General features: G+C 71.4%; 55 protein-coding genes and 1 other RNA gene (1 of these 56 running past the window's edge). 24 read left to right on the top strand and 32 right to left on the bottom strand.

Translation table 11 applies throughout. The features are described from left to right. Positions 1–10: 10 nt before the first annotated feature. Positions 11–880 carry an NAD(P)-dependent oxidoreductase gene (locus GGQ91_RS04525; RefSeq protein ID WP_043354879.1) on the top strand — a complete coding sequence of 290 codons (870 nt, stop codon included), beginning with the start codon at positions 11–13 and terminating at the stop codon, positions 878–880. A gap of 194 nt (positions 881–1,074) precedes the next feature. On the opposite strand, the gene miaA is transcribed toward GGQ91_RS04525, so the two are convergent. Next, positions 1,075–1,995, bottom strand: a complete 921-nt coding sequence (gene miaA, locus GGQ91_RS04530; RefSeq protein ID WP_053609363.1) for a tRNA (adenosine(37)-N6)-dimethylallyltransferase MiaA — start codon at positions 1,993–1,995, stop codon at positions 1,075–1,077. A 14-nt stretch (positions 1,996–2,009) separates the two neighbouring features. Here miaA and serB point away from each other — a divergent pair, with 14 nt between their 5' ends. Further along, a complete protein-coding gene (serB, locus tag GGQ91_RS04535) occupies positions 2,010–2,903 on the top strand; it encodes a phosphoserine phosphatase SerB (RefSeq protein WP_182591452.1) in 894 nt (297 codons plus the stop codon). Between the two features lie 298 nt (positions 2,904–3,201). Here the strand turns inward: serB and GGQ91_RS04540 are convergent, their stop codons facing one another. The 6 genes from GGQ91_RS04540 to GGQ91_RS04565 all read right to left on the bottom strand — a co-directional run bounded on the left by GGQ91_RS04540 (position 3,202) and on the right by GGQ91_RS04565 (position 9,517). Then, entirely contained in the window at positions 3,202–4,743 is a 1,542-nt protein-coding gene (locus tag GGQ91_RS04540) for a DegQ family serine endoprotease (RefSeq protein WP_043354872.1), read from the bottom strand. A 116-nt stretch (positions 4,744–4,859) separates the two neighbouring features. Next, positions 4,860–5,837: a protease modulator HflC gene (hflC, locus tag GGQ91_RS04545; protein ID WP_075381092.1), complete on the bottom strand. Its 978-nt coding sequence runs from the start codon at positions 5,835–5,837 to the stop codon at positions 4,860–4,862. Further along, positions 5,834–7,018: an FtsH protease activity modulator HflK gene (gene hflK, locus GGQ91_RS04550; protein ID WP_043348254.1), complete on the bottom strand. Its 1,185-nt coding sequence runs from the start codon at positions 7,016–7,018 to the stop codon at positions 5,834–5,836. The genes hflC and hflK overlap by 4 nt, the downstream gene beginning before the upstream one ends. A gap of 284 nt (positions 7,019–7,302) precedes the next feature. Then, a complete protein-coding gene (locus GGQ91_RS04555) occupies positions 7,303–7,794 on the bottom strand; it encodes a dihydrofolate reductase (protein ID WP_043348252.1) in 492 nt (163 codons plus the stop codon). Next, positions 7,791–8,585 carry a thymidylate synthase gene (locus tag GGQ91_RS04560; protein WP_043348249.1) on the bottom strand — a complete coding sequence of 265 codons (795 nt, stop codon included), beginning with the start codon at positions 8,583–8,585 and terminating at the stop codon, positions 7,791–7,793. Before GGQ91_RS04560 ends, GGQ91_RS04555 begins: the two co-directional genes overlap by 4 nt. Positions 8,586–8,662: 77 nt before the next feature. Next, positions 8,663–9,517, bottom strand: coding sequence for a CPBP family intramembrane glutamic endopeptidase (locus GGQ91_RS04565; RefSeq protein WP_182591453.1), 855 nt, complete (start codon positions 9,515–9,517; stop codon positions 8,663–8,665). On the opposite strand from GGQ91_RS04565, the gene ssrA reads away from it, so the two are divergent. Next, positions 9,509–9,890, top strand: a transfer-messenger RNA (tmRNA) gene (ssrA, locus tag GGQ91_RS04570). The two genes, GGQ91_RS04565 and ssrA, sit on opposite strands and share 9 nt — an antisense overlap. Before the next feature lie 65 nt (positions 9,891–9,955). Continuing rightward, on the top strand, positions 9,956–10,582 hold the full coding sequence (locus tag GGQ91_RS04575; RefSeq protein WP_043379326.1) for an SspB family protein: 627 nt from the start codon (positions 9,956–9,958) through the stop codon (positions 10,580–10,582). A gap of 210 nt (positions 10,583–10,792) precedes the next feature. Here the strand turns inward: GGQ91_RS04575 and GGQ91_RS04580 are convergent, their stop codons facing one another. Next, entirely contained in the window at positions 10,793–12,181 is a 1,389-nt protein-coding gene (locus GGQ91_RS04580) for a cytochrome P450 (RefSeq protein WP_043759754.1), read from the bottom strand. A gap of 121 nt (positions 12,182–12,302) precedes the next feature. Between GGQ91_RS04580 and fumC the strand changes: the two genes are divergently transcribed. The 6 genes from fumC (at position 12,303) to GGQ91_RS04610 (ending at position 16,306) form a co-directional block, all read left to right on the top strand. Continuing rightward, positions 12,303–13,712, top strand: a complete 1,410-nt coding sequence (fumC, locus tag GGQ91_RS04585) for a class II fumarate hydratase (RefSeq protein WP_043351115.1) — start codon at positions 12,303–12,305, stop codon at positions 13,710–13,712. Positions 13,713–13,767: 55 nt separating this feature from the next. Further along, on the top strand, positions 13,768–13,971 hold the full coding sequence (locus GGQ91_RS04590) for a DUF4169 family protein (RefSeq protein ID WP_182591454.1): 204 nt from the start codon (positions 13,768–13,770) through the stop codon (positions 13,969–13,971). 10 nt (positions 13,972–13,981) lie between these two features. Further along, positions 13,982–14,206, top strand: coding sequence for a ribbon-helix-helix domain-containing protein (locus tag GGQ91_RS04595; protein WP_043351112.1), 225 nt, complete (start codon positions 13,982–13,984; stop codon positions 14,204–14,206). Between the two features lie 81 nt (positions 14,207–14,287). After that, complete coding sequence (locus GGQ91_RS04600) at positions 14,288–14,914, top strand: ParB-like protein (RefSeq protein WP_043351110.1); 627 nt, start codon at positions 14,288–14,290, stop codon at positions 14,912–14,914. A gap of 144 nt (positions 14,915–15,058) precedes the next feature. Further along, positions 15,059–15,979: a penicillin-insensitive murein endopeptidase gene (gene mepA / locus GGQ91_RS04605; RefSeq protein WP_043351108.1), complete on the top strand. Its 921-nt coding sequence runs from the start codon at positions 15,059–15,061 to the stop codon at positions 15,977–15,979. Positions 15,980–16,144: 165 nt separating this feature from the next. Then, positions 16,145–16,306 (top strand): hypothetical protein, encoded by a 162-nt coding sequence (locus tag GGQ91_RS04610; protein WP_164706358.1) that lies wholly within the window; start codon positions 16,145–16,147, stop codon positions 16,304–16,306. Positions 16,307–16,309: 3 nt separating this feature from the next. Here the strand turns inward: GGQ91_RS04610 and msrA are convergent, their stop codons facing one another. Next, positions 16,310–16,966, bottom strand: a complete 657-nt coding sequence (gene msrA / locus GGQ91_RS04615) for a peptide-methionine (S)-S-oxide reductase MsrA (protein ID WP_043379331.1) — start codon at positions 16,964–16,966, stop codon at positions 16,310–16,312. Positions 16,967–17,183: 217 nt separating this feature from the next. Between msrA and GGQ91_RS04620 the strand changes: the two genes are divergently transcribed. Continuing rightward, the gene (locus tag GGQ91_RS04620) at positions 17,184–17,648 is read left to right on the top strand and encodes a PAS domain-containing protein (RefSeq protein ID WP_269467570.1); all 465 of its coding nucleotides are present in this window, start codon (positions 17,184–17,186) and stop codon (positions 17,646–17,648) included. A gap of 36 nt (positions 17,649–17,684) precedes the next feature. Here the strand turns inward: GGQ91_RS04620 and GGQ91_RS04625 are convergent, their stop codons facing one another. Next, positions 17,685–18,005: a hypothetical protein gene (locus tag GGQ91_RS04625; RefSeq protein WP_043351099.1), complete on the bottom strand. Its 321-nt coding sequence runs from the start codon at positions 18,003–18,005 to the stop codon at positions 17,685–17,687. Positions 18,006–18,225: 220 nt separating this feature from the next. On the opposite strand from GGQ91_RS04625, the gene GGQ91_RS04630 reads away from it, so the two are divergent. After that, positions 18,226–18,903: an HAD family hydrolase gene (locus tag GGQ91_RS04630; protein ID WP_043351098.1), complete on the top strand. Its 678-nt coding sequence runs from the start codon at positions 18,226–18,228 to the stop codon at positions 18,901–18,903. A gap of 405 nt (positions 18,904–19,308) precedes the next feature. Then, positions 19,309–19,596: a hypothetical protein gene (locus GGQ91_RS04635; RefSeq protein ID WP_043759749.1), complete on the top strand. Its 288-nt coding sequence runs from the start codon at positions 19,309–19,311 to the stop codon at positions 19,594–19,596. Between the two features lie 20 nt (positions 19,597–19,616). On the opposite strand, the gene GGQ91_RS04640 is transcribed toward GGQ91_RS04635, so the two are convergent. The 3 genes from GGQ91_RS04640 to argH form a co-directional block, all read right to left on the bottom strand. Beyond that, the gene (locus GGQ91_RS04640; protein WP_053609368.1) at positions 19,617–20,330 is read right to left on the bottom strand and encodes a hypothetical protein; all 714 of its coding nucleotides are present in this window, start codon (positions 20,328–20,330) and stop codon (positions 19,617–19,619) included. A 108-nt stretch (positions 20,331–20,438) separates the two neighbouring features. Then, positions 20,439–20,720, bottom strand: a complete 282-nt coding sequence (locus GGQ91_RS04645) for a hypothetical protein (RefSeq protein WP_043379336.1) — start codon at positions 20,718–20,720, stop codon at positions 20,439–20,441. 348 nt (positions 20,721–21,068) lie between these two features. Next, positions 21,069–22,448 (bottom strand): argininosuccinate lyase, encoded by a 1,380-nt coding sequence (gene argH, locus GGQ91_RS04650; protein WP_075381087.1) that lies wholly within the window; start codon positions 22,446–22,448, stop codon positions 21,069–21,071. Positions 22,449–22,490: 42 nt separating this feature from the next. Here argH and tlpA point away from each other — a divergent pair, with 42 nt between their 5' ends. From tlpA to GGQ91_RS04665, 3 genes are all read left to right on the top strand, one after another. Continuing rightward, positions 22,491–23,132 (top strand): thiol:disulfide interchange protein TlpA, encoded by a 642-nt coding sequence (gene tlpA / locus GGQ91_RS04655; RefSeq protein ID WP_043351090.1) that lies wholly within the window; start codon positions 22,491–22,493, stop codon positions 23,130–23,132. Between the two features lie 69 nt (positions 23,133–23,201). Beyond that, the gene (gene nhaA / locus GGQ91_RS04660; protein WP_043379344.1) at positions 23,202–24,398 is read left to right on the top strand and encodes a Na+/H+ antiporter NhaA; all 1,197 of its coding nucleotides are present in this window, start codon (positions 23,202–23,204) and stop codon (positions 24,396–24,398) included. 60 nt (positions 24,399–24,458) lie between these two features. Further along, positions 24,459–26,216, top strand: a complete 1,758-nt coding sequence (locus GGQ91_RS04665) for a carbamoyltransferase family protein (protein WP_182591455.1) — start codon at positions 24,459–24,461, stop codon at positions 26,214–26,216. A 54-nt stretch (positions 26,217–26,270) separates the two neighbouring features. Here GGQ91_RS04665 and GGQ91_RS04670 read toward each other — a convergent pair whose 3' ends face one another. The 5 genes from GGQ91_RS04670 to GGQ91_RS04690 form a co-directional block, all read right to left on the bottom strand. Further along, the gene (locus tag GGQ91_RS04670) at positions 26,271–26,621 is read right to left on the bottom strand and encodes a hypothetical protein (protein WP_182591456.1); all 351 of its coding nucleotides are present in this window, start codon (positions 26,619–26,621) and stop codon (positions 26,271–26,273) included. A 151-nt stretch (positions 26,622–26,772) separates the two neighbouring features. Then, positions 26,773–27,246 carry an SRPBCC family protein gene (locus GGQ91_RS04675; RefSeq protein ID WP_043379349.1) on the bottom strand — a complete coding sequence of 158 codons (474 nt, stop codon included), beginning with the start codon at positions 27,244–27,246 and terminating at the stop codon, positions 26,773–26,775. A 172-nt stretch (positions 27,247–27,418) separates the two neighbouring features. After that, positions 27,419–28,096, bottom strand: a complete 678-nt coding sequence (locus tag GGQ91_RS04680; protein ID WP_053609372.1) for a haloacid dehalogenase type II — start codon at positions 28,094–28,096, stop codon at positions 27,419–27,421. A gap of 71 nt (positions 28,097–28,167) precedes the next feature. After that, the gene (gene murJ / locus GGQ91_RS04685; RefSeq protein ID WP_043759736.1) at positions 28,168–29,694 is read right to left on the bottom strand and encodes a murein biosynthesis integral membrane protein MurJ; all 1,527 of its coding nucleotides are present in this window, start codon (positions 29,692–29,694) and stop codon (positions 28,168–28,170) included. Positions 29,695–29,893: 199 nt separating this feature from the next. Further along, complete coding sequence (locus GGQ91_RS04690) at positions 29,894–30,493, bottom strand: superoxide dismutase (protein WP_043351079.1); 600 nt, start codon at positions 30,491–30,493, stop codon at positions 29,894–29,896. Positions 30,494–30,793: 300 nt separating this feature from the next. On the opposite strand from GGQ91_RS04690, the gene GGQ91_RS04695 reads away from it, so the two are divergent. After that, positions 30,794–31,666 (top strand): hypothetical protein, encoded by an 873-nt coding sequence (locus tag GGQ91_RS04695; protein ID WP_043379354.1) that lies wholly within the window; start codon positions 30,794–30,796, stop codon positions 31,664–31,666. Between the two features lie 130 nt (positions 31,667–31,796). Here the strand turns inward: GGQ91_RS04695 and GGQ91_RS04700 are convergent, their stop codons facing one another. The 4 genes from GGQ91_RS04700 to GGQ91_RS04715 form a co-directional block, all read right to left on the bottom strand. Then, the gene (locus GGQ91_RS04700) at positions 31,797–33,512 is read right to left on the bottom strand and encodes an HWE histidine kinase domain-containing protein (RefSeq protein WP_053609373.1); all 1,716 of its coding nucleotides are present in this window, start codon (positions 33,510–33,512) and stop codon (positions 31,797–31,799) included. A gap of 169 nt (positions 33,513–33,681) precedes the next feature. Next, positions 33,682–34,416, bottom strand: a complete 735-nt coding sequence (trmB, locus tag GGQ91_RS04705; RefSeq protein WP_043759730.1) for a tRNA (guanine(46)-N(7))-methyltransferase TrmB — start codon at positions 34,414–34,416, stop codon at positions 33,682–33,684. Positions 34,417–34,762: 346 nt separating this feature from the next. After that, positions 34,763–35,941: a methionine adenosyltransferase gene (metK, locus tag GGQ91_RS04710; protein WP_043379362.1), complete on the bottom strand. Its 1,179-nt coding sequence runs from the start codon at positions 35,939–35,941 to the stop codon at positions 34,763–34,765. A gap of 171 nt (positions 35,942–36,112) precedes the next feature. Continuing rightward, positions 36,113–36,520 carry a helix-turn-helix domain-containing protein gene (locus GGQ91_RS04715; RefSeq protein ID WP_043346443.1) on the bottom strand — a complete coding sequence of 136 codons (408 nt, stop codon included), beginning with the start codon at positions 36,518–36,520 and terminating at the stop codon, positions 36,113–36,115. Positions 36,521–37,154: 634 nt separating this feature from the next. On the opposite strand from GGQ91_RS04715, the gene GGQ91_RS04720 reads away from it, so the two are divergent. The 3 genes from GGQ91_RS04720 to GGQ91_RS04730 all read left to right on the top strand — a co-directional run bounded on the left by GGQ91_RS04720 (position 37,155) and on the right by GGQ91_RS04730 (position 40,226). After that, complete coding sequence (locus GGQ91_RS04720; protein WP_182591491.1) at positions 37,155–37,982, top strand: thermonuclease family protein; 828 nt, start codon at positions 37,155–37,157, stop codon at positions 37,980–37,982. A gap of 5 nt (positions 37,983–37,987) precedes the next feature. Then, complete coding sequence (locus GGQ91_RS04725; RefSeq protein WP_043379364.1) at positions 37,988–39,472, top strand: M48 family metalloprotease; 1,485 nt, start codon at positions 37,988–37,990, stop codon at positions 39,470–39,472. Positions 39,473–39,545: 73 nt separating this feature from the next. Then, entirely contained in the window at positions 39,546–40,226 is a 681-nt protein-coding gene (locus GGQ91_RS04730) for a glutathione S-transferase family protein (protein ID WP_043346447.1), read from the top strand. A 31-nt stretch (positions 40,227–40,257) separates the two neighbouring features. Here GGQ91_RS04730 and GGQ91_RS04735 read toward each other — a convergent pair whose 3' ends face one another. From GGQ91_RS04735 to GGQ91_RS04755, 5 genes are all read right to left on the bottom strand, one after another. Beyond that, entirely contained in the window at positions 40,258–40,413 is a 156-nt protein-coding gene (locus GGQ91_RS04735) for a hypothetical protein (protein ID WP_167380420.1), read from the bottom strand. Positions 40,414–40,498: 85 nt separating this feature from the next. Then, positions 40,499–40,936: an EamA family transporter gene (locus GGQ91_RS04740; RefSeq protein WP_043346438.1), complete on the bottom strand. Its 438-nt coding sequence runs from the start codon at positions 40,934–40,936 to the stop codon at positions 40,499–40,501. A gap of 182 nt (positions 40,937–41,118) precedes the next feature. Next, positions 41,119–43,386, bottom strand: a complete 2,268-nt coding sequence (locus GGQ91_RS04745) for a xanthine dehydrogenase family protein molybdopterin-binding subunit (protein ID WP_053609377.1) — start codon at positions 43,384–43,386, stop codon at positions 41,119–41,121. Positions 43,387–43,394: 8 nt separating this feature from the next. After that, a complete protein-coding gene (locus GGQ91_RS04750; protein ID WP_043354027.1) occupies positions 43,395–44,402 on the bottom strand; it encodes an FAD binding domain-containing protein in 1,008 nt (335 codons plus the stop codon). Further along, positions 44,399–44,923 (bottom strand): (2Fe-2S)-binding protein, encoded by a 525-nt coding sequence (locus GGQ91_RS04755; RefSeq protein ID WP_043379471.1) that lies wholly within the window; start codon positions 44,921–44,923, stop codon positions 44,399–44,401. The genes GGQ91_RS04750 and GGQ91_RS04755 overlap by 4 nt, the downstream gene beginning before the upstream one ends. 273 nt (positions 44,924–45,196) lie before the next feature. Here GGQ91_RS04755 and GGQ91_RS04760 point away from each other — a divergent pair, with 273 nt between their 5' ends. Beyond that, complete coding sequence (locus GGQ91_RS04760; protein ID WP_043379370.1) at positions 45,197–46,582, top strand: M20/M25/M40 family metallo-hydrolase; 1,386 nt, start codon at positions 45,197–45,199, stop codon at positions 46,580–46,582. 4 nt (positions 46,583–46,586) lie between these two features. On the opposite strand, the gene GGQ91_RS04765 is transcribed toward GGQ91_RS04760, so the two are convergent. After that, positions 46,587–47,315, bottom strand: coding sequence for a ParA family protein (locus GGQ91_RS04765; protein WP_043354018.1), 729 nt, complete (start codon positions 47,313–47,315; stop codon positions 46,587–46,589). A gap of 270 nt (positions 47,316–47,585) precedes the next feature. Here GGQ91_RS04765 and GGQ91_RS04770 point away from each other — a divergent pair, with 270 nt between their 5' ends. The 3 genes from GGQ91_RS04770 (at position 47,586) to GGQ91_RS04780 (ending at position 51,152) form a co-directional block, all read left to right on the top strand. Next, entirely contained in the window at positions 47,586–48,746 is a 1,161-nt protein-coding gene (locus GGQ91_RS04770; protein WP_078947117.1) for an SMP-30/gluconolactonase/LRE family protein, read from the top strand. Positions 48,747–48,752: 6 nt separating this feature from the next. Further along, on the top strand, positions 48,753–49,196 hold the full coding sequence (locus tag GGQ91_RS04775; RefSeq protein ID WP_182591457.1) for an MEKHLA domain-containing protein: 444 nt from the start codon (positions 48,753–48,755) through the stop codon (positions 49,194–49,196). A 294-nt stretch (positions 49,197–49,490) separates the two neighbouring features. Next, positions 49,491–51,152: a methyl-accepting chemotaxis protein gene (locus tag GGQ91_RS04780; RefSeq protein WP_182591458.1), complete on the top strand. Its 1,662-nt coding sequence runs from the start codon at positions 49,491–49,493 to the stop codon at positions 51,150–51,152. 30 nt (positions 51,153–51,182) lie between these two features. Here the strand turns inward: GGQ91_RS04780 and GGQ91_RS04785 are convergent, their stop codons facing one another. The 4 genes from GGQ91_RS04785 to GGQ91_RS04800 form a co-directional block, all read right to left on the bottom strand. Next, the gene (locus GGQ91_RS04785; RefSeq protein ID WP_043759716.1) at positions 51,183–52,163 is read right to left on the bottom strand and encodes an ABC transporter ATP-binding protein; all 981 of its coding nucleotides are present in this window, start codon (positions 52,161–52,163) and stop codon (positions 51,183–51,185) included. Further along, on the bottom strand, positions 52,160–53,140 hold the full coding sequence (locus tag GGQ91_RS04790; protein WP_043379383.1) for an ABC transporter ATP-binding protein: 981 nt from the start codon (positions 53,138–53,140) through the stop codon (positions 52,160–52,162). The genes GGQ91_RS04785 and GGQ91_RS04790 overlap by 4 nt, the downstream gene beginning before the upstream one ends. Before the next feature lie 142 nt (positions 53,141–53,282). Continuing rightward, a complete protein-coding gene (locus tag GGQ91_RS04795; protein ID WP_043354011.1) occupies positions 53,283–54,254 on the bottom strand; it encodes an ABC transporter permease in 972 nt (323 codons plus the stop codon). Positions 54,255–54,615: 361 nt separating this feature from the next. Continuing rightward, positions 54,616–55,106, bottom strand: partial view of an ABC transporter permease gene (locus GGQ91_RS04800; protein ID WP_043379385.1) — the 3' portion only. 490 nt of this gene lie beyond the right edge of the window; only the last 491 of its 981 coding nucleotides appear in the window; its start codon lies beyond the right edge, outside the window; the stop codon is at positions 54,616–54,618.

A 55,106-nucleotide genomic window follows, 5' to 3' on the forward strand; every position in this document is an offset into this window, starting at 1 on the left:
GCGGACAACCATGGCGAAGGTCGCATTCCTGGGTCTCGGCGTGATGGGCGGGCCGATGGCCGGCCACCTCGCCAAGAAGGGTGGCCACGACGTCACCGTCTACAACCGCACCACGCCGAAGGCGGAAGCCTGGGTGAAGACCTATGGCGGTGCCTTCGCCCCCACGCCCCGGCAGGCCGCCGAGGGCGCCGAGATCGTCTTCGCCTGCGTGGGCAACGACGACGACCTGCGCAGCGTCGTGCTGGGCGACGACGGGGCGCTCGCCGGCATGACGCCGGGCGCGGTCTTCGTGGACCACACCACCGCCTCCGCCGAGGTGGCCCGGGAACTGGCCGCGGCCGCGGAGGCCAAGGGGCTCGGCTTCATCGACGCGCCGGTCTCCGGCGGCCAGGCCGGCGCCGAGAACGGCGTGCTGACCGTGATGTGCGGCGGCGACGCGGCGACCTACGCCAAGGTCGAGGGCGCGATCGGGTCCTTCGCCCGGGCCTGCCGGCTGATGGGCCCGGCGGGCGCCGGCCAGCTCACCAAGATGGTCAACCAGATTTGCATCGCCGGCCTCGTCCAGGGCCTCTCCGAGGGCGTCCACTTCGCCAAGCGCGCCGGCCTCGACGTGGAAGCGGTGCTCGACGTGATCTCCAAGGGCGCCGCCGGCTCCTGGCAGATGGAGAACCGCGGCAAGACCATGAACGCGGGCAAGTTCGACTTCGGCTTCGCGGTCGACTGGATGCGCAAGGATCTCGGCATCCTGCTGGACGAGGCCCGCCGCAACGGCGCCAAGCTGCCGGTCTCGGCGCTGGTGGACCAGTTCTACGCCGAGGTTCAGGCCATGGGCGGCAACCGCTGGGACACGTCGAGCCTCGTGGCCCGGCTGGAGCGCTGAGGGGCGGCAGCTCCCCTCGCGGTCCGGAGGGGTCGGAAACGGCCCCGTGTGCCCCCTCCCTCGCCCCGTCGCGGGAGGGGGTGTCGGGCGAGGACAGCATCCGTACAGAACAGGATTCTGCCCCGTGTGCAGGCCCTGCCTTCTCCGGAAGCCGGGCTCCCTCCCCCGCACGGGGAGGGAGCCCGCGGGAAGCCTCACAGCGCCGCCGCGGCTTCCTCCGGATCCATCCAGCGCCAGTCCTCCCCCATCTGGTGGCGGAACCACGTGAACTGGCGCTTGGCGTAGGCCCGGGTATCCGCCTGTCCCCGGACGATCGCCTCCTCGAGTCCGATCGCCCCCTCGAGATACGCGATCAGGCCCGGCACGCCGTGGGCGCGCATCACCGGCAGCAGCGGGTCGAGGTTTCGCCTGTGCAGGCGGGCGACCTCGTCCAGCGCCCCTTCGGCGATCATGGTCCGGAAGCGGGCGTCGATGCGGGCGCGCAACACGGCGCGGTCGGGGGCCAGGAAGATTTTTTCGAGGGCCCACCCGGCGAGCGGCCCGGGTATCGGATCGCCGTAGAAGCTCGCGATCGGCCGGCCGGTGGCGAGAAAAATCTCCAGGGCCCGCATCACCCGCATCCGGTCGCTCGGGCGCAGGCGGGCGGCGCCCTCGGGATCGTGGCGAGCGAGGTCGGCGTGCAGCGCCTCGGTGGGGCGGCCCTCGGCCTCCGCCCGCACCTGCGCGCGTACGGCCTCGGGCACCGGCGGCAGCTCCGAAAACCCCTGCTCCAGCGCCCGGAAGTACAGGCCCGTGCCGCCGACGAAGACCGGCCTTTGCCCGCCGAGCGTCGTCAGCAGCGCCGCCACATCCCGTGAAAAATGCCCCACGGAATAGTTCACGGCGCCGTCGACATGCCCGTAGAGCCGGTGGGGCACCCGTGCCTCCTCGTCCGGGTCGGGCCGGGCGGTGAGGCGCCGCAGGTCGCCGTAGACCTGCATGGAATCGGTGTTGATCACCACGCCGCCGTGACGCTCCGCCAGCCGGGCGGCCAGCGCCGACTTGCCCGACGCGGTGGGCCCTGCGATGAGGATCGCCGCCGGGCGCCCCCCGGCTTCCTCCCGGTCTGGCGGCAAGGTGAAACTCCACGATGCTGGTCGCGGTCCTGATAGCAAACCCGGATCGGCCGTCCATCACCGATGCGGTGCTGGCCGAGGCCCGCGCGGTGCTGCGGACGGAGCAACAGCCCCGGATCCTGCACGGCGCGGTGGCGGCCGAGCTGCTCGTTTCGGGCGAGCCCGCCGCCGCGGCGTCCCTCACCGACGCGCTGCGGACGGCCCTCGCCGGTGAACCCATCGACCTCGCCGTGCTCCCCGCCGACGCGCACCGGCGCAAGCGCCTGTTCCTGGCCGACATGGATTCCACCATGATCGAGCAGGAATGCATCGACGAGCTCGCCGGAACGCTCGGCCTCAAGGATCATGTCGCGACGATCACCGAGCGGGCGATGCGCGGGGAGATCGCCTTCGAGCCGGCGCTGCGCGAGCGCGTGGCGCTCCTGAAGGACATCCCGGTCGGTGCGGTCGACGGGCTGATCGCCGAGCACCTGACCCTGACCCCGGGCGGCCGCACCCTGGTGCGGACGATGCGGGCGCACGGCGCCCACACCTGCCTGGTCTCGGGCGGCTTCACCCTGTTCACCGGCCCGATCGCGGCGATGATCGGCTTCGACGAGCACCGGTCCAACCTGTTGGGCGTGGCGGACGGACGGCTCACCGGCTTCGTGGAGGATCCGATCGTCGGGAAGGCCGAGAAGCGCGCGGCGCTGATCGAACTCCGTGAGGCGCTGTCCCTCGGCCCTGCGGAGACGCTGGCGGTGGGCGACGGGGCCAACGATCTCGACATGCTGACCGAGGCCGGCCTCGGCGTGGCGTTCCGCGCGAAGCCCGCGGTCGCCGCCGCGGCGCGGGTCCGGGTCGAGCACGGCGACCTCACCGCGCTCCTGTACCTGCAGGGCTATGCGGCGGCGGAGTTCGTGGGGTGAGCCCTCACTGAAGGGTGCGGGTCGGGGCGAGGACCGCGCCCGGAACGGCCGGCGCCTGAACGCCGGTCGCACCGACCCGCCGGCGCACCGGCTCGACCTTCGCGCAGGCGACGGCGCCCATCGCAGCCGCGATGTCAGAGCGTGTCGATACGCGGAGCTTCTCGATCTCCGGTTGGTTCGCGAGCCGCAGCGCCTCGCGGCACCGGCGTGCCGCGCCGCGCCACCACGGGTGTCCTGAACGCAGGAAGGCCGCCGCTCCTCGCGAAGCGACGGCCTTCGATCTCGCGTGGGACAGCGCTCAGTCCAGCCCGACGGCCACGAAACGGACGTCGCCTGTGGCGCTCGCCACCAGCAGCAGCACCGACTTGCGCCCATCCTTCTTCAGGGCGTCGATCCGCTTGGTCACCTCCGCCGGGGTGCTCACCGCCTCCTGGCCGACCTCGACGATCACCTCGCCGGGCTGGATCCGCTTGTCGGCCGCCGTCGAGTTCGGGTCGACCCGGGTGACGACCACGCCCTTCACGGTGTCCTTGATGGAGAACTTCTTGCGCAGCTCGTCGGTCATGCCGGAGAGGTTGAGGCCCAGCGCCTGCCGGGTGGCGCTCTCGGGCTCCGGCTGGCGCAGGTTGGCGAGCTGCGGCTTGTCGCTGTCCTCCAGGCGGCCGAGGGTGACGGGCTTCGTCACCTCCTCGCCCTTGCGGACCACGACCACGTCGACCTTCTGACCCACGGGGGTCGAGGCCACGATCCGCGGCAGGTCGCCGGAGGCCTTCACCGGCGCACCGTTGAACTTCAGGATCACGTCGCCGACCTCGATCCCGGCGGTCTTGGCCGGACCCTTCTCGTCGACGCCGGCCACCAGGGCGCCCCGCGCCCCGCCCTTGAGGTTGAGCGCCTCGGCGGTGGTGTCGTCGACGTTCTGGATGCGGACGCCGAGCCAGCCGCGGCGGACCTCGCCGAAATCGCGGAGCTGATCGATCACGGGCTTGGCCGTACCCGACGGGACCGCGAAGCCGATGCCCACCGAGCCGCCGGTCGGCGACAGGATCGCCGTGTTGATGCCGATCACCTCGCCGTCCATGTTGAACAGCGGACCGCCGGAATTGCCCTTGTTGATGGCCGCGTCGGTCTGAATGTAGTTGTCGTAGGGTCCGGACTCGATGTTACGGCCCCGGGCCGAGACGATGCCGGCCGAGACCGAGCCGCCGAGCCCGAACGGATTGCCGATGGCGATGACCCAGTCGCCCGGGCGCATCTTATCCGAATCGCCGAACGGCACCGCCTTCAGCGGATGATCGGCCGGGGGCTTCACCCGCAGGACCGCGAGATCGATCTTCGAATCCTTGCCGACGATCTCGGCCTTGAGCTTGGTGCCGTCGTGCAGGATGACCTGGATGTCGTTGGCGTCGCCGATGACGTGGTTGTTCGTCACCACGAGGCCGGCGGCGTCGATGATGAAGCCGGAGCCCAGGGAATTGGACTTGCGCTGCGCGCGCGGCGCCTCGCCGTCACCACCGCCGCCGCCGCCGCGGCCTCCGCGCCGGTTGAAGAACTCCTCGAACAGGTCCTCGAACGGGGTGCCCGGGGGGACCTGCGGCATGGCGCGGCCGCCGCGGGCCTCCACGGTGGTGGAGGCGGAGATGTTGACCACCGCGTCGGTGACCTGCTCGGCGAGATCCGCGAGCGAGGCCGGCCCCTTGGCGAGGGCGGGAACCGGCAGGGCGGCCGCGGCTACGGAGGCGCCGATCAGGATCGAGGCCATCAGCGCGCGGGCGCGGGAACGGGGCTGCGCGGTGGCGCGGCCGAAGGGCGCCACGGGGGCGCTCGCGACGGGGTGCATGGTCGACCTCTTCAAGAACGCGTTTCCGGCGCCGCGGGCCTCGACCGATGATCGGGGGCCCGCGGGTTTTCCTGCAAGGTAGTCTCCGGACGCCGGGGCGCCAACTCGCATCCCGATCAGCGTGCCGTCCCGGCCGCGGACCCGGTGGTGGACCCGGTGGCGGCGCTCGGATCGGCCGGTCCGCGCGGCCCGCGGGCCGCCGGGGCCGGGGGCCGGCCCTGCGGGTCGCTGAAGTACCGGAAGAAGTCCGAAGTCGGGCTGATCACCAGACGGGTGTCGGGTCCCTTCAGCCCGCTCTCGTAGGCCTGCATCGAGCGGTAGAAGCTGAAGAAGTCCGCATCCTTGCCGAACGCCTCGGCGAGGATGCGGTTCTTGTCCGCGTCACCCTGTCCGCGCAGCTGCTCGGAGGTCTGCGTCGCGTCGGCGAGGATCACCGTGACCTCGCGGTCGGCCTTGGCGCGGATCGTGGCGGCGATCTGGTCGCCGTTGGCGCGGATGTCGGCGGCCTCGCGCTCGCGCTCGGTTTTCATCCGCCGGTAGACGGCGGCCGAGTTCTGCGCGGGCAGATCGACGCGGGTCATGCGCAGGTCGACGATCTCGATGCCCAGCGCCTTGGCCTGCCGGTTCACGTCCTCCTGGATCTGGTGCATCAGCTGGCCGCGGTCGGTCTTCACGATGGCGTCGCGGGTCGAGCGGGCGAGCACGTTGCGCAGGCCGGAATTGGTGAAGCTCGCGAGCCGCTGGTTGGCGAGCCCGATATTGCCCACCGCCTGGTAGAAGCGGAGCGGGTCGAGGATCCGGTAGCGGGCGAAGGCGTCCACCTCCAGGTTCTGCCGGTCGGCGGTGAGCACCGTCTGCACCGGCAGGTCGAGGTCGAGCACGCGCTTGTCGAACAGGACCACGTTCTCCATGAACGGGATCTTGAAGTACAGGCCGGGCTTCTCCTCGCCGGTGGCGTTGAGGACGGCGCGGACGCGGCCGAACTGCAGGACCAGGGCCTGCTGCATCTGGCCGACGGTGAAGATCGACGCGTAGAGGCCGATCGCGACGATCGCCGCGATCGCGATCAGGCCGGTGCGGAGAGCCTGCTTCATCGGGCGGCTCCCGTCTGGGTCTGGGCGCGGGCGCCGAACTCGGAGAGCGGCAGCACCGGCAGCACGCCGGCGGCGGTCGCCGCCCCGGGCTGCGTCCCGTTCTGGTCGATGATCACCTTGTTCACGGACCCCAGTACCTTTTCCATCGTCTCCAGGAAGATCCGCTCGCGGCTGATCGCCGGGGCGGCCTTGTAGGAGGCGTAGACCTCGCTGAAGCGGGCCGCCTGGCCGGTGGCGTCGGCGGTCGCCTTGGTCCGGTAGGCCTCGGCCTGCTGGACGATCTGGGACGCCTTGCCGCGGGCCTGCGGCACTTCGCGGCTCGCGTAGGTCTTGGCCTCGTTCTGCGCCGTGTCGGCGTCCTGCTGGGCCGCGTTCACGTCGATGAAGGCGGGGCGCACCTCCGGCGGCGGATTGACCGAGACGAGCTGCACCACCTCGATGCGCACGCCGGCGCCGTACTCGTCGAGCGCCTTCTGGACCATCTCCTTCACCTCCTGGGCGATGCTCGACTGCTCGTTGGTGAGGATCGCCTGGATGTTGCGGCGGCCGATCACCTCGCGCATCGCGCTCTCGGAGATCGCCTTGATGGTGCCTTCCGGGTTCTGGAGGTTGAACACGAAGTCGGAGGCCTTCAGCGGGTTGACCCGCCACTGCACCTCGAAATCGAGATCGACGATGTTCTCGTCGCCGGTGAGCATCAGGCTCTCGTCCGGCACGTCGCGGGTGCGGCCCTGGCCGTTCGGACCGGCGCGGAAACCGATCTGGATCGAGTTCTGGGAGCCGACATCCGGCTTCACCACCCCGCCGATCGGATAGGGGAAGTTGTAGCGCAGGCCCTCGCCCTTGGTGCCGACATAGCGGCCGAAGATCGTCTCGATGCCGACCTGACGGGGGTAGACGGTGTAGAAGCCGGTGGCGAGCCAGATCGCGACGGCGAGCACGGCGATCACCGCCGCGCTGCGGCCGCCGCCGACGCCCTGCGCGCCGCCGCCCCCGTAGCCGCCCGAGCCGCCACCGCCGCCCGGGATCAGACCGCGCAGGCGGTCCTGCCCGCGCCGGAGCAGGTCCTCAAGATTCGGCGGCGTCTTGCCGCCGCCGCCGCCACCACCCCAGGGACCGCCGCCGTTGCCGCCGGGCCGGCCCCACGGGCCCCCGCCGCCGCTCTGATTGCTCCAAGGCATCCTAGACGTCGTCTCCTGCCTGTCCGCGCCCGGCCCATACCCCGGCCGGCGCCCCCTGCCTGAACGGCCACGCTCGCCCGCCTAGTCCCGGCCATCCGGATCGATCGCGAGGCGACCGCATCCGGCCTCAAGCCTTAAGAGCCTGCACGCACGCATCTTCCCGCAGGATGCGCAGGCCCGGCGTGAGCACGCGCACCCGACAGGCACCTGCGGGCGCGCGCCCCGTGCTGTCAAGGCTGGCAGGTGGGCATGCGCGGCATGGAACGCAATTGCGGCGGCGCGCCTCAGCGGACGCGCTCCCAATCGACGAACGCGAAGGCGTGCTCGTCCCGGGGTCCCGCCGGATGCGCCTCGCGGAACGTCTCCCGGAAGCGACCGCGGTCGAAGGCCGGGAAGCGCACGTCGCCCTCGGGCTCGGCCTCGACCTCGGTGAGATGGAGCCGGTCGGCCTGCGGGAGCGCGAGCGCATAGATCTCGGCCCCGCCCACCACCATCAGCTCCGCCCCGGCGGCGGCCGCCAGCGCGGAGGGCCAGTCATGGACGGTCTCGACCCCCTCGGCGCGGAAGCCGGCATCCCGGGTGAGCACCAGGGTGCGACGCCCCGGCAGGGGCCTGCCGATCGAATCCCAGGTCCGCCGGCCCATCAGCATCGGCTTGCCCATGGTCAGGGCCTTGAAGCGCTTCAGGTCGCTGGAGAGATGCCAGGCGAGGCCGTTGTCGCGGCCGATCACGCCGTTGCGGGCGACCGCGGCGACCAGGGAGACGATCGGGCTCATACCGCCACCGGGGCCGCGATGGCCGGGTGCGGCTCGTAGCCCGCAATGGCGATGTCCTCGTACCGGAAGGCGAAGAGGTCGCGGACCTCCGGGTTGAGCCGCAGCTGCGGCAGCGGGCGCGGGGTCCGGCCCAGCAGGGTCCGGGTCTGCTCCAGGTGATTCCGGTAGAGATGCGCGTCGCCGAAGGTGTGGACGAAGTCGCCGACCCCGAGGCCGGTCACCTGGGCGATCATGTGGGTCAGCAGGGCGTAGCTCGCGATGTTGAAGGGCACGCCGAGGAAGGCGTCCGCCGAGCGCTGGTAGAGCTGGCAGGAGAGCCGCCCCTCGCTCACGTAGAACTGGAACAGGCAGTGGCAGGGGGCGAGCGCCATCCGGTCGAGGTCGGCCGGGTTCCAGGCCGAGACGATCAGGCGGCGGGAATCGGGGTTGCGCCGGATCTCGTCGAGCACCCAGGCGATCTGGTCGACGGTGCCGCCGCCGGGCTTCTCCCAGGAGCGCCACTGCTTGCCGTAGACCGGCCCGAGATCGCCGTGCGCGTCGGCCCACTCGTCCCAGATCGTCACGCCGTTGGCTTGGAGCGCGGCCACGTTGGTATCGCCCGTCAGGAACCAGAGCAGCTCGTGGATGATCGAGCGCAGGTGCAGCCGCTTCGTGGTGACCAGCGGGAAGCCGGCCGACAGGTCGAAGCGCATCTGGTGGCCGAACACCGAGAGCGTGCCGGTGCCGGTGCGGTCGTCCTTGGCCACGCCCTCGTCGAGGATGCGCCGGAGCAGGTCCTGATAAGCGTCCATCGGTCATTCCTGCGCGCCGGCGCGACGGCGGGCAAGCGCGCCGCCGACATCTGTCCACCGCCGTCACCAGCTGGCGGTCAAGCCGGCCAGAGCAGGTAGGTCACGAGGGCGAGGTTCGACCAGCCGTGCAGGGCGATCCCGGGCCAGAGCCGGCCGGTCCGCCAGCGCAGCCAGCCGAGCGCCAGGGCGAGCGGCAGCAGGGAGACCGGCCGGGCGAGCCCCCAGGACGAGATGTGGGCGGCGGCGAAGATGACCGCCGTGACCAGGATCGCCCCCGCCGGCCCCAGCACCGCCCGGGCACGGGCGAAGGCCTCGCCGCGCAGCAGCAGCTCCTCGGCCACGGGCGCCAGGATCGCCAGATAGGCGAGCCACGCCGCCACCGCGGCCTGGCTCATGAACGGGGACAGCCGCACGTGCTGGCCGAAGCTGGCACCGAACAGTTCCGCGGTGCCGGTGACCCAGGCGATGTGCAGAACCGGCCAGACGAGGAGGAGCCCCAGCAGGGCGACGGGCCGCATCCCGTTCGGGCGCTCGCGGTCGAGGGCGAGGCGGCGGCGCCAGCCGGTCCGGTCGCGCCACCAGGCCGCACCCACCACCAGAACGGCGAGGAACACCTGACGCAGGACGTCGGTAGCGAAGGCACGGTGGGTCAGCTCCACCGCACCGAGGAACGGGCGCCGCTCCGGCGGCAGGAACGGATCGATCCCGCTCCACAGATCGAACCCGACGCGCACGACAGCCAGCGCGAGCAGGCTCGCGGCGCCGAGATAGAGGACGACGAGCGCGACCAGCCCGCCGAGATGCCAGGCCGCCGACCAGATGCCGGGACGAGGGGCGTCGGCCACCGCGCCGGAAGGCGACTGCGCGCTTCCGGCAACAGCCTCACCCGGAGGCTCCAAATGAGACGGCGGCGCGACACGATCGGGCTTCAAAACCGGACCGATCCCCTCTATATCTTGGGAGCCGGTCGCGAGGCCGGCTATGGCGATAAACGTTCTTCGCAATAAACCTATCGGACCCGGGGGCGGTACCCGGCGCCTCCACCCGAGCCCAGGACATGCTGCCGCAAGGCGCGTGATCTTAGCCTGGGCTTTGGCGGGGGCGAAATAGGATCGACGAGGGCGTAAAGGTTGGACTTTCGCTCGGCATGGTTCCGCCGTTATCGGGCCTTTGCAATAGTTGCCAACGACAACTTTGCTCCGGTGGCGGTGGCCGCGTAAGCGGTCCCCAATACCGACCTAAAGTCCTAGCGGGTAGCACCGCATAGGCGGGGTTCGGAGGCACCTGGCAACAGAAGCCTCCACTTCCAATCCTCGGTCCAGCCATCCGCGGCGGGGCGCCGGGCAGACCGGGCGAGAGCGCAACCGCAGATGGCAGACGACCTCATCCGCTACGATCTACTGGTACAGGACGCCCTGCGCGGCGTGGTCCGCAAGGTGCTGACCGACGCGGCCCGCGAGGGCCTGATGGGCGAGCATCACTTCTACGTCTCGTTCCGGACGGAAGCGCCCGGCGTGCGGATCTCGCAGGCCCTGCGGGAGAAGTACCCGCAGGACATGACGATCGTCCTGCAGCACCAGTTCTGGGATCTCAACGTCACCGAGCACGCCTTCGAGGTCGGCCTGTCCTTCTCGGGGGTGCCGGAGCGGCTGCTGGTGCCGTTCGACGCCCTGTCGGGCTTCTTCGATCCCTCCGTGCAGTTCGGCCTGAAGTTCGATCTCAGCGAAGCCGGCGAGACTCCCGAGGAGGCGAACGCCGCCCCGGCCAAGCCCGGCCCGCGCGGGGCCGGTTCGGAACCCGGCGAGGTGCGGCCCAAGAGCGCCGGTCTCGCCACGATCGGCTCCGGTGCGCCGAAGGGGCTGCCCGCTCCCGCCGCTCAGGGCGAGAAAGCCGCCGGCAAGTCCGACGACAAGGCCCCCCGCCCCGCCGCCAAGAAGGAGGGCGAGGAGGGCAGTGCCGAGGTCGTGAGCCTGGACGCCTTCCGCAAGAAGAGCTGAGCGTCTCCCGGGCCGGATCGACGGCCGGGCGTCGTACGGGGGACGACACGGTCGCGCCTCTGATGCTGTCGGCGGCTGCGGGGAGCCCGCGCCCGATCGCCAAGCGATCCGCGACCCTCGAGACCGTCGATCAGATCCGGTCGCCCGTCCCCTCCGGCCGTCCTGCTGCACGGCGCCGGCCTGCATCGCGGCACGGTGACCGGGCCCGGCCTAGCCCCGCGCCACCGCGTCCATGCGCAAGCCGTGCTCCGGCCGCAGCGTCACCCGGTGGAGCGGCGTCACCGGCGGATGATCCGCCGGCAGCCGGAAGCGCACCGCCCGCACCACATGCGCCAGCACGATCACGGCCTCCTGAATCGAGAAGCTCTGGCCGATGCAGATCCGCGGCCCCGCCCCGAACGGCAGATAGGCGAAGCGCGGAATCGTGTCGCGGTTCTCGGGCAGGAACCGCTCCGGCACGAAGGCCTCCGGATCCTCCCACAGCAGATGGTGGCGGTGGAGCACCCAGGGCGCCACCATGACCAGCGAGCCCCGCGGCACCTTGATCCGGCCGAGCCGGTCGTCCCGGATCGCCTGACGGCTGAGGAACGGCACCGGCGGGAACAGGCGCATGGCCTCCTCGATCGCCGCCCGGGTGAACGGCAGACGCTCCGCGGAAAAATCCCCCGGCCCGGCGGCATCGACCTCGGCCTCGATCCGCGCCTGGGCGGCCGGATCCTGCGACAGGCAGTAGAGCGTCCAGGTCAGGGAATTGGCCGTGGTCTCGTGCCCGGCGGCGATGAAGGTGACGATGTTGGCCTTCACGGCGAGATCCGAGAGCCCGTTGCCGGTCTCGGGATCCTGCGCTTCGAGCAGCAGGGTCAGCAGGTCCCGGGGCGCCTCCCCCCGCGCCATCAGCGCCTTGCGGCGGGCGATGAGCTCATCGACCACCTCGGCGAAGAAGCGGCCCGCCGGACGGGCCCGCAGGCGGCCGATCCGCGGCACGAAATCGGGCACGCCGAACACGTCGAGGGGGTCGATCGGCCCGACCGCTTCCAGGAAGCGCGTGATCGCACGGCCGAGGGCATCGGGATCGCTCGGCAGGCCTTGCGTGAAGATCGTCCGCTCCAGCACGTCGAGCGTGACGCGGGTCATCTCAAGGGCCACATCGACCTGCTTGCCGTCGCGGCGGACGAGGCGGCGGCCGAGACGGGCGCCGGCGGCGTTCATCGCCTCCGAAAAGCCCTGGACCGTGCGGGCGTTGAAGATCGGCGCCAGCGTCCGGCGCTGGAGGCGCCACTCGTCGCCCTCGGCGCTGAGCAGACCGTTGCCGAGCCCCGGGGCGAGGACACGCCGCTGCAGGTCGTCCTTGCGGTAGCCGTCGGCATTCTCGATGAGCAGGTAGCGGATCAGCGCCGGGTCGCTCACCAGGGTGATCCGGCCCATCGCGCCCTCGGCCGCCACCACCGGCAGCTTGAAATGCGCGTCCATCCAGGTGGTGATCGGATTCTTCCGGGCCGCCCGCAGGAAGTCGAACAGGCCGAGCGGCGCCTTCAGCGGCGGCGGCACGACGGGGCGGAACCGGGCGGCGGGTTCGGACAGATCGATCGTCGCGCTCATCGGCTCCTTGTCCGGCGGGAACAGAGCTTCGCTCTTGTCGGGGTGCCGGGAAAACCGGCATCGCGATTCACCCGCGCCTCATTTAAGTAGGCACCGCACGGCACCAGACGTAGAGGCCACGATGTCGCCCACCGAGACCGCCACCCGCACCGAGTCCGACACCTTCGGGCCGATCGAGGTTCCGGCGCATCGCTACTGGGGCGCGCAGACGCAGCGCTCGATCCAGAACTTCAAGATTGGCACCGACCGGATGCCGGCGCCCCTCGTCCACGCCCTCGGGGTGGTGAAGCAGGCTGCCGCCCTGGTGAACAAGGATCTCGGCGCCCTCGACGCGACGCTCGCCGACGCCATCGCGGCCTCGGCGGCCGAAGTGGTGGAGGGCCGCCACGACGACGAGTTCCCCCTGGTCATCTACCAGACCGGCTCGGGCACCCAGTCGAACATGAACGCCAACGAGGTGATCGCGAGCCTCGCCAACGAGCGGCTGGGCGGCCAGCGCGGCGGCAAGTCGCCGGTCCACCCGAACGACCATTGCAACCGCGGCCAGTCCTCGAACGACACCTTCCCCACCGCCATGCACATCGCGGTGGCGCGGGAGATCCAGGGGCGCCTGCTGCCGGCGCTCTCCCACCTGCACGGCGCGCTGGACGCCAAGGCCAAGGCGTTCGCGTCGATCGTCAAGATCGGCCGCACCCACCTGCAGGACGCGACGCCGGTCTCGCTGGGCCAGGAATTCTCCGGCTACGCCGCCCAGGTGGCGCTCGGCGGCTCGCGGGTCGCCGCGACCCTGCCGGGGGTCCTGGCGCTCGCCCAGGGCGGCACCGCGGTCGGCACCGGCCTCAACGCCCATCCGGAATTCGCCGACCGCTTCGCCGCCAAGGTCGCGGAGCTGACCGGGCTGCCCTTCACCTCCGCCGAGAACAAGTTCGAGGCGCTGGCCACCCACGACGCGCTGGTGTTCACGCAGGGCGCGCTCGCGGCCCTCGCCGCCGGCCTGTTCAAGATCGCCCAGGACATCCGCTTCCTCGGCTCGGGCCCGCGCTCCGGCCTCGGCGAATTGTCGCTCCCTGAGAACGAGCCCGGCTCCTCGATCATGCCCGGCAAGGTCAACCCGACCCAGTGCGAGGCGCTGACCATGGTCTGCGCCCAGGTGATCGGCAACGGCACGACGGTGAGCTTCGCCGGCAGCCAGGGCAATTTCGAACTCAACGTCTTCAAGCCGGTGATCGCCAACGCGGTGCTGCAATCGGTGCGGCTGCTCGCCGACGCGGCGGTGAGCTTCACCGACAATTGCGTCGTCGGCATCAAGGCCAACGAGGACAAGATCGCCGACCTGATGAGCCGCTCGCTCATGCTGGTGACCGCGCTCGCCCCCTCGATCGGCTACGACAAGGCCGCCGAGATCGCCAAGACCGCGCACAAGAACGGCACCACCCTCAAGCAGGAGGCCCTGCGCCTCGGCTACGTCACCGAGGCGGAGTTCGAGCGCGTGGTCCGGCCGGAGACGATGCTGGCGCCGAGCGCCGACTGATTGTTGTGTGACGTCCCGGCGCGGAGCCTCCCGCGCCGGTTACGGGAGGCGATCCGTGGCCGAGATCATCAATCTGCGCCAGATCCGCAAGGCGAAGGCCCGTGCCGAGGCCGACACGAAGGCCGAGGCCAACCGGATCGCCTTCGGCCAGACGAAGAAGGCCAAGACTCTCCAGCAGCGGCGCAAGGCCCTCGAGACCGAGCGCCACGAGGGCCATCGCCTCGCGCGGCACGAGCCGGATTCCGACCCGAACGCATGATCCGCCTCCCGTGAGCGCCGGCCTCACCAAGCACTCCGTGATGATCGCCGGCCACCGCACCAGCGTGTCCCTGGAGGATCCGTTCTGGGCGGCGCTGCGGGAGATCGCGGAGGCGCGGGGCCAGTCCGTCCAGGCTCTCATCGGGGCGATCGATGCCGGGCGCGACGGACAGAACCTGTCTTCGGCGATCCGGGTCTTCGTCCTCGAAGCCGTCCGCGCGATGCCGGAAACGTGAGCGCGTCGCGCCCTGTCCGATCTGCCGGTCCCGAATAGCTTGTGACGTGCGCGTGACAAAATCCCGCAGTCAGGAGATCCCATGGCCACCCGAGAGCCGCTGCTCAGAACAATCCCGATCGCCGAGCTGCGCCCGACGCAGATGACGGTGGGCTACCGTGAAGTGGCGGAGAAGCGGCGGCGCTGGCGGGAATACGACGGCGAGAAGAAAGAGGAGTTCCTCGGCGCCCATATGATCCCGACGCTGCTCGGGCCGAAGAAGCGCCATTACATCATCGATCATCACCACCTCTCCCGCGCCCTGCACGAGGAGGGGGTCGAGAGCGTGCTCGTCACCGTGGTGGCCGACCTGCACTACCTCGACAAGGACGCCTTCTGGACGGTGTGCGACCACAAATCCTGGGCGCATCCCTACGATGCCGAGGGCGTGCGCCAGCACTTCAAGGACATCCCGAAATCGGTCGATGCCCTGGCGGACGATCCCTACCGCAGCCTCGCCGGCGAGCTGCGCCGGGCCGGCGGCTTCGCGAAGGATACCACCCCGTTCAGCGAGTTCCTGTGGGCCGACTTCCTGCGGCGGAACATCAAGGAGAAGCGGATCGAGGGCGACTTCTCCTCCGCCCTGGAGCGGGCGATGGCGCTGGCGAAATCCAAGGACGCCGACTACCTGCCCGGCTGGTGCGGACCGGTGACCCGCCCCATCCGCTAGGGCGCCGCCGGGTCGTCGCGGTGGATCCGCCCGACCGTTTCGCGTGACGCGGCGGGCTGTCTGCCCGAAAAACGCCCCGCCCCTGGGCGAGGTTCGGGGGGGCCGCCCGCGCCCGCCCCCTCCAGCCGGACGAACAGCCCCCGCATGCCGATGCCGCGTTTCGCCCCGAGCCTCGCGCTCGCCGCCCTGCTCCTGCCCGCCGCCGCGCAGGCCCAGGATCGCGGTAGCGTCAATCCGAAGCCCCTGCCGCCCCTGGAGCATCCGGACGCGCCCTCGACGCCCGCCAAGGCGCTGTTCGGGCGCGTCACCAAGGCGGCCTCCGGGCCGGCGCACATCTACGGCTTCTATGCCAAGGGCTGCTTCTCCGGGGGTGAGGCGCTGCCGCTGGACGGTCCGAACTGGCAGGTCATGCGCCCGTCCCGCAACCGGATGTGGGGCACGCCCTACCTCGTCGATTTCATCGAGCGCCTGTCGCAGAAGGCGGCCCGGGTCGGCTGGCCCGGCCTCCTCGTGGGCGACATGGCCCAGCCCCGGGGCGGCCCGATGATCACCGGCCACGCCTCGCACCAGATCGGCATCGACGCCGATGTCTGGCTGACGCCGATGCCCGACCACCGCATGAGCCGGGCGGAGCGCGAGGAGACCTCGGCCACCGACATGGTCCGCCGCGACCGCCTCGACATCGATCCGGAGGTCTGGACGCCGACGCACCTGCAACTGATCAAGGTCACCGCCGAGCAGCCGGAGGTGGAGCGCATCTTCGTCAACGCGGCGATCAAGAAGGCGCTGTGCCGCGACGCCGCGGGCAGCCGCTGGATGTCCAAGGTGCGCCCGATGTACGGGCACAATTACCACTACCATATCCGGCTCGCCTGTCCGGCCGGCCAGGAGGATTGCCAGCCGCAGGGCGCGCCGCCGCCGGGCGACGGCTGCGACGACCTCAGCTACTGGTTCTCGGATGCGGTGCTGCATCCGAAGCCCCCGAAGGTGCCGCCGAAACCCAAGCCCGCCATGACCATGGCCGCGCTCCCCAACGCCTGCCGGGCGGTTCTGAAGGCGCCGTAGGGCGGAGGCGCGGAGGCGGGGCGGCCGCCATCGCGGGCGAGGCGACCCGTCCGCGCGCCACCCGCGCTGACGGTGGCACCGCCGAGGGGATGAGCGGCGCGGAAACGATCCGCCCGGCGAGACTGGTCGCTCGGCGCGCCGGACGCGATGTGCTAACGCCTGCGGATGCCCCGCTGGCTCTTCATCCTCTTCGCGACCGCCGTCGCCCTCTCGGTGCTGGGCAGCGTGCTGATCGTGCTCCGCAGCCCGAACAGCACGCCGCCGCCGCACGGCAGCGCCGCCCCGTTGCCGGGCCCGCAGACGCGGCCCGACGGACGGAGCCCGTGAGGCTCAGGCGGCGACGCCGGTTCCCACCGGGCAGCTGACGCCGGTGCCGCCCAGGCCGCAATAGCCCGCCGGGTTCTTGGCGAGGTACTGCTGGTGGTAGGCCTCCGCGAAATAGAACCGCTCCAGCGGCTTGATCTCGGTGGTGACGTCGGGGAAGCCGCGCGTCCGGAGCGCCTCGGCGTAGGCGTCGCGCACGGCCCGGGCCGTGGCCTCCTGGTCGGGGCCGACGGTGTAGATGCCGGAGCGGTACTGCGTGCCGACATCGTTGCCCTGGCGCATGCCCTGCGTCGGGTCGTGGCTCTCGAAGAAGGTCCGCAGCACCGCCTCCCGGGACAGCACCGCCGGATCGAAGGCCACCAGCACGACCTCGTTGTGGCCGGTCTGGCCGGTGCAGACTTCCTCGTAGGTGGGGTTCGGCGTGTAGCCGCCGGCATAGCCGACCGCCGTCACGAACACGCCCTCGGGCAGTTGCCAGAACCGCCGCTCGGCGCCCCAGAAGCATCCGAGCCCCAGCACGATCGTCTCGATGCCCGGCGGATACGGCCCCTTGAGCGGGTTGCCGTTGACGAAATGCGTCTCGGCTGTCGGGACCGGCGTCGGGCGGCCCGGCAGGGCGTCGGCCGGGGCCGGCATTTCGGGACGCTTGCGGAACGAAAACATCGGCTTGCCTTCCGGTGTCGAACTCCCGCCGATATGGGGAGGCGGAGGCGGCCAGAAAAGCGTTCGGCGGCCCGGCGACGCGAAACCTTGACGCGAGACTGGACCTCGGACGCGAATTCCGGCTTGTACCCCCGAGAGACACTGATCGAATGGCCGCTCCGAGCGGCGTTGGGAAGGGCTGATCCGCATGGAGACGGGCGGGACTGCCACGAGCCACGTGCCGGACAATGTGAAGGTGGGGTCGCAGCGGGGCGATCCGTTCGCCGCAGCCGTGCGCGCGACGCGGATGCCGATGATCATCACGGATCCGGCCCAGCACGACAACCCGATCGTCTTCGTGAACGACGCCTTCCTGACGCTGACCGGCTATACCCGGATGGAGGTGATCGGCCGCAACTGCCGCTTCCTGCAGGGTCCCGAAACCGAGGCGGAGGCCGTCGATCGCCTGCGCGAGGCCATCCGGCGGGAGGAGGACATCCGGGTCGACCTCCTCAACTATCGCAAGGACGGCTCGACCTTCCAGAACGCCCTCTATGTCGGGCCGGTGCGGGATGAGGCGGACCGGGTCGTCTACTTCTTCGCCTCGCAGTTCGACGTCAGCGAGCGCTACGCGCTGACCGCCGAGGTCGAACGGCTGAAGGGGGCGCTGGCGGAGGCCGAGGCCCGGCTCGCGGGCCGTTAGGCCGCGCCCGAGCGCCAGGGCTTCGTCATTACTTCGTCAGGGCTTCGTCAGGAAGCCGATCGGCTCGCGGCCCGGCTGGCCGAGCCAGAGCAGCACCGCGCCGAGCCCCAGGCCGATCAGGGAGGCCGGCGCCAGGGTGAGCGGCAGGCCCAGGATGTGCCAGAGCCAGGGCGCCGCCCCCTCCACGCTGCCCTGCAGGGCGCTGGCCTTGTCCTTGAACAGGGTGGCGATCACGTCGGAGAGGGGCGTCACCCGCAGGCCGTTGTTGGCGATGGAACGGGCGCCGTCATAGATCAGCGCGACGAAGCCGCCGGCCATCAGCAGGAAGCCCAGGACGCGGGCCAGGAAGCGGAACATCGCGGGGCCTTCTGAGCCTTGCCTTACGGACCGTTTGGGCTTTCGCCGGCGCGCCCGAGGGCGCCCGCCCCGGGAGTATGGGTCCGGACCGCAAGGTGCAAGCGCCAGCGGCGCGTCTGCGGCGCGGCCGGGGCGAGCGTCGATCCGCGCGGTTGCCGGGTCGCCGGGCCCGTGCCACAGGCTCGCCCCGCGGCGGCGGGCCGCGGGAGAGCGGTCGACCTTGAACGCGCGCGCGACGAATCTCGGCCTCGTGATCTTCGATTGCGATGGCGTTCTGGTGGACAGCGAGCCCCTGAGCCTCGCCTGCTTGACGGCCGGACTGAACCGGATCGGCGTCGATATCGACTTCGCCACCGTGCGGGCCCGCTTCACCGGCACCGCGATGCCCTCGATCATGGCCCATATCGCCAGCGACTACGGGGTCGCCGCCCCCGCCGGCTTCGTCGAGGCGGTGAAGGCCGAGACCCTGGCGCTGTTCGACGCGGAGCTGCGGGCGATGCGCGGCGTCGCCGAGGCGGTCGCCGCCGTGGGCCTGCCGGTCTGCGTCGCGTCGAGCAGCGACCCGGTGCGGCTGCGCCATTCCCTGACCCTGACCGGGCTGCTGCCGCTGTTCGGCGAGCACGTCTTCTCCTCGGCCCAGGTGGCACGGGGCAAGCCGTTCCCCGACCTGTTCCTGTTTGCCGCCGCGCGCATGGGCGCCGCTCCGGCCGCCTGCCTGGTGATCGAGGACAGCGTGCCCGGCGTCACGGCGGCCCGGAGCGCCGGCATGCGGGTGGCGGGCTTCACCGGGGGCGGCCATTGGGGGCACGACCCGGCGGGCACCGGCCTCGCGGAGGCCGGCGCGACCCGGATCTTCTCGGACTTCTCCGACCTCGCCGCGGTGATCGCCGCCGCCTGAACGATCCCGCCTCCCCCGAGCGCGGCCGGCACCGGATTCCTGCCAGGCGGGCACCGAAAATCGGAAGTCCGTTCCGTTGACGGTGTGCGGCGCCACGCCCATTTTCAGGGTGCCGGCCGGGCTGAACGCCCGGGCGCTCCGCCGGTCCGGCCGCGGTGATTTGAGAAGCGTAGCTTGCGCCGCGTGATCAAACGCTAAAGCACTGCGACGGCCCCGTGCCGCGCGGTCCTTCAGTCTGGAGGACATCCGATGGTCCTGCGAACACCGTCCCTTCGACACCCGCTCCTGAACGCGCCCTGCTGCCCCGCCGCCCGTCGGCGCTGTCGACGCTAGCCCCGCCGACCGTCCGCAGCAGCCCACGCGATCCGGCACGGCGATATGCCGGCCCAGGGAGTTCCCAGTCCGATGCACAGTCTCGCAGAGTTCCAGCCCGAAAACCGTCCCGATTTCGCAGACCCGGCCATCGGGCCTGCCGAACCGGCCCGGGTGATCGAGATCGGTGAGGTCACCGCCGGGATCGCCGTGCCCGAGGGGCGCGGCGTCCGGTTCTTCTCATCGGCGCGCGCGTTCGACGGTCTCGACGGCGCCGTGTTCCGCACGGCCGAGCAGGCGGCCCGGGCAGCCCGCGCGCGCATGCGTACCCCGAGCCGGCCGGCCGCGCGGGCGCATCGCCCCGCGCTGCGCCGGGCCTGACCCGCGCGCCACCCCGCGCGCTACCGGCCGCACTCGTCGCGGGTGCGCTTCAGGGCCTCCGCGAACCCGCCGAGGGCGTATTCGTCGCTCGTCGGGTTCCCGCGCAGCGAGGTGGTCTTGATCACGAGCTTGGGGTTGCGGGCGCTCATCTCCGAGACGACCCGCGCCTCCTCGGCGGGGTTCTGCAGCCAGGCATTGCCGTCCTTCACCACGAGGCCGTAGCGGCTGGCGCCGAGGTTGAGGCTCGGATCGGTGGGCGCGGCCGCGGAGCCGGGCTTGATCTGGGAGGCCGCGGGCTTCGACGGGAAGCCCAGCATCACCGCCACCTCGTTCTGGACGTTCTCGCCCTTGCGCACACTCACGAACAGATAGGCGGTGTCGCGCTTCAGGGTCTTGGGCGAGCGCGTCTGCGGCTGCGCGATGGCGTAGCAGAGCTTGTTGCGGCCGTCGCCGTTCACGAACACGTTCCAGTCGCCGAAGATCGCCACCGGCGTGGCCTGCTGCATGCCGGGCGGCGTCGCCGCCTTCTCCGCGCGCTTGGCCCGCTCGCGCCCATGCCGCCGCCCCCGGCGGCTCGGGGCCGCGTCGCCGCCCCCGGCATCCGGGGCCTGCGCCACCTCCTGGGCATGGGCCGTCGTCGCCGACAGGCCGACCCCGCCGAGCAAACCGGTGGCCAGCCCGGATGCGAGCAGGGCGAGAGCTCCGACCGGGAGCGAGCGGGAAACGCGGACCATCTTCACTTCCTGACGACGGGCGGCTCCGTCAGGAGCCGGACCGGGGATCGGGATTAGTGAAGCTTGCGTAAAACGTCGGCAAGATGGCGAGGCCGGATCTCTCGAACATCAGACCGCGCGGGCTTCCGTCGCCCGGGCTGCGATCAGTCCGGCCGGAACCGGCAGCGGCTCGACCGCCTGGCCGGCCGGGACCGCGATCGCGTCCGGCTGGGCCGGCGCGGCGCGCTTGCGGGGCGGATCGTTGTAGGGCGTGTTGTAGCCCTTGCGGACCGCGGCCCAGTAGGATTCGCGCGTCAGGCCAGACCCGGTCAACGCGGCGTCGATCATCGCCGTGGCATGCGCCGCGAAATCCGGCACGTCCTCCGGGTTAAGCCAACTCTCGACAGGCATCCTGCGAACTCCGATCCGAACGGCGAAGCTTGTAGCTGAGCGGACTTATCCAGACGCTGAACGCGCGGGTGGGCAGAGGGTTGCAATGCACAATTTTGATGGGCGCTGTGGATGACCGGGCGCCCGTCATCGGGCACGAGGCGACGGCCTCGGGGGCGCGCCGGACCGGAGTCCCTCAGGGCTTACGGACGCGGTCCGTCGTCGGATCGAGGAGACCGGGGCGCCCTCTTGGAGGCGGAGCGGCTCGCGGGACCGCCTCCAGCCCGTCTTATGCCCGGTGAGCATCGAGCCACCGGGCGCCCCGCCAGGGGTGCCGGGGAGGGCCGGGCCCCCGCGAGTCGCACAGGCTCAGCCCAGCCGCTCGATCCAGGCCTGCGCCTGCCGCCGGACGTTGTCGGGCGCGGTGCCGCCGTAGCTGGTGCGGCTCGCCACCGAGTTCGCGACGCCGAGCACCGCGTAGACCGCATCGGTGATCCGCGGCTCCGCCTCCTGCATCTCGGGCAGCGACAGCGCCTCCAGCCCGACGCCCTTGGCGGAAGCGACGCCGACGAGACGGCCGGTGACGTGGTGGGCTTGCCGGAACGGCAGGCCGAGCTCGCGCACCAGCCAGTCGGCGAGGTCGGTGGCGGTGGCGTAGCCGGAGCCGGCGGCTTGGCTGAGCACCTCGGCGTTGGGCTCCAGATCCTTCACCATGCCGGTCATGGCGGCGAGGCACAGCGACAGGGCCTGGAGGGCGTCGAACGTCCCCTCCTTGTCCTCCTGCATGTCCTTCGAATAGGCGAGCGGCAGGCCCTTCATGACGATGAGCAGGCCGGTCAGCGCGCCGATGATCCGGCCGCTCTTGGCCCGCACCAGCTCGGCGGCGTCGGGGTTGCGCTTCTGCGGCATGATCGACGAGCCGGTGGTGTAGCCGTCCGACAGGCGGACGAAGTTGAACTGGGCCGAGGTCCAGACCACCAGCTCCTCGGCGAAGCGCGACAGGTGCACCGCGCAGATCGAGGCCGCCGCGAGCGCCTCCAGGGCGAAGTCGCGGTCGGCCACCGAATCGAGCGAGTTGGCGGTCGGCCGGTCGAAGCCAAGCGCCGCCGCGGTGGCGTGCCGGTCGATCGGGAAGGAGGTGCCGGCGAGCGCCGCGGCGCCCAGCGGGCACTCGTTGAGGCGCGCCCGGGCGTCGCGGAACCGGCCCCGGTCCCGGGCCAGCATCTCGACATAGGCGAGGCAATGGTGGCCGAAGGTCACCGGCTGCGCCGACTGGAGATGGGTGAAGCCCGGCATCACCGTGCCGGCGTGCTGCAGCGCCGTCTGGCTGAGGGCGCGCTGCAGGTCGGCGGCCTGCTGGTCGAGCGAATCCAGGGTGTCGCGCACCCAGAGCTTCATGTCGGTGGCGACCTGGTCGTTGCGCGAGCGCGCCGTGTGCAGGCGGCCGGCGGCCGGCCCGACGATCTCGGTCAGGCGGCTCTCCACGGACATGTGGATGTCCTCGAGCTCGCGCTTGAACGTGAAGGTGCCGGCCTCGATCTCGTCGCGCACGGACTTGAGCCCGGCCTCGATCGCGGCCACATCCTCCGCCGGCAGGATGCCGGCTTGGCCCAGCATCGCCACATGCGCCAGCGAGCCGCGGATATCCTGGGGCGCGAGGCGCTTGTCGAACCCGATGGAGGCGTTGATCTCCTCCATGATCTCCGCCGGGCCGCTCGCGAAGCGGCCGCCCCACATCCGGTTGCTCATGTCGATCCTTCCGCGCCCTGACCGTCCCGAGGCCCGAGCCTGATGCCCGGCCGCACGCCCATCCTGGCCGGCGCGGGCGTCGCCGCGCTCGCCGTCCTCGGCCTCGCCCTATACGGGAGCGGTCTCCTGCCCGGCAACATGGGCGGCGCCCTTCAGCCCTGCGCCGCCGCAAAGCCCGCCCTCGCCCGGGTCGACGCCGCCGCGAAGGGCGAGGTCGCCGCCATGCAGGCCCTGCCGCAGGCCCGGCCCGCGCCGGACATCCGCTTCAAGGGGCCGGACGGCGCCGAGACCGGCCTCGCCGACCTCAAGGGCCGGCTGCTCCTCGTGAATCTCTGGGCGACGTGGTGTGCCCCCTGCAAGGCCGAGATGCCGGCCCTCGACCGGCTCCAGGCGCAGATCGGCGGGCCCGACTTCCAGGTCGTCGCCATCAACGTCGACACCCGCAACCTCGAGACGCCGCCGGCCTGGCTGAAGCAGGCCGGCATCCGCGACCTCGCCTTCTATGCCGATCCCGGGGGCCGCGTGCTTCCGATCATCCAGCGCGACACGCAATCGCCCGGCCTGCCGACCACGATGCTGATCGACGCGCAGGGCTGCACCCTCGGGGTGATGAAGGGACCGGCCGCGTGGTCGAGCCCGGACGGGCTGGCCCTGATCCGCGCGGCGCTGGGACGGACCTCATAGAGGTTGGCGCCATAGGGGTTACGGTCGCGCCCTTGCGCCCACCTGGGATGCGCGGCAAGGCCTGCTGCGATGACATCTCCCCACACCGCGCCGCGGAGGCGGGGCCCGCGCCCCCTCTCGATCATCCGCACGCTGCTCGCCGGCGAGGCGGTGGGCGGGCTGATCCTGATGGCGGCCGCCGCCCTGGCGCTCGTCGTCGCCAACGGGCCGTTCGCCGAAACCTACGCGCACGGGCTCCACGCGGCCCTCGGGCCGATGAGCGTCCAGCACTGGATCAACGACGGCCTGATGGCCGGGTTCTTCCTGCTGGTCGGGCTGGAGATCAAGCGCGAGGCCCTCGACGGGCGGCTGCGCACCTGGCCCGACCGGATCCTGCCCGGCTGCGCGGCTCTGGGCGGCATGGCGGTGCCGGCCGCCTTCTACGCCCTGGCCAATCTCGGCGCCGGCACCCTGCGGGGCTGGGCGATCCCGGCGGCCACCGACATCGCCTTCGCGCTGGGGGTCCTGGCGCTCCTCGGATCGCGGGTGCCGGTCTCCCTCAAGATCTTCCTCAGCGCGGTCGCCATCGTCGACGATCTCGGCGCCGTCGTGGTGATCGCGCTGTTCTACAGCTCCGGCCTCGACCTCACCATGCTGGGGCTCGCCGCCCTGGTGGTGGCCGCCCTCTACGGCCTCAACCGGGCGGGGATCGGATGGCTTCCGGCCTACGGGCTCCTCGGCCTCGTGCTCTGGGTCCTCGTGCTGCGCTCCGGGATCCACGCGACGATCGCGGGCGTGCTGCTCGCGCTCACCATCCCGATCCGGGTCAGCCCGGGCCGGCCGGAGGATGCGCTCTCGCCCCTGCACCGGCTGGAGCACGCCCTCGCCCCCTGGATCACCTACTTGGTGGTGCCGGTCTTCGGCTTCGCCAATGCGGGCGTGGACCTCTCGGGCCTCACCCCCGAGGCCCTGCTCCAGCCGGTGACGCTCGGCATCGCGGCGGGGCTGTTCCTCGGCAAGCAGGCCGGCGTGTTCGCGAGCCTCCGGCTGGCGGTGGCGCTGGGATGGGCCAAGCGCCCGGCCGGGGCCGGCTGGGGGCAGGTCTACGGGGTCGCGGTGCTGTGCGGGATCGGCTTCACCATGAGCCTGTTCATCGGCGGCCTCGCCTTCCCGGATCCGGAGCATGAGACCGCCGTGAAGCTCGGCGTGCTCGCGGGCTCGGTCCTGTCGGGGCTCGCCGGCGCGGCGATTCTGCTGCTGGCCAAGCCGCGGACCGCCACGCGATAGCGGCGTCCCGCGCACGAGGCGGGATCCGCTGCGCGGAAAAATGCGCTACCCCGCGTCGGCATGCGCTTCTATCTCGGCCTCGCCACCACCTTCCACGACCCGGCCCTCGCCCTGGTCGGGCCCGACGGCACCCTGCTCTTCGCCGAGGCGGCGGAGCGGGTCCTGCAGTACAAGCGCGCGCCGAACTGCGAGCCGGACGCCCCGGCCTTGATGGCGTCGCTGCTGAAGGACCACGTCCCGCCGGGCTCCGAACTCGTCGTCGCCTCCAGCTGGGGCCCGCAATTCACCGACTTCCTGCGTGGTCAGGCGGGCACCGGCGCCTTCGACCTCATGGCGCTGTCCGCCCACACCACGGCGCTCAACCGCTCCTTCGTGCCCGAGCAGGCCGAGCGGGTGTTCATCGCCGACCTCCACGGCGCGCAGGAGCGGGCCGGCCACGGCACCCTGCTGGCCCTGAACCAGGAAGCCCGGATCACCGGCGCGGCGCCCCGGGCGACCATCGCCGGGCAGCGGCGCTACCCGCACCACCTCTGCCACGCCGCCTACGGCCTCTGGGGCAGCCCCTTCGACACGGCCACGGCCCTGGTGGTCGACGGCATGGGCGAGACCGGCGCGGCGGCGATCCACCGCCTGGAGGGCGGCCGGATCACGGAGCTGCGCCGCCATCGCGGGCGCGGCTCGCTGGGGTTCCTGTACGGGCTGATCACGGATCTCGCCGGCTTCGACCAGGTGAAGGGCGAGGAGTGGAAGATCATGGGGCTCGCCCCCTACGGGCGGTCCGATCCGGATCTCGCCGCGCTGCTCGGCCGGCTCTGCACGGTCGAGGGCCACCGCCTGCGCTATGCCGACGCGGAGACGATCCGCTCCGTGGCCGCGGAGATCCGCGCCCGCCGCCCCGCGGACGCCCTGGAGACCGGCTGGGCCGATCTCGCCCGCTGCGGCCAGGATCTTTTCGGCACCCTCATGGACGCGCTGGTGGCCGAAGCCTACGCCCTGGCGCCCACCGAAAACCTCGTGATCGCCGGCGGCTGCGGGCTGAACTCCTCCTACAACGGCCGGGTGCTCGGCCGCTCCGGCTTCACCCGCCTGCACGTGCCCTCCGCCCCGGCGGATGACGGCAACGCCGTGGGCGCCGCGTGGCTCGCCTACGCGGAGGACCATCCGGACTGGGCGGGACCGCCGCACGCGCAGCGCCCGCTGACCCCCTATCTCGGCTCGCGGGTCTCCACCGGCCCGATGGAGCGGCTCGCCGAGCAGGAGCCCCGCGCCAAGCGCGTCGGCCACGCGGAGGCGACACGCGCGGCGGCGCGGATCCTCGCCGAGGGCGGCCTCGTCGGCTGGGTGCAGGGCCGGGCGGAGTTCGGGCCCCGGGCGCTCGGCAACCGGTCGATCCTGGCCGATCCGCGGCCGGAGGGCGCCAAGGACGCCCTCAACGCCAAGGTGAAGTACCGGGAGGCGTTCCGGCCGTTCGCGCCGTCGATCCTGGCCGAGGCCGGGCCGGACTGGTTCGAGGATTACGCCGACAGCCCCTACATGGAGCGCACCCTGGTCTGGCGCGAGGCGGTCCGGGCCCGGGTTCCGGCCGTGGTCCACGCGGACGGGACCGGCCGGCTCCAGAGCGTCACGGCGGCGCGGAACCCGGCCTACGCGGCCCTGATCGGCGCCTTCGCGGCGATCACCGGCGTGCCGATCCTGCTCAACACGAGCTTCAACGTGATGGGCAAGCCGATCCTCCACGGCGCGGAGGACGCGATCCTGATGTTCTACACCACCGGCCTCGACGCCCTCGTGGTCGAGGATTGGCTGGTGGTGAAATGAAAAGCGCCGCGCCCCCGGGGGACGCGGCGCCGGTCGCGCGACCGCGCGGATGCCTTACTCGCAGACCTCGACGCGGCGGTAGGTGAACTCGCCGTCGCCGAGCCATTCCTTGCGGCGCTCGTAGTGGCAGATCGGGCCGCGGCGCTCGCGCACCACGATGGTCTCGGGCTCCTCGACCACGACGCGGCGCGGGCGGTACTCCGGCGGGGGCGGCGGGGGCGGCGGGTTCGCGCCGTTGACGAGGGCGCTGCCGACCATGCCGCCGACGACGCCGGCCGCGAGGCCGCTTACGATGGCACCGGTCTGGTCGCGGGCGGTGGCCGGGGCGACCGCCCCGAGCACCAGGGTCGCCGCGAGGGCTGCGGCCCCAGCGCGAATCATCGTGAAGGAACCGTTCAAGGACACGCGAAAGATCTCCCGTTCGTGTTGAGGACGATCCAACACCGGGAGGATTAAGAATCCCCGAAGTGGGCCAATTGAATTGTGTGCCGGATATGGCATCGGCCCGTCCGAAGTTCCTGGGCGGAGGCGCGCAGGGCCCGCCTCCGCCGGCCGGCTACTTCGCCTTGTCGGCGATGCCCTTCAGGCCGGCCTCATAGACGCCCGCGATGGCCTCTTCCGCTTTCGCGTCGGGGGCGCCCTTGGCCTTGAACGTCCCTTTCCAGGTCACCTTGGAACCGCTGCCGGCCTTCGCGACCATGATCGTGGAATGATAGTCCGTGACGGGCAGCGGGCCTTCCAGGATGGTGTAGGTGTAGTCCATCTTGGTGTCGTTGCGGGATTCCTCCTCCTCGACGATCGTCCCGCCACCCTTCAGGCTGAGCGTCCGGACCGCCTTGCCGCCCTTCTTCGACAGGGCGCATTTCTCGATCACCGGATGCCAGTCGCCGATCCCGCAGAACCCGCCGATCGTCTTCCACACGGCTTCGGGCGACGCGGCCACATCCACCGACTTGGTGACGTCCAGGGCCCAGGCCGGCCCCGCCGCCCCGAGGCAGATCGCGGCGGCCGCCAACAACATACGCTTCATCAGTCGCTTCCTCCCGCTCGACGCTCGATTTCCCGGCGTCCGAGTCAGGCCCAAACCAAGAGCGACACGCCCACGTTGCAAGGTCGACTTTAGTCCAAGACGCGGCCGAAAAATTCTGCCCCGGCCGCGCTGCGGGCCATCCGGTGCACCGCGTCCCCCGCGGGCTCGGATGTCAAAGCAGACCGTCGAGGGCCCCGATCACGACCGTCGGCGCCGAATCCATGTACTCGTCGGGCAGGCCCTTGCGGTTGACCCAGGCGGTCCGGAACCCGAAGACCCCGGCCCCCGCCACGTCCCAGCGGTTCGACGAGCAGAACAGCACGTCGCCCTGCCCCACCGCCAGCCGGGTCAGGGCGATCCGGTAGGCGTCGGGATGGGTCTTGAACACCTGCGCGTCGTCCACCGAGAGAACCGCGTCGAGGTGGTCGGCCAGCCCCGCCGAGGCCACCGCCCGGTCGACCATGGCGGCGTTGCCGTTGGTGAGCACCGCCGTGCGGATCCCGTGCTTGCGCAGGGCCGCCAGCACGCCCGGCACCTCCGGATAGGCATCGAGGTCGCGGTAGGCGTCGAGGAGCCGCTCGCGCAGGCCGGGATCGACCTGCGGGTGGACCGCCAGGGCGTAGTCGAGTGCCCGCACGGTGAGGTCCCAGAAGGCCGCGTACTGGCCCATCAGCGACAGGGTCCAGCTGTATTCGAGCTGCTTGTTGCGCCAGACCTCGGAGAGGTGGGCGGCGTCCGGCCCCACCGCCTCGGCGTATCGCTGGACCGCGGCGTTCACGTCGAACAGGGTGCCGTAGGCGTCGAACACCGCGGCCTTCACGCCCGCGAGGGGTCCTGATGCGTCGGTCATGGTGTTCCTCACTCGGTGCTCTCGCCCGATCTGGGGCCGGACCCGCGCTGCGGCGAGCCCGGCCGGGTCACTCAGGCCCGGCGCAGGCGCAGGCCGAACAGGTGCAGAAGGCCCGCCAGCAGGCCGCCATAGACCAGCGCTCCCACGAGCCCCAGCACCGCCAGGACGACGAGGTCGCGCCCGTGCGGGAGGGCCGGCACCAGCGCCTGGACGAGTCCCTGGCCGTAGACGGCGACTGCCGCCAGCCCGAGGCAGGCCAGGGCCACCCCGGCGACGGTGAGGCCGAGCGTGCGCCCCGGCGCCGTCCAGTTCCGGCGCTTGGCCAGGACGAGCAGCAGCAGCAGGTTCACCCATTGGCTGACCGCGGTGGCGAGCGCCAGCCCGGTGACGCCGTAGGGGCCAGTCAGCCAGAGCTTCAGGACCACGTTGACGCCGATCGCCGTGAGGGAGGCCCAGAGCGGCGTCTTGGTGTCCTGGCGGGCGTAGAAGCTCGCCACGGCGCTGCGCACCAGCACCACCGCCGGCAGCGCCAGCCCGTAGGCCGCCAGCACCGAGGCCGCCCGGGCCGCATCCTCGGCGCTGAAGGCGCCGCGCTGGAACAGGGCCGCCATGATCAGGCCCGGGATGGTCAGGAAGGCCACGGTGAACGGCGCCGACAGGGCCAGGGAGAAGCCCGCGGCCCGGTTCTGCGCCGCGTGGGCCCCGGCCACGTCGCCGGCCGCGATCCGGCGGCTCATCTCCGGTAGCAGGACGGTGCCGGCCGCGATGGCGATGACGCCGAAGGGCAGCTGGTAGAGCCGATCGGCGTAGTAGAGCGCCGAGACCGCCCCGGTGGGCAGCCAGCTCGCGATGATCGTGTCGGCGAAGGCCGCGATCTGGAAGCCGGCCGAGCCGACCACCGCCGGACCGAGCACCGTGAAGAAGCGCTTCAGCGCCGGATCGAGGCGCGGCACCGCGAGGTCCGGCATCACCCGGACCCGGCGGCAGCCCCACCAGAGCAGGCCGAACTGGAGCACGCCCGAGACGGCGACGCCCCAGGCGGCGGCGTAGGCGGCGTTCGGGAACAGGAAGCTCACACTCAAGGCCGCCAGCATGGCGAGGTTGAGCAGGACCGGGGCGCCCGCCGCCACCGCGAAGTGCCGGTGGGCGTTCAGGATGCCCGACAGCAGCGTCACCAGCGTCATGAACAGCAGGTACGGGAAGGTGATGCGGGTCAGCGCCACGGCGAGCTGGAAGCGCTCGCCGTCCTCGGCAAAGCCCGGCGCCAGGGCGTGGACCACCCAGGGCATGGCCGGCAGGGCGAGATTGAGCAGCACGAGCTGCACGATCAGCATCAGGGTGAAGACGCGGTCGGCGAAGCGGTGCGCCGCCCCGGGCTCGCCGGCCTCCGCGAGCCCGGCATAGGCCGGCACGAAGGCGGTGTTGAACGCGCCCTCGCCGAAGATCGCGCGGAAGTGGTTCGGGAGCCGGAAGGCGACCACGAAGGCGTCGGCCATGGGCCCGGCGCCCATCACGGCGGCCATCACCACGTCGCGGGCGAAGCCGGTGACGCGGGAGACCAGCGTCCAGCCGCCGACGGACAGGATGGAGCGGATCATGGGGCGGGGCGCTGCCGGGATGGTGTCTCCCACCGCGGAGGCGGATAGGCGCGCCCTGGGAACGTCGCGGAGGTCGCTGGGAGGGAAATGGCCGGACCCTTTGCACCGGGTCATCCGGCGTCGGGCGCATCAAGAGCCGGTTTCCGCCGCCACCTCAAGGGTGCCGCGGACACAAAGCCCGCGGCACCGGGGAAACGCCTCAGCGGGTCGCCTCGGCGTACATCTTCTCGACGTGCTCCCAGTTCACGAGGTTCTCGATGAACGCCTTGAGGTAGTCGGGCCGGCGGTTGCGGTAATCGATGTAGTAGGAGTGCTCCCACACGTCGACGCCGAGGATCGGCTTGGCGCCGTGGACCAGCGGGTTCTCGCCGTTCGGGGTCTTCATGATCGCGAGCTTGCCGTCCTTGACGGCGAGCCACGCCCAGCCCGAGCCGAACTGGCCGACGCCCGCCTGGATGAAGTCCGCCTTGAACTTCTCGGCACCGCCGAGATCCTCGTCGATCTTCTTGGCGATCGCGCCGGGGATCGCGCCGCCGCCATTCGGCTTCATCCACTGCCAGAAATGGATGTGGTTGTAGTGCTGGCCGGCGTTGTTGAAGAGCGGCTGATTCGTGTTGTAGGCGGCCTTGACGATCTCCTCGACGCTCTTGCCCTGGAGATCCGTGCCCTCAAGCAGCTTGTTGCCCGTGTCGACATAGGCCTTGTGGTGCTTGTCGTGGTGGAACTCGAGGGTTTCCTTCGACATGTACGGCCCCAGCGCGTCGTAGGCGTAGGGCAGTTCCGGCAGGGTGAAGGTCATCGCGTCTTTCTCCGCTTAGCAGGGGGCGGCCTCGTCCCCGGCGGGGGTCCCGAGTCGAGAGCCCGCTAGGTAAGTCGGCGACCGCGGGACGGCAACGCCGTTCGGCCGCAGCGCGGGACGTTCCGTCGATCCCGAAGCCGCGGCGGCGGATCGGTCCGCGCGGCGGATTGCCGGGTGAGATCCGGACTATTCCGCTTTCCCGGACAATCTCAGCTCCGAGTTTTGCAATATGACCGGTAGGCCTTACTGTGCGACCGCCTTGAGTGCCGGCCGTCAGCCGGCCCGTGTCTAGAGAGTATCATGATCGCTGCGCTGTTCGCGCTCGCCGCCGCCATGATCATCGGGGGCTGCGCCGCCGTGATCCAGGGCTTCCCGTACGTGCGTCTGGAGAGCGGGCTCGCGATGGTGATCGCGGGGTCTGTGGCGGCCTCGTCGGGTGCGGTCCTCCTCGGCCTCGGCGTGGTGGCCCTCGGTTTCCGACGGGTCGAACGGGCGATCGGGCGGGGTCCGATGGCCGGCGCGCGGGAGGCCACCGCGGGCGCCGCACCGACCATGTCCCCCGACGAGGGCCGGATCCGGCTGCCGCCGGTCCTGCCGGCGGCGCCCGCCTTTATCGTGCCTTCGGTGGTGGAGCCGGCCTTCGACCCCGAGCGCCCCCGGATCGAGCCGAACCTGGAACTTCGGGCCGACGAGGCCCGCACGCCCGTCGCGGGTCCCTCGTTGGCCGAGGTGGAGAGACCCGTTCCGGCCGAGCCGCCGCCGCTGCATGTGGCGCCTCCCGTCCACGTGGCCGAGCCGATCCGCGCACCCGCGCCGGAAGCCCCGAAGGCCGAAGCCGCGCTCGCGCCCGACGACGACCTGTTCGCCGCCCCCGAGCCGCCTCCGGAATCCCGGTCGGAGGAGCCCCATAAGGGACCGCAGGAGGGACCGCAGGAGGAGACACCCGCCCTGCGCCCGAGCCTCGACACTCCCCCCGAGCCCGAGCCGGCTCCGAAGCCCGCCACGCGCACCGTGGTGGGGCGCTACGCCTCGGGCGGCAACACCTACGTGATGTTCGAGGACGGCTCGATCGAGGCGGAGACGCCGCAGGGCCGCTTCACCTTCGGGTCGCTCGACGAGCTGAAGGCCTTCGTGGATGGCGGCGGCGAGGCCGGGACCCGCGGCGCGGCCTGACCCCCGCGTCCGCGCGCGCGCAGCGCAGCGACCCAGGGCCGCGCGCCGTCTGCGGGCGCGGTGCGCTGCTCGATGGCCCCGTCCCCCGCAAGGACGGTGACCTGTCCGAGCCAGCGGCGGGGACGCGGCCTCACACCAGCGGGTTGAGGCTGTCGTTGCGCGGCGGGATCGGCGCCCGCATCGTCAGGGCGAAACCGCCGGGGGCGTAGTCGGTCGTCACCTCGGCCTGGACCTGGGTGATCAGGACGCGTTGCAGCAGGCGCGACCCGAAACCCTGACGGCTCGGCGGCGAGACGGGGGGACCGCCCGTCTCACGCCAGGAGAACCGCAGGATCCCGGCCGGTCCGCCGGGCTCCAGCGACCATTCCACCGCCACCCGCCCGGTGCGGTTCGAGAGCGCCCCGTACTTCGCGGCGTTGGTGGTCAGTTCGTGGATCGCCATGCCGATCGGCACCGCGATCTCGGAGGGCAGGTCGATCGCCGGCCCGTCGAGGCTGATGCGGCCCTCGGCGCCGCCGTCCGGCGCCACCTCCGCGTAGGGCTTCAGCTCGTTGCGCAGGAGGTTGGCGAGGGACGCCATCTGCCACGTGTCCTCGGTGAGGACCGAGTGCGTGTGCGCCAGGGATTTGATGCGCCCGACGAACGCCTCGTAGAAGCTCTCGATGCTCGACGCCGTCCGCGCCGTGGAGCCGACGATGGCCTGGACGGTGGCCAGCGTGTTCTTCACCCGGTGATGCAGTTCCCGGATCAGCAGGCTCTGGCGCTCCTCCGCGACCCGGCGGTCGGTCACGTCCGCCACGACGCCGATCAGGCGGCGCGGCAGGCGGCCGGGGGCGTCGCGCTCGAACCGCCCGGCCATGTCGATCGTGCGCCACACGCCGTCGGACTTGCGCCGGATCCGGCCGCTGATGTGGAGATCGCCGTCCTCCCGCAGCGCCTTGGAGATCGCCCGGCGGACCGCGGGACGGTCTTCGGGATGGAGGATGTCGTTGAGGAACTCGGTCTTGCCGATCGTCCCGTCCTCGGGCGTGTGCCCGAAGATCTCGTACATGTGCTCGTTCTCCCAGATCGCCTGATCCTCGAGCATGTGCCACTCGAAGATCCCGAGCTTGGCGACCGTGGTCGCGACCCGCAGGCGCTGGTCGCGGGACAGGATCTCGTCCCGTGCCTCGACCCGTGTGGTGATGTCCTGGATGACGCCGACCATACTGGCCGGTCTGCCGTCCGGGCCCGGCACGGCCTGCCCCCGCACCCGCAGGATCACGGAGCGCCCCGCCACCGTCGTGGCCGTGTCGAACTGATAGGGCTCGTCGGTTCCGGCCGCGTCGTCGATGAGCGCGCTCAGGCGGGTGAGTTCCGCCTGCGACAGGCCGGTCTTGAGCGCCTCCCACGAGACGGAGCGACCCGGCGGCCGGCCGAGGATCCGGGCGGCGCGGCGCGACAGGGTGAGAAGGCCCGTCGCCCGGTCCCAGCGCCATTCCCCGAGCCCGGCGGCCGCCAGCGCCTCCCGGTTCGCCTCGGAATGGGCGGCCGCATCCACGTCGACCGCCTCGACAACCAGGGTCAGGCCTGCGCGCCGGACCCGCACGTCGAGGGAGGTGCCGTCCGAGCGGCGCCAGAACTGGAGGCCGTCCCGGAGCCCCTCCGGTCCCTCGGTCAGGAGATCGGTGGCCGGCCGCCCGGGCAGGGTGCCCTGCGGCCAGCCGAGGAGATCGTGCAGCGCCCGATTGGCGGCAGCGATCGTCGCCTCGTCCGCCGACAGCACGACGAGGCCGATCGCGGCGTCGTCGAAGCCGGTGCGGGACGGGTCCGCCGCCGCCGGGTCCTGCCCCACCCTCTCATTCACTCGGAAGAATCCTCGAACGTGCCGTGGCACGCTCCCGCCGGAGATGAACCCCGCCCCGCGATCCGCAACCGCGGCGGGACTTCAGGATGGCGATCGAGCGTGACTGTGGCAAGGCGTTCCGCTCCGCCTGCGGCGACCGGGCGCCCGGGCGGCGCGATCGAGGCCGGTCTCAGCGCGGATGCCGGGCGAATTCCAGGTAGGTGGGCCGCCGCCCCGCGTCCAGCGCCTTGGCCTCGTAGCGCGTGCCGGGCCAACCCGGGAAGGGCTGCGTCCAGTCCTGCGCCCCCCGTGCCGTCCAGGTGAGGTCCGGGCAGCGCGCGGCCCGGACCAGCGTCCAGCCGGCGTAGTCGTCGATGTCGCTGGCGAAGCGGAACAGGCCGCCATCCTTCAGCACCCGGCCGATCTCGGCGAGCGAGGCATCGGAGACGAAGCGGCGCTTGCGCTGCCGGCGCTTGGGCCAGGGATCGGGATAGAGCAGGTAGACCCGATCGAGGCAGGCATCCGGCAGGCGCGCCAGGAGGGCGGTCACGTCCGCGTCGCGGATGCGGACGTTGCGCAGACCCTGCGCCTCGATCGCCGCCAGCAGCTTGACCACACCGTTCACGAAGGGCTCGGCGCCGATGATGCCGACGGTCGGCTGCGCGGCCGCCTGGGCGGCGAGGTGCTCGCCGCCGCCGAAGCCGATCTCCAGCCAGAGCGCCTCGGGCGGCGCCGCCATCGCGGGAAACAGCGTCCGCGGATCGAGGGGCCGGTCGTCCGGCGGCAGGTCGATGCGCAGGGCCGGCAGAAGCTCGGCGAGCCGGCGCTCCTGCTGGCCGCGCAGGCGCTTGCCCTTGCGCCGGCCGAAGAAGGCGCGCTCCAGCTCCTCGGCCGGCGGTGCGGCGCGTCCAGACGTGTCAGACATGGTCACGGTGCGCCGTCGAAGGGCTTGCGCATCTCAGCGGGGTTGCTCGGCGGCGTGGGACCTTCGTCCCGTGCCGGTGTCTCGCGCCGTCGGTCCGGGGGCCGCGGGCAAGCCCGGATCCGGGATCGCCGTCCCGACGCGGATCCGGATCCGCCGTCGCGTCTGGATGCGGGCTCCGCGGGGCGGCCCCGGATGACGGAGCGGTTGCCGGCCCGAGCCGGCCACCGGTCGGACCCAGGCGTGCGCGGCGCCGATCGCGGTGGGTGTGCGTCCGGCGCAGGCCTCGGACGACACCGGAACCGGCGCTGCCCCGAACCCGCTCCGCGGGTCCGGGGCGATTCCGTCCTCAGGCGAGGGCGGACTTCAGCTTGCCGGCGAGGTCGGTCCGCTCCCAGGAGAAGCCGCCATCGGCCTCCGGGGCGCGGCCGAAATGGCCGTAGGCCGAGGTGCGCGCGTAGATCGGCTTGTTGAGGCCGAGCGCCGTGCGGATGCCGCGGGGCGACAGGTCCATGGCGTCCATCAGCACGGCTTCGAGCTTGGCCTCGTCCACGTTCCCGGTGCCGTGCAGGTCCACGTAGATCGAGAGCGGCTTCGAGACGCCGATCGCGTAGGCGAGCTGGATCGTGGCGCGGCTGGCGAGGCCCGCGGCCACCACGTTCTTGGCGAGGTAGCGCGCCGCGTAGGCCGCCGAGCGGTCGACCTTCGTCGGATCCTTGCCGGAGAACGCGCCGCCGCCATGCGGGGCCGCGCCGCCGTAGGTGTCGACGATGATCTTGCGGCCGGTGAGGCCGGCATCGCCGTCCGGACCGCCGATCACGAACTTGCCGGTCGGGTTCACGTGCCAGGCCGTGCCCTCGTTGACCCAGCCCTGCGGCAGGGCCTTGAGGATGTAGGGCTCGACGATGGCGCGCACGTCCGCGGAATCGAGGGACTCGTCGAGGTGCTGCGTCGACAGCACGATCTGCGTGACCTCGACCGGGCGGCCGTTCTCATAACGGACCGTGACCTGGCTCTTGGCGTCGGGCCCGAGCTTGGCGGCGTCGCCCTGCTTCGCCTTGCGGGCGTCGGCGAGATCCTTGAGGATCTTGTGGGCGTAGAAGATCGGCGCCGGCATCAGCTCGGGGGTCTCGTCGGCGGCGTAGCCGAACATGATGCCCTGGTCGCCCGCGCCCTCGTCCTTGTTGCCGGCGGCGTCCACGCCTTGGGCGATGTCGGCCGACTGGGCGTGGAGGTAGATGGCGACGTCGTTGTTCTTCCAGTGGAAGCCCGACTGCTCGTAGCCGATATCCTTCACGGCCTCGCGGGTCAGGGCCTCGAGGTCCTTGAAGGTGACCGAATCGGGCCCGCGCACCTCGCCGGCGATGACGATGCGGTTGGTGGTGGCGAGGGTCTCGACGCCGAGCCGTGCCTCCGGCATCGCCGCGAGATAGGCGTCGACGACGGTGTCGGAGATTCTGTCGCAGACCTTGTCGGGGTGCCCCTCGGACACGGACTCGCTGGTGAACAGATAGTTTGAGCGCGGCATCAGACGGCCTCGGTTTCAGAGGTACGCCGTCGCGATCGCGGCGTTAGACCCTTCATGGGGCGGGCGTTCTCGCACCCGAGCAGTGGACGGTCAAGATGGAGGAACGAACGGATCCGCTATAACGAACGAAACGACCGAAAGAACGGCCGCCCCGGGGATCCCGCCGCGGCCTCAACCGCCGATCTTGCTCTCCAGGGCGCGGATGGCGTCGGCCACGTCGCGGCGCGCTTCCTCGGAGAAGTTTTCGGTGATGTGACGGCCCACGATTTCGGCCAGCCCCTTCAGGCCGCCATCCGACAGGGCCGATTGCTCGCGCTCGCCGAAGCCCGGCGCGACGAAGTCATCGTTCCGGGGCATGCCTTTGAAGAAGTAATCCATCGGCACGCCGGTCATCCGCGAGAAGATATCGAGATGGACGGCGCTGATCCGGTTGGTGCCCTTCTCATACTTCTGGAGCTGGGCAGCAGACATACCGAAGCTCTGCGCGACGCGGCGCTGTGTGAGCGACGCCTTCCGGCGCTGCTCGGCGATGCGTTGCCCGACATAGACGTCGCGCTGATCGGTCTTCTGGCCCGCCATGAAGTGCTCGTCCACCCCCGCCATGAATCCTGGCAGCAAAGCTTAGCGCGGCCCTCGGTACTTGTCACCGGCAGGCGGTCACCGTGGCGGACGATTTGCGCGCGGCTCCGCGGCCGGAGAGAATTGCAAGACGCGAAAACTTGGCGTCCCCGGCAGGGCTCGAACCTGCGACCCCAGGTTTCATACCACTTCGGCTTTCGCCGCCGCGTCCCGAAGGCTCGCGTTCGTGGCCTGGACTATCCCTTCACCGTGGGCTGGATCGCCTCCAGCCGTTAGGTGCCGCCCGTCTAGTCTCTACACCTTCCCGCCGGGGCACCGTCGGGCTTGGCTCGGGATCGGCAGAGCATCGGACGCCTGAGCGCCGATGCCGGAAGCTTTCCCCGACTTTGAGCGGATCCGCCGCGTGGTTTCCCGACGCGACGCCCAATTGAACCTGCTTAGGAAACCTGTGCTCTGTCCAGCTGAGCTACGGAGACAACCGCGTGCTCCATAGCATTCTCCCCGTCCGAGGCCAACCGCGCCCGGTGGAAAGGCGGACGGCCGGGGCTCGCGGCCTCGGGGGTGTTCCATGGGCGGGATCACGGGCTGGGAGAGACAGCGGAGCGCGGCAGCGGCGCGGGTGGTGCGCGCGGGGATGCGCGCGGCGGTGCGCGCGGTCGTGCTCACGGCCTCCCTCGCCGCGACGCCGGGCGTCCTGCCGGTCCGGGCCGCCCCGCGGACCAGCCTGTCCGAATGCATGGCGGGGCCGGCGCGCGTCGAGGTCATCGCGGGGATCGGCCCCCGGGGGGAGATCCGCCTCGCGTCGGGCGTCCGTGCGGTGCCGGACTCGCTGCGGTGGCCGGACGCGCCGGAGGCCGCATCCGCGGCCCAGGCCTGGCTGGAGGCCCGGCTGGGCGCCAGGGTCACGATGATTCCGCGCGGGCAGCCCGACCGCTGGGATCGGGTGCGGGCCGATCTCCTGATCGCGGAGGGTGAGGAGGATCTGGCGGGCGGCCTCATCGGGGCGGGCCTCGCCGTCGCGGACGCGAACGAGGCCGATTCGCTCTGCCGCCCCGCCCTGCGCCTCATGGAGGCGGCGGCCCGCGCGCGCAGGCTCGGCCTCTGGCGCGCGCCGCTTCCAGGGGCGCAGGACGGCCCGGCGCTCCGGGCGAAGGCGGGGCATTTCGTCGTCGTGGAGGGGCGCATCCGCCATATCGGCGAGCGGGGCGCGCGCACCTATCTCGATTTCGCGGCCCGGGGCACGGACGGGCTCACGGTGACGGTATCGAAACGCACTTGGCGAATGATGCGCGCCCGTGGTTTGAGTGCGGCCTCGCTCGAAGACCGGCGCGTGCGGGTGCGCGGCCTCCTCGAGGTCCGGCGCGGCCCGACCTTGGAGGCCGCCATCGACGGGATCGAGGTTCTGGACGAGGCGGACCGGCCGGAGGCCGGTCCGGACAGGGAACGGGAATTGCGGCGCTGATCGCGATGGGCGGGATCACGGGTCACATCATCGGGGCGTGCGTCCACGGGGCGGGACGCCGCCCGCGCGGTGCGGCGGCGCTCGGCGGGCTCGCCCTGTTGCTCGGCGCCTGCGTCGCCGACCAGACCGAGGCGACCGTGCGGCCGGCCGTGGTCCGGGTGCCCGCGGAGGCGCCGCGCACGACGGGCCGCGAGCGCGCCGCGGACGCCGACCACCTCAAGCTCGTGGCCTCCTTCGGGGGCGAGGCGCGGGCGCCCAACGTGATGCGGCTGCTCACGGAGGTGACGGACCGCCTCGTGCGGGCCAGCGACCGGCCCGATCAGAGCTACACGGTGACGCTCCTCGATTCGCCGGTGGTCAACGCCTTCGCGCTGCCGAACGGGCGGCTCTACGTGACCCGCGGCCTCGTGGCCCTGGCGAGCGATACCTCCGAGGTGGCCGCCGTCCTGGCGCACGAGATGGCCCACGTGACCCTCAACCACGCCACGGCCCGCAGCGAGCTGGAGCTGCGCTCGGCGCTCGTCAGCCGGGTCGTGGCCGACGTGCTGAACGATCCCGATACCGGCGCGCAGCTCCAGCACCAGTCCCGCTTCGCCCTGGCCCGGTTCTCCCGCGAGCAGGAACTGGAGGCGGACGCCACCGGCGTGCGCACCCTCGCCAAGGCCGGCTACGATCCGTTCGCGGCCGGGCGCTTCCTCACCGCCCTCAGCCGCTCGACGGGGCTGAAGGCCGGCAGCGCCAACGCGCCCGACATGCTGGCGACCCATCCGGGCACGGCCGAGCGCATCACCCAGGTCACCCGGGCGGCCCGCCGCATCGGCGCGCCGGGCATCGGCACCGACGACCGCGCCACCTACCTCGCGGCGGTGGACGGCCTCGCCTACGGCGACAATCCGCGCGACGGCGCGGTGCGCGGGCACCGCTTCATCCATCCCGGCCTCGGTATCGCCTTCGAGGTGCCGGAGGGCTTCACCCTGGAGAACACCCGCTCGGCGGTGCTCGGGACGACCCAGGACGGCAGCCGGCGCCTGCTGTTCGACCAGATCGAGGCCAAGGAGGGCCAGCCCCTCGACGCGGTGCTCAAGGCGAGCTGGAACGACGCCTTCGACCCGGCCGGCTTCGAGACCCGGGAGGTCGGCGGCCACCCGGCGGCCTTCGCGCTGTCGCGGGGGAAGGAGTGGACCTTCCGCCTCGCGGCGATCCGGATCGGCGATTCGACCTACCGGATGATCATGGCCGCCAAGGGCACCGCCGATCCCGACCCGGCCTTCCGCCGCTGGACCGCGACCCTCGTCGCCGTGTCGCCGGACGAGGCGGTCCTGCGTCCCCTGCGGCTGCAGGTGGTCCAGGCGATGTCGGCCAATGCCGAGGATCTCGCCCGCCGCATGGCGGTGCCCGACCGGGCGCTCGACCGGTTCCTCGTCCTCAACGGCCTGGAGCGCGGCGCCGCGCTGGTGCCGGGTCGCGGCTACAAGATCATCGTGGAATAGCCGCCCTGCGCGGCGGCGGCTTGTGCGTTCGCCCGGCCCGGACATCCTGCCGGGGTCGTTCAGGGAGAGCGCCGTGATTCGATTCTTCTACAATCTCAGCCCCAACCCCATGAAGGTCGCCCTCTGCCTCGAGGAGATGGGGCTGCCCTACGAGCCGGTGCCGGTCGATACCCGCAAGGGCGAGCAGTTCGATCCCGCCTACACGGCGGTCAACCCGAACGGGAAGGTGCCGGCGATCGTCGACGGCGACGTGACCGTGTTCGATTCGAACGCGATCCTGATGTATCTGGCGGGCAAGACCGGCCGGTTCCTGCCGGAGGGCGAGCCGGTCCGCGGCGAGATGCTGTCGTGGCTGATGTTCGTGGCCACCGGCATCGGGCCGTTCTCCGGCCAGTGCGTGCATTTCCGCCACTTCGCGCAGGACGGGGGCGCCTACGCCACCGAACGCTACACCTTCGAGGCGCGCCGGCACTGGGGCATCCTCGACCAGCGCCTCGCCGACCGCACCTACGTGCTGGGCGACACCTACACGATCGTCGACATGGCGGTCTGGGGCTGGGCCCGGATGGTGCCGTTCATCCTCGGCGAAGGCGCCTTCGGGGACCTGCCCAACGTCAAGCGCCACCTCGATGCGCTCAACGCGCGGCCGGCCGCGCAGGCCGCCGAGGCGCTGAAGGGCCGCCACGCCTTCAAGGCCGAGATGGACGACGAGGCCCGGAGCTTCATGTTCCGCGCCGTGAACAGCGCTGCCTGACGCTCCGCCGGATCCGACCGCTCCCTTCGCCTCAGGGCGCGGGAGCGGTCACCGTGAGCATCGGCAGGGTGACGGAGAGCGTGCCGGTCGGTGTCCGCTCGGTACCGAGCGTCAAACAGGCGGCGAGGCCGAGACACAGGGCGAGACCGATCAGCGAGGTCTCGAAGCCACGATAGACCCAATCCATGACGGTCCCCGTTCGCGAGGGACCGTCAGGATGCGCTCCACCGGTTAACGGATCTGTGCGCCGGCACGCATCCGCTGACCAGCGCTTACCAGCCGGATGCGACGAGGGCGGCCCCGGCGGCGATCAGGCCGACGCCCATCCAGGCGGCGAGGCTGAGGGTTTCGCCGAGCAGGGTGGCGCCGAGGATCGCCACCAGCACGACGCTGAGCTTGTCGATCGGCGCGACCCGGGCGGCGTCGCCCAGCGACAGGGCCCGGAAGTAGCAGAGCCACGACGCCCCGGTGGCGAGCCCCGACAGGGTGAGGAAGACGAGGCTGCGGCCGGAGATCTGCGCGAGGCCGCCGGCCTGCCCGGAGCCGACGACGATCGCCCCGGCGAAGACCAGGATCACGGCGGTCCGCACGAAGGTCGCGACATCCGACTGGACGCCCGAGACCCCGACCTTGGCGAGGATCGCGGTGAGTGCCGCGAAGCCGGCGGCGGCGAGCGCCCAGAAGCGCCAGGAGTGCAGCAGGTGGCTCACGGAGCTCTCACGCCGTTTCGGTTCCGGGCGCTCGGCGTCTTCGCGCGCGGAGCGACAGGCGGAGTGCCACGCCGACCGAGCGCGCACCCCCAGATCGCATCACGGCGCTCGCGATGCGGATGCGCCCGTGGACGTTGATGTGACCGCCGCGCCCGGGGCGCGGCGGCGCTCGGATCTCGGCTTCAGAGCAGCTTGTCGATCGTGATCGGCAGGTCGCGCACCCGCTTGCCGGTGGCGTGGAACACCGCGTTGGTGATCGCCGCCGCGGTGCCGACGATCCCGATCTCGCCGAGCCCCTTCACGCCGAGCGGGTTCGCCTTGTCCTCCTCCGCCACGAAGATCACGTCGATGTCGTAGATGTCGGCGTTCACCGGCACATGATACTCGCCGAGATTGTGGTTCATGAACCGGCCGATCCGGTGGTCGAGCATCGACTCCTCCTCCAGGGCCGAGCCGATCCCCATGACGACGCCGCCGAGAATCTGGCTGCGCGCGGTCTTCGGGTTCAGCACCTTGCCGGCCGCGATCGCCGAGACGACGCGGGTCACCCGGACCTGACCCAGTTCCTCGTCGACCTTCACCTCCACGAAGATCGCCGAATGGGTGTAGGCCTCGTATTTCTGATTGAAGTCCTTGTCGGGCCCGGCCTGTTCGACCGCCTCGACCTTGTCGACGCCGGCCGCCTGCATCACCTCGACCAGGGAGACGCTGCGGCCCGGATCGCCGGCAACCGAGATCCGGCCGTCCGCGAAGACGGCCCGGTCGAAGTCGACATTGGCGAGCGGCGAGTTCTCGAGCCCGCGGGCGAGCTTGAACACCTGTTCGCCGACATTGCGGCAGGCCTTCATCACGGCGGTGCCCGAGGAGGCCGCCGTCCAGGAGCCGCCGGCGACCGGCGCCTCCGGCAGGCGGGTGTCGCCGAGCTTGGTCGTCACCGCGTCCATCGGCAGGCCGAGGGTGTCGGCGGCGATCTGCGTCAGAATCGTGTAGGTGCCGGTGCCGATATCGCCGGTGGAATTGCCCACCGTCAGGCGGCCGTCCGGCGTCAGGGTCGCGATGGCGCTCGACTGCATCATCATCGATTCCCAGATGCCGGTGGCCACGCCCCAGCCGACGAGCTCCCGCCCCTCGCGCATGGAGCGGGGCTCGGGATTGCGCTTCGCCCAGCCGAAGCGCTCGGCGCCCTGCCGGAAGCAGCTCTTCAGCTCCTTCGAGCCGAAGGGCTTGCCCTGGGCGGTGGCGTCGGATTCGGCGTAGTTCTTCAGCCGCAGGGCGATCGGGTCCTGGCCGGTCGCATAGGCGAGCTCGTCCATGGCGGTCTCGATGGCGAAGACCCCGGTCACGGCACCGGGGGCGCGCATGTCGCCCGGGGTGGCGGTGTCGAGCTTGGCGATGCGGTAGGTCAGGGCCACGTTCTCGCAGCGGTAGAGAACCCCCGACCAGTTGACGATCACCTCCTGGTAATCCTCGAAGGTGGAGGTGCCCTGGACGGCGTCGTGCCGCAGCGTCGTCAGCGTGCCGTCCGGCTCGGCACCGAGCGCGACGGTCTGGAGCGCCTCGCCCCGGTAGGTGAAGGACCACATCTGGTCGCGGGTCAGGGTGACCCGGACCGAGCGCTTCAGCTCCTGGGCGGCCAGCATCGCTAGGAACGCCTGGTATTGGGGACGCAGGCCGGAGCCGAAGCCGCCGCCGAGATAGGGATTGAGCACCCGGACCTGATCGGGCTTCAGGCCGAACACGTTGACGAGGTACTGGTGGCTGTTCGAGACGCCCTGGATCTTGTCGTAGACCGTGTAGGTCCCGTCCTGCTCCACCACCACCGTGGTGGCGTGCGGCTCCATCGGGTTGTGGTGCTCGTTGGCCATGCTGTAGCCGCCCTGCACGCGGATCGGCGCGCTGCCGAACGCCTGGTCGGCGTCGCCCCACGGAGCCGGCGGCGGCTTGATGCCCTCGCGCTTGGTGGGCGGATCGTAGGCGTCGCCGCGCACGGCCTTGAGGTCGGTGACGGGCTCCTGCATCGCGTAGCTGACGCGGACGAGGGACGCGGCGTAGCGCGCGGTCTCGAAATCTTCCGCCACCACCAGGGCGACCGGCTGGCCGCTGAACACGATCAGGTCGTCGTAGAGGGCGCGGAAGGGCGAGCCGGGGGGCGCCACCGCGTCCTGGAAGTTCTTGTCCCGCCACGCGGTGCGCGGCCGGTTCGCGTGGGTAATGACCTTGAGGACGCCCGGGACCGCCTCGGCCTCGGCGGACTCGATGGCGGTGATCCGGCCCTTGGCGATGGAGCTGGACACCACATAGCCGTAGGCGAGGTCGGGCGCGGCGAACTCGCCCGCGTACTTGGCGAGGCCAGTGACCTTGGCGGGCCCGTCGATGCGGCTGCGCGGCGTGCCGACGAAGGTGTCGCGGCCGGTGGAGCTGAAGGTCTGGGGGTTCGAGGTCTGGGTCATGGCGGGGCCTACTGGATGCGCTTGTCGCTGAGCGATTGGGGCGTGCCGGCGGCGGCCTGTTCGAGGCCGCGCACGATGGCCCGCCGGGCGAGATCGATCTTGAAGCCGTTCTCCGATTGCGGCTTGGCTTCGGCGACGATCAGGTCGGCCGCGTCCTGGAAGCTGGCGCGGGTGGCGGGCTTGCCCTCGAGCAGGGCCTCGGCCTCGCGGTTGCGCCAGGGCTTGTGGGCGACGCCGCCCAGCGCGAGGCGCGCGGTCTTGATCCGGTCGCCGTCGAGTTCGAGCCCCGCCGCCACCGAGACCAGCGCGAAGGCATAGGACAACCGGTCGCGCAGCTTCAGGTAGGTGAAGTGCTGCGGGAAGCGGCTCTCCGGCAGGTCCACCGACACGACGATCTCGCCGGGGGCGAGGTTCGTGTCCGTCTCGGGGGACTCCCCCGGCAGGCGGTGGAATTCGGAGAACGGGATCGACCGCTCGCCCTGCGGCCCGTTCACCTGCACGGTGGCCTCCAGGGCGGCCAGCGCGATGCACATGTCGGAGGGGTGCGTGGCGATGCACTTGTCGCTCGTGCCGAAGATCGCGTGGATGCGGTTCATCCCGCCGATCGCCGGGCAGCCGGAGCCGGGCGCGCGCTTGTTGCAGGGCGTGGCCACGTCGTAGAAATAGTAGCAGCGGGTCCGCTGCAGCAGGTTGCCGCCCGTGGAGGCGGCGTTGCGCAGCTGCGCCGAGGCGCCGGCCAGGATGGCGTTGCGCAGGAGCGGATAGCGCGCCGTCACTCTGTCGTCGTACGCCACCTTGGCGTTGGTCACGAGCGCCCCGATCCGGAGCCCGTCCCCATGCGCCTCGATCCGGTCGAGGGGCAGGTGGGTGATGTCGATCAGCCGGCCCGGCTTCTCGACCTCGTACTTCATCAGGTCGATCAGGTTGGTGCCGCCGGCGATGAAGCGGGCCCCGGCCCCGAAGGCCTGCACCGCCTCCGCCACCGTGCCGGCGCGGACGTAATCGAAGCGGTTCATCGGGCGTCTCCCTGCATGACGTCCTCGATGGCGTCGACGATGTTGGTGTAGGCGCCGCAGCGGCAGAGGTTGCCGCTCATCGCCTCGCGGATCTCGTCCCGGGTGTGGGCGTGGCCCTCGTTCATCAGGCCCACCGACGAGCAGAGCTGGCCGGGCGTGCAGTAGCCGCACTGGAAGGCGTCGTGCTCGATGAACGCCTCCTGGATCGGGTGGAGGGCGTTGCTGCCCGCCCGGTCGCCGAGGGCGGCGAGCCCTTCGACCGTGGTGATCTCGGCCCCGTCCTTCATCACCGCGAGGGTCAGGCAGGAATTCACCCGGGTGCCGTTCACCAGCACCGTGCAGGCGCCGCACTGGCCGTGGTCGCAGCCCTTCTTGGTGCCGGTGAGGTCGAGCCGCTCGCGCAGCAGGTCGAGGAGCGTGGTCCAGGGCGCGACGCGGAGTTCGCGCCGCTGCCCGTTGATCGTCAGCGTGATGCCGATGGGCGTATCCGCCGACACCGGCGGCTGGGTCTCGAGTCGCATGATGTCGTCCACGGTCTGGGCCGGCCGGGGCCGGGCGGGAACGGATCGGCCGAAGCGGCAACCGGCAGAGACGCGCGGGCACCGGCCTGAGGGCTCGATCGATAACCATTCCAATCTGCGCCTGTTCCGGTGCGCGCTGTCTCACCCCATGATCGCTGGCGGGTCCGCGAAGCGGCTCCGGGGCCAATCAACCCGTCCTCCGACGTTGCCGCCCCCGCCCCGCCTCGGCTAACCCTCGTCCCGCAGAGTCCCCGCCGCACCCCGGAGCCCCCGATGGCCGCGCTCGACGCGATCCTCAACGACATCGACACGGATCTCGAGAACGCCCTGGAGCGGCTGTTCGCCTTCCTGCGGATCCCGTCGATCTCCACCGATCCCGCCTATGCCGGCCAGTGCCGCGAGGCCGCCGCCTGGCTCGCCAAGGACCTGACCGCGCTGGGCTTCGAGACCTCCGTCGAGGAGACCTCGCTCCATCCGGTCGTGCTGGCCCACAAGCCGAAGCCCGGAGCGCCGCACGTCCTGTTCTACGGCCATTACGACGTGCAGCCCGTCGACCCCCTCGACCTGTGGACGACGCCGCCCTTCGAGCCGCACCTCGCCGATGACGGGCAGGGCGGCAAGAAAATCGTCGGGCGCGGCGCCTCCGACGACAAGGGGCAGGTGATGACCTTCGTGGAGGCGTGCCGGGCCTATATCGCCATGCACGGCGAGTTGCCCTGCGGCGTCACGATCCTGATCGAGGGCGCCGAGGAGAGCGGCTCGCAGGGGCTCCCCGAATGGGTCGCCGCCAACCGCGACCGGCTCGGCTGCGACGTGGTCCTCGTCTGCGACACCGGCATGTGGGACCGGAAGACCCCGGCCATCACCTCGTCCCTGCGCGGCCTCGCCTATTTCGAGGTGAAGGTGACCTGCGCCGACCGGGACCTGCATTCGGGCTTCTTCGGCGGCGCCGCCCGCAACCCGATCCACGTCCTGTCGAAGATCATCGCCGACCTGCACGATGCCGACGGTCGCGTGACGATCCCGGGCTTCTACGAGGGCGTGCACGAGCGCCCGCCCGAGGTGCTGGAGCAGTGGCGCGGCCTCGGCCTGACGCCGGAGACCCTGCTCGGGCCGATCGGCCTCAAGGAGCCCGCGGGCGAGCGCGGGCGCATGCCGATCGAGCTGGTGCAGTCGCGCCCCTCCTGCGACGCCAACGGCATCATCGGCGGCTATACCGGCGAGGGCACCAAGACGGTGATCGCCTCGACCGCCTCCGCCAAGGTCTCGTTCCGCCTCGTGGACGACCAGGATCCGAAGCGGCTCGCCGAGAGCTTCGAGGCGTTCGTGCGGGAACGCGTGCCGGCAGATTGCCGGGTCGAGGTCATCACCTACAAGGGCTCGCGGGCGATCAGCCTGCCCTTCGACATGCCGCAGCTCGGAGCCGCCAAGGCCGCGCTGCAGGACGAGTGGGGCGTGCCGGCGGTGACCGTCGGGGCCGGCGGCTCGATCCCGATCGTCGGCGACTTCAAGCGGATCCTCGGGCGCGACACCCTGCTGATCGGCTTCGGCCTCGACGACGACCGGATCCACTCGCCGAACGAGAAGTACGACCTGACGAGCTTCCACAAGGGCACGCGCTCCTGGGCGCGGATCCTCGCGGCCCTCGGCCAGGGCTGAGCCGTCAGCGGGCGGAGGCCGACCGCATCTTCCCGTCGATCCAGGTCCAGAGGGCCCGGACCTCGTCGGCGGCCGGGCTGACGGGGGCGTATTCCGTGACGCCGAGCCCGGTCGCCAGGGCGTCCTGGTGGTCGACCCGGTGGATGATGCCGGGCTCGGCCAGGACGCCCAGGGCGCGCAGCTGCGCCGCGTAGGCGCTGGTGCGCGGCGAGGGCGGCGGCGGGCACTGGTTCAGCACCAGGGCCAGCCGCTCCCGCAGCCCGAGCCCGACGAGCGCCTGGAGGGTCGGCCGGGCGGCCACGATGTCGAGCCGCGAGGGGCGGACCGGCATCAGGACGAAGTCGGCATCCTTCAGGGCCGGCGCGAGGCCGGACGCGCTGCCGGCGGTGTCGAGGACGGCGAGCGTCGTGCCCTGCTCGGCGAGGATGCCGAGAATCTCCGACAGCTGGCCCATCTCCCAGGGCTGGATCCGGTCGACCGCGACGGCGTCGCTCTCGCGGTCGCTCCCGCGGTCGCTCTTGCGCAGGGCCCCCCAGCCGGCCAGGGATCCCTGCGGGTCGAGATCGAGGGCGGTCACCTGCTCGCCGGCCTCCGCGGCGGCGACGGCCAGGGAGGCCGCGAGGGTTGTCTTGCCCGTCCCGCCCTTCTGCACCGCCAGGGCGAGGACCCGCAGCGAGCCGGCGCCGGGCCGGGGCGCGGTGTCCGGCGCCGGTTCGGATCCTTCGGGATCCATGCGTATCCCACCTCTCCAATCTCAGGCCCGGGCCTCGGCCCGTGCGGCGCCGAATCGAGGTCCGGCACGATCGTGCTTACCGTGACGCCGCTGGCTGGGGCCAGCGTCGCGCGGCGGCGCCTGTGGACCGCCCGTCGCCGGCTGCCGATCGCCGCGGCGCGGATTCCGGCGCGCGGGATCGCCCGGACGGCCCATGCGTTGGGCCGGCATCCCGTCGGTCGCGCGCTGCGCCCCCGCCGGGACTCCGATGACCGCCACGCCGGGATCCGCATGCGCCTCGACCGCCGCCGCCTGATCGGAACGGGGCTCCTGGCCCTCGCCGCCCCCGCAGCCCGCGCCGGGACGCCGCCGCCCCCGACGAGCCGGCCTGCGGGGATTCTGGACCTCGCCATCGCGGCGGATGCGCCCTCGACCCCCACGGGACTCGCCATCGCCCGGGGCGGACGGATCTTCGTGATGATGCCGCGCTTCACCGGTGCGGAGCCGATCACCCTCGGCGAGGTGCTGCCCGACGGATCGGTGAAGCCCTACCCCGACGCGGCGGCCAACCGCCCGGATCCGCAGGCGCCGCAGGCCACCCTGTTCCATGTGCCGAACGGCGTCTTCGACCGTGACGACACCCTCTGGGTGCTCGATGCCGGCCTGCCGACCGGCAAGGGACGGCCGGTGCCGGGCGGCGCGAAGATCCTGGCGATCGATATCGGCCGGAACAGCATCCGCCGGACGATCCCCCTCGACGCGGGCGTGGTGCCGGATTCCTCGCTGAACGACCTGCGGGTCGACGTGCGCGACGGGCGGGCGCTGGCCTACGTCACCGATCAGGGGCAGGCCGGCGCGGGGGCGATCCTCGCGGTCGATCTCGACAGCGGGCGGGTGGTGCGGCGCCTCGCGGACCATCCCAGCACGCGCTCCGAGGAGGGCTTGGTCAAGTTCGTGGAGCGGCGGCCCGTGATGGAGCGGAAGGGCGACACGCCGGAGAAGAGCCCGAAGGGCGGCGCCAACGGCATCGCGATCAGCCCGGACGGACGCCGCCTGTACTACGCGCCGCTGATGAGCCGGCGGCTCTACGCGGTCGAGACCGCGGCCCTGCGCGACCCGAACGTCTCGGACGCGGCCGTGGCCGCCACGGTCAAGGACCTCGGCGAGAAGGGCATGACCGGCGGGCTGACCACCGATTCCGAGGACCGGGTCTATCTCAGCCTGCAGGAGCACAACGCGGTCGGCCGGCGCCTGCCGGACGGCACCGTGGAGGTGCTGGCCGCCGACGACCGGCTGATCTGGGCCGACACCTTCTGGATCACCCCGGACCGATGGCTCTATATCTCGGCGGCCCAGGTCAACCGGCGGCCGGAATTCAACCGCGGCCGGGACCTTCAGCAGCCGCCCTACGCGATCCTGCGCATGCGCATCGACGCGGACCCTGTCCTGTAGCGGATCATGACGGACCTCTCGCACGACCCGGACTTCTTCGCCCTGCTCACCGGCAGCTATGCGCGGCGGCTCGGCGAGTCCCTGGTGCCGGCCGGTGCCGATGCGGCCTGGCTGTACGCGGCGGCCCCCTTCGCGGTCCTCGCCCACGATGGCGGCGCGGATCCCCGCTTCGTCTACGGCAACCGGGCCGCCCAGGCCTGCTTCGGCTACGCCTGGGACGAACTGATCGGCCTGCCCTCGCGGCTCTCGGCCGAGGCGCCCGAACGGGCCGCGCGGCAGAGCCTCCTCGACGCGGTCACCCGGGACGGCTTCAGCCGCGGCTATCGCGGCCTGCGGATCGCCAAGGACGGGCGGCGGTTCTGGATCGACCAGGCGGTGGTCTGGCAGCTCGACCGCGACGGCATGAATGTGGGACAGGCCGCGACCTTCTCGGCATGGCGCGACGCCTGAGGAAGCGGCCGATCCTGCCGGCTCCGTCGCCGGGCCAGCCCCGTCGCAGGCCGGGCCTTACACCTTCCGATAGAAGTCTCTTGAAAATATCAGTTACAGATAGAAATCAGTCACGCGCTTTGCAGTCTCGATCACGTTCGTTTGAAATCTTGTCTTGGCTCGAAACTCGACTGCATTTATCGACTAAACTTTAATCATCGTGCCTCACCAAGGTGCAAACTCCGAAATCACCGCGCGCGTGTCTGCGCCGCCGCCGGTCTCGGATGCCACCGTCTGGAAGGCCACCCGCCCACGATGACCATCAAACTCAGACTGCTCGCACTCCTGGCCGTCATGGGCCTGCTCCTGCTCGCATGTGCCGCCATGGGCAATCTCGCCCTTCACTGGAATCACCAGAGCTTCAAGACCGTCTTCGACGACCGCGTCGTCTGCCTCCGGCAATTCAGCATCATCCGCGATGCCTATGACGACCTGATCGACGTCTCGCGCAGGCTGCGCGGCCGGCAGATCGACCCGGCCCAGGCGAAGGACCAGATCGAGCGCGATCTCTCCAACCTGCACACGCAGTGGTCGGCCTATCTGGCGACCTACCTGACCCCGGAGGAGAAAGCCCTGGCCACCGAGCTGCAGGGGTCGCTCGACCGGAACGATGCCATCGCGGCCGAGATCCTCAAGCGCATCACCGCCGGTCGCGCTTCGGATTTCGAGTCCACGCATGCGGACCTGCTGACGAGCCTGCGGACCGCCAACGCGACCCTCGGCAAGCTCACGGCCTTGCAGGTCCGTGAAGCGGAGGCGGAGTTCGAGCGCTCCGAGACCACCGCGGGCTGGTCGCGCCTCGCCCTGCTGGCCGCCCTCGTCCTCGCGGCGCTCAGCATCGCCTACGGCATCTACACGATCGTCGTGCAGGTGATCCGTCCGCTCGGCGGCATGACGGCGACGATGACCCGCCTGGCCGCCGGCGAGCTCGAGGCGCCGGTCACGGGCGCGGAACGGGCGGACGAGATCGGTGGGATGGCCCAGGCCGTCCAGGTGTTCAAGGAGGCGATGATCGCCAAGCGGGACGCCGACGCGGCCGCGGCGATCGAGAACGCCGCCAAGATGCGGCGGGCCCAGGTGCTGGACGATGCGACGCGGGCGTTCCAGAGCCAGGTCACGCAGCTCACGCACGGCCTGGCCTCGGCCGCCACCGAGATGGAGGCGACCGCCCAGTCGATGAGCCGCACGGCCGATCAGACGGCGGGTCAATCCATGAGCGTCGCCTCGGCCGCCGAGCAGACCTCCTCCAACGTCCAGACCGTGGCGGCGGCGAGCGAGGAAATGGCGGCCTCCATCGGCGAGATCGCCCAGCAGGTCGCCCGCTCCACGATCATGGCCGAGCGGGCCGCCGCGGATGCCGCGCAGTCCACCACGATCGTGCGCGGGCTGGCCGAGGGCGCCGAGAAGATCGGGGCGGTGGTCGGCCTGATCTCCGGGATCGCCGCTCAGACGAACCTGCTGGCGCTCAACGCCACGATCGAGGCCGCCCGTGCGGGCGAGGCGGGGCGCGGCTTCGCCGTCGTCGCAGGCGAGGTCAAGGAGCTGGCCTCGCAGACGGCGCGGGCGACGGACACCATCGCCGCGCAGATCAACGCCATCCAGGGCGAGACCCGCGAGGCCGTCGCGGCCATCCAGTCGATCGGCGCGACGATCACTGAACTCCGCGAGATCGCCGTCGGCGTGGCCGCCGCCATGGAGGAGCAGGGCGCGGCGACCCAGGAGATCGTCCGCAACGTCACGCAGGCGGCTCAGGGCACCCAGTCGGTCACCGTCAGCATCGGCAGCGTCACGCAGGCCGCGAGCGAGACCGGCGCCGCCTCCGCGCAGGTGCTCACCGCAGCGTCGGAGCTGTCACGGCAATCCGAGCAGCTCGGGGCCGAAGTGTCGGGCTTCCTCGCCACGGTCCGGGCGGCCTGACGGCCCCTCGGGCCGACCGGGCGGGCCTCCTCAGGCCCGCCCCTCCTGGACGGCGTGGCAGGCGACGCCGTCCAGCAGCGCCGGCACCTCGGTCCGGCAGCGGTCGTTCGCCAGCGGACAGCGCGGGTTGAAGGTGCAGCCGGGCGGCGGGTCGATCGGGTTCGGGATCTCGCCGGAGACCGGCACCCGGGCGCGGCCGACATGGGCGAGGTCGGGCACCGCGTCGAGGAGCATCCGCGTGTAGGGATGGCGGGGCCTGGCGAACAGGTCCTTGGCGGCGGCGACCTCCACGAGGCGGCCGAGATACATCACCCCCACCCGGGTGGCCATGTGGCGGACCACGGCGAGGTTGTGGGAGATGAACAGGTAGGTCAGCCCGAGACGGTCCTGCAGGTCGCGCATCAGGTTGAGGATCTGCGCCTGCACCGAGACGTCGAGCGCCGAGGTCGGCTCGTCGCCCACGAGGAACTCCGCTTGGCTCGCCAGCGCCCGGGCGATCGCCACCCGCTGGCGCTGGCCGCCGGAGAATTCGTGCGGGTATTTTTTCGCATCGTCCGGGTGGAGCCCGACCAGGCCGAGCAGCTCGCTGACCCGGGCGCGGATCGCCCCCTCCCCCTGGATCAGGCCGAAGGCCCGGATCGGCTCCGCGATGATCCGGCCCACCCGCCAGCGCGGGTTCATGGACGCGTAGGGGTCCTGGAAGATCATCTGGATGCGCGCCCGCAGGCGCCGCCGGGCTGCGGCCTGGCGCGGGTCGGTCATCGAGACGCCGGTGATCGTCACCTCCCCGGCCGAGGGCGGCAGCAGGCCGACCACCATCCGCGCCACCGTCGACTTGCCGGAGCCGGATTCGCCCACGATCGCGAAGGTCTCGCCCTTCTCGATCGTGAACCCGACCCGGTCCACCGCCGTGAGGAATTTCCGGGGCTCGCCCTCGAGCACCCGGTTGAGCCAGGGCTTCGAGACGTCGAACCGGCGGCGCAGATCGGTGACTTCGACGTAGGCGCTCACGCTGCGCGCTCCGCTGCATCGTACAGGTGACAGGCCACCCGGCTCGCCTCCACGGCCTGCGGCTCCGGCCGCTCGACCCGGCAGCGCGAAAAGACCTTCGGGCAGCGCGGGTTGAAGGCGCAGCCCTTGGGGATGGCGGTGAGGCGCGGCATCGAGCCGGGGATCTGGCTCAGCCGCGTGGCCTCCTGCGACAGGGTCGGGATCGCCCCCATCAGCCCGACCGCGTAGGGATGGTGGGGCTTCGCGATCACCGAGGCGACCGGGCCGATCTCGGCGACGCGCCCGGCATACATCACCGCCACCCGGTCGGCGGCCTCGGCGATCACGCCCATGTCGTGGGTCACCAGCATCACCGCGGTGCCGTGCTCCCGGCAGAGGCGCTTGAGCAAGGTGATGATCTGGGCCTGGACCGAGACGTCGAGCGCCGTAGTCGGCTCGTCGGCGATGATCAGCTCCGGCTCGGCGGCGAGCGCGAGGGCGATCACCACCCGCTGGCGCATGCCCCCGGAGAACTCGTGCGGGTAGCCGTCGATCCGCCGCTCGGGGGCCGGGATGCCGACCTCGGCGAGCAGGTCGATGGCGCGGGTGCGGGCGGCTTTCCCCGACAGGTCGGTGTGGGTGCGCAGGGTCTCGACGATCTGGTCGCCCACCCGGAACAGCGGGTCGAGCGAGGTCAGCGGATCCTGGAAGATCATGCCGATGCGCTTGCCCCGCACCCGCCGCATGGCCTCGGGCGAGAGATTGTCGATGCGCTCGCCGCGCAGCCGGATCTCGCCGCCGGCGATGCGTCCGGGGCGGTCGATCAGCCCGATCACCGCCGAGCCGGTCACCGACTTGCCGGCCCCGGATTCGCCCACGACCCCGAGGATCTCGCCGCGGCCGATGTCGAACGAGACCCGGTCGATGGCGGTGAGCGGCCCGCGGCGGGTGTCGAAGGCGACCGTGAGATCGCGCACGGAGAGGATCGTGTCGGTCATGGCGTGGCGGCTCCGGTGGCAACCGGGCGTCGGATGGGCGCCCCCGTCCTTGCGAGCGGAGCGAAGCAATCCAGCGGCGCCACGTTCACCAAGGTCGCGCTGCCCTGGGTCGCTTCGCTGCGCTCGCGCTGACGATGTCCCATCATTGCAGCTTCGGATTGAGCGCGTCGCGCAGCCAATCCCCCAGGAGGTTGATGGCGATGACCAGCCCGGCCAGCGCCAGCCCCGGGAAGGCGACGATCCACCACTCGCCGGAGAACAGGAAGCGGTTGCCGGTGCGGATCAGCGTGCCGAGCGACGGCATGGTCTCGGGCAGGCCGGTGCCGAGGAACGACAGGGTCGCCTCGGTGATGATCGCGAGCGCCAAGTTGATCGTCGCGATGACGAAGACCGGGCCGGTGACGTTCGGCAGCACGTGGCGGACCAGGATCACCGGGGAGGACAGGCCGATCAGCCGCGCCGCCTGGACGTAGTCCTTGCCCTTCTCGACCATCACGGAGGACCGCACGGTCCGGGCGTACTGCACCCAGAAGGACAGGCCGATCGACACCACGATCAGCCCGATCAGTGGCCCGACGTCGAGGGCGCTGCCGAAGGTTGCCTTGGCGACGCCGTCCACCACCAGGGCGATCAGGATCGCCGGGAAGGTGAGCTGCACGTCGGCGATCCGCATGATCAGCGTGTCGAGGACGCCGCCCGCGTAGCCGGCGATCAGACCCAGCGCGATGCCGATGACGCCGGAGGTCAGCACCCCGAGCCCGCCGACGATCAGCGACAGGCGCAGGCCGTAGAGCACCGCCGAGAGCACGTCCCGGCCCTGGTCGTCGGTGCCGAGATAGTAGGGCGCCTGACCGTCCGCCTGCCAGATCGGCGGCAGGTTGGAGTTGATCAGGTCGAGCTGGGCCGGGTCGTAGGGGTTCTGCGGGGCGATCAGGGGCGCCGCGAAGGCGAGCCCGACCATCAGCACCGTGGCGACCAGCGCCGCCATGGCGGTCTTCGAGCGCAGGAAGCTCGCCAGCAGGTCGGAATCCCGCCAGCGCGCGAGGCGGGAGGGCGCCGCCTCCGGCAGGGGGACCGGCGGGGCATCGCCCGCGTCGAGGTCGTATCCGCTCATCGGTCGCCCTTCACGCCGTGTCCGGTGGAAAGCTTCGGGGCGGCTGCCGTCGTCTTTGCGAGCGGAGCGAAGCGATAACGGCAACCCAGAATGCGACCATCTTGCGCCGACGGGCCTGGCAGGCGCGACCTGCCCCCTCTCCCGTGCGGGAGAGGGTCGGGGTGAGGGTCGAGACCGCTCAGAGTGAAGCGCACCCTCGAAGCGCCGACAGGCCGCGCCCCATCCGGACAGTTCTCATCCCTCACACTGTCCCTCTCCCGCACGGGAGCGGGGACCCGGGCCTCCTGCGAAGCGGGCGTGACCGTCGCGTCCCGTTCAATGACGCGCGGCAGGCAAGCGGAACGGTGCGTCATGTCCGGTCTCACGCCGCCCGCCCGGTCGAGAGCCGCAGGCGCGGATCCACCACCGTGTAGAGGATGTCGACCACGAGGTTGATGGTCACGAAGATCAGCGCCACGAGCAGCAGGTACGCGGACATGATCGGGATATCGACGTTCTGCACGGCCTGCACGAACAGCAGGCCCATGCCGGGCCACTGGAACACCGTCTCGGTGATGATCGAGAAGGCGATGACCGAGCCGAGCTGCAGCCCCGCGATGGTGATCACCGGCACGAGGGTGTTCTTCAGGGCGTGCCGCAGGTGGACGGCGCGGGTGGTGAGCCCCCGCGCCCGGGCGAAGCGGATGTAGTCGGTGCGCAGGACCTCCAGCATCTCGGCGCGCACCAGCCGCATGATCAGCGTCATCTGGAACAGGCCGAGCGTCACCGAGGGCAGGATCAGGGCTTTGAGCCCCGACGCGGTGAGGAAGCCCGTCGTCCACCAGCCGAGCCGGACCGTGTCGCCCCGCCCGT

Source organism: Methylobacterium fujisawaense (assembly GCF_014138435.1).
Classification (GTDB): Bacteria; Pseudomonadota; Alphaproteobacteria; order Rhizobiales; family Beijerinckiaceae; genus Methylobacterium; species Methylobacterium fujisawaense.

What these genes read in the sequence shown, in the direction of transcription:
- GGQ91_RS04525 (WP_043354879.1), top strand. Translation starts at nt 11, where the DNA reads ATGGCGAAGGTCGCATTCCTGGGTCTCGGCGTGATGGGCGGGCCGATG.
- serB (WP_182591452.1), top strand. Translation starts at nt 2,010, where the DNA reads ATGCTGGTCGCGGTCCTGATAGCAAACCCGGATCGGCCGTCCATCACC.
- GGQ91_RS04540 (WP_043354872.1), bottom strand. Translation starts at nt 4,743, where the DNA reads ATGCACCCCGTCGCGAGCGCCCCCGTGGCGCCCTTCGGCCGCGCCACC.
- hflC (WP_075381092.1), bottom strand. Translation starts at nt 5,837, where the DNA reads ATGAAGCAGGCTCTCCGCACCGGCCTGATCGCGATCGCGGCGATCGTC.
- hflK (WP_043348254.1), bottom strand. Translation starts at nt 7,018, where the DNA reads ATGCCTTGGAGCAATCAGAGCGGCGGCGGGGGCCCGTGGGGCCGGCCC.
- GGQ91_RS04555 (WP_043348252.1), bottom strand. Translation starts at nt 7,794, where the DNA reads ATGAGCCCGATCGTCTCCCTGGTCGCCGCGGTCGCCCGCAACGGCGTG.
- GGQ91_RS04560 (WP_043348249.1), bottom strand. Translation starts at nt 8,585, where the DNA reads ATGGACGCTTATCAGGACCTGCTCCGGCGCATCCTCGACGAGGGCGTG.
- GGQ91_RS04575 (WP_043379326.1), top strand. Translation starts at nt 9,956, where the DNA reads ATGGCAGACGACCTCATCCGCTACGATCTACTGGTACAGGACGCCCTG.
- GGQ91_RS04580 (WP_043759754.1), bottom strand. Translation starts at nt 12,181, where the DNA reads ATGAGCGCGACGATCGATCTGTCCGAACCCGCCGCCCGGTTCCGCCCC.
- fumC (WP_043351115.1), top strand. Translation starts at nt 12,303, where the DNA reads ATGTCGCCCACCGAGACCGCCACCCGCACCGAGTCCGACACCTTCGGG.
- GGQ91_RS04600 (WP_043351110.1), top strand. Translation starts at nt 14,288, where the DNA reads ATGGCCACCCGAGAGCCGCTGCTCAGAACAATCCCGATCGCCGAGCTG.
- mepA (WP_043351108.1), top strand. Translation starts at nt 15,059, where the DNA reads ATGCCGATGCCGCGTTTCGCCCCGAGCCTCGCGCTCGCCGCCCTGCTC.
- GGQ91_RS04610 (WP_164706358.1), top strand. Translation starts at nt 16,145, where the DNA reads ATGCCCCGCTGGCTCTTCATCCTCTTCGCGACCGCCGTCGCCCTCTCG.
- msrA (WP_043379331.1), bottom strand. Translation starts at nt 16,966, where the DNA reads ATGTTTTCGTTCCGCAAGCGTCCCGAAATGCCGGCCCCGGCCGACGCC.
- GGQ91_RS04625 (WP_043351099.1), bottom strand. Translation starts at nt 18,005, where the DNA reads ATGTTCCGCTTCCTGGCCCGCGTCCTGGGCTTCCTGCTGATGGCCGGC.
- GGQ91_RS04635 (WP_043759749.1), top strand. Translation starts at nt 19,309, where the DNA reads ATGCACAGTCTCGCAGAGTTCCAGCCCGAAAACCGTCCCGATTTCGCA.
- GGQ91_RS04640 (WP_053609368.1), bottom strand. Translation starts at nt 20,330, where the DNA reads ATGGTCCGCGTTTCCCGCTCGCTCCCGGTCGGAGCTCTCGCCCTGCTC.
- GGQ91_RS04645 (WP_043379336.1), bottom strand. Translation starts at nt 20,720, where the DNA reads ATGCCTGTCGAGAGTTGGCTTAACCCGGAGGACGTGCCGGATTTCGCG.
- argH (WP_075381087.1), bottom strand. Translation starts at nt 22,448, where the DNA reads ATGAGCAACCGGATGTGGGGCGGCCGCTTCGCGAGCGGCCCGGCGGAG.
- tlpA (WP_043351090.1), top strand. Translation starts at nt 22,491, where the DNA reads ATGCCCGGCCGCACGCCCATCCTGGCCGGCGCGGGCGTCGCCGCGCTC.
- nhaA (WP_043379344.1), top strand. Translation starts at nt 23,202, where the DNA reads ATGACATCTCCCCACACCGCGCCGCGGAGGCGGGGCCCGCGCCCCCTC.
- GGQ91_RS04665 (WP_182591455.1), top strand. Translation starts at nt 24,459, where the DNA reads ATGCGCTTCTATCTCGGCCTCGCCACCACCTTCCACGACCCGGCCCTC.
- GGQ91_RS04675 (WP_043379349.1), bottom strand. Translation starts at nt 27,246, where the DNA reads ATGAAGCGTATGTTGTTGGCGGCCGCCGCGATCTGCCTCGGGGCGGCG.
- GGQ91_RS04680 (WP_053609372.1), bottom strand. Translation starts at nt 28,096, where the DNA reads ATGACCGACGCATCAGGACCCCTCGCGGGCGTGAAGGCCGCGGTGTTC.
- murJ (WP_043759736.1), bottom strand. Translation starts at nt 29,694, where the DNA reads ATGATCCGCTCCATCCTGTCCGTCGGCGGCTGGACGCTGGTCTCCCGC.
- GGQ91_RS04690 (WP_043351079.1), bottom strand. Translation starts at nt 30,493, where the DNA reads ATGACCTTCACCCTGCCGGAACTGCCCTACGCCTACGACGCGCTGGGG.
- GGQ91_RS04695 (WP_043379354.1), top strand. Translation starts at nt 30,794, where the DNA reads ATGATCGCTGCGCTGTTCGCGCTCGCCGCCGCCATGATCATCGGGGGC.
- trmB (WP_043759730.1), bottom strand. Translation starts at nt 34,416, where the DNA reads ATGTCTGACACGTCTGGACGCGCCGCACCGCCGGCCGAGGAGCTGGAG.
- metK (WP_043379362.1), bottom strand. Translation starts at nt 35,941, where the DNA reads ATGCCGCGCTCAAACTATCTGTTCACCAGCGAGTCCGTGTCCGAGGGG.
- GGQ91_RS04715 (WP_043346443.1), bottom strand. Translation starts at nt 36,520, where the DNA reads ATGGCGGGCCAGAAGACCGATCAGCGCGACGTCTATGTCGGGCAACGC.
- GGQ91_RS04720 (WP_182591491.1), top strand. Translation starts at nt 37,155, where the DNA reads ATGCGCGCGGCGGTGCGCGCGGTCGTGCTCACGGCCTCCCTCGCCGCG.
- GGQ91_RS04725 (WP_043379364.1), top strand. Translation starts at nt 37,988, where the DNA reads ATGGGCGGGATCACGGGTCACATCATCGGGGCGTGCGTCCACGGGGCG.
- GGQ91_RS04735 (WP_167380420.1), bottom strand. Translation starts at nt 40,413, where the DNA reads ATGGATTGGGTCTATCGTGGCTTCGAGACCTCGCTGATCGGTCTCGCC.
- GGQ91_RS04745 (WP_053609377.1), bottom strand. Translation starts at nt 43,386, where the DNA reads ATGACCCAGACCTCGAACCCCCAGACCTTCAGCTCCACCGGCCGCGAC.
- GGQ91_RS04750 (WP_043354027.1), bottom strand. Translation starts at nt 44,402, where the DNA reads ATGAACCGCTTCGATTACGTCCGCGCCGGCACGGTGGCGGAGGCGGTG.
- GGQ91_RS04755 (WP_043379471.1), bottom strand. Translation starts at nt 44,923, where the DNA reads ATGCGACTCGAGACCCAGCCGCCGGTGTCGGCGGATACGCCCATCGGC.
- GGQ91_RS04760 (WP_043379370.1), top strand. Translation starts at nt 45,197, where the DNA reads ATGGCCGCGCTCGACGCGATCCTCAACGACATCGACACGGATCTCGAG.
- GGQ91_RS04765 (WP_043354018.1), bottom strand. Translation starts at nt 47,315, where the DNA reads ATGGATCCCGAAGGATCCGAACCGGCGCCGGACACCGCGCCCCGGCCC.
- GGQ91_RS04770 (WP_078947117.1), top strand. Translation starts at nt 47,586, where the DNA reads ATGCGCCTCGACCGCCGCCGCCTGATCGGAACGGGGCTCCTGGCCCTC.
- GGQ91_RS04775 (WP_182591457.1), top strand. Translation starts at nt 48,753, where the DNA reads ATGACGGACCTCTCGCACGACCCGGACTTCTTCGCCCTGCTCACCGGC.
- GGQ91_RS04780 (WP_182591458.1), top strand. Translation starts at nt 49,491, where the DNA reads ATGACCATCAAACTCAGACTGCTCGCACTCCTGGCCGTCATGGGCCTG.
- GGQ91_RS04790 (WP_043379383.1), bottom strand. Translation starts at nt 53,140, where the DNA reads ATGACCGACACGATCCTCTCCGTGCGCGATCTCACGGTCGCCTTCGAC.
- GGQ91_RS04795 (WP_043354011.1), bottom strand. Translation starts at nt 54,254, where the DNA reads ATGAGCGGATACGACCTCGACGCGGGCGATGCCCCGCCGGTCCCCCTG.